The following is a 44,829-nucleotide window of genomic DNA, read 5'->3' on the forward strand; positions in this document are numbered from 1 at the left end:
GGTACATATAATATTCCTTACGTAAAACGTATTTTAGTAGGACAGCCATGTCTTATGATTAATTTATTGTCCAGAAATGTAGGGTTTTATGTTCAAAAAGGAAATCCGAAGAAAATAAAGACATGGGCTGACATATCCGGGTCCACTATAAAGTTTGTGAATCGAGAAAAGGGTTCTGGTATTAGAGTGTTAGTGGATGAACAATTACGAATCCGAAAATTAAATAAAGCTGATATTAGTGGATATGAATGGGAAGAATCGAATCATCTTGGTGTTGCCACGCAAGTTGCAAATGGAAAAGCTGATGTAGGAGTAGGTTCAGAAAAGTTTTCGCAAATTGTAAATGTGGACTTTATTCCAATCATGAAAGAACAGTATGATTTAGTAATTTTGAAGAATAAAGAAAATGAAGAGCTGATTGAAGTTGTGAAAGACATTCTGCAATCGGAAGAATTTCATAATGAATTAAATGCGATTGGCGGATATGATATTACGAAAACAGGTCAAATTGTATATGAAATAAAGTGAAACTTTAATCAGTGTGGGGGTTCTTCATCCCCCACTGATTATTAGCCTTCACCAATCGGACTTTTATGGGCAGCCCGACCCCCACCTAATTTCTTTGCTTTCGCTGAATTTTGAGGTGGGGGTCTTACTGCCCATTAAAGCGGGACAAACTAAAAAGCTGCTTGTCTATAAGACGAGCAGCTTTTTCTATATATAAAGGGGTTTGGGGAAACAAAGTGTTAAATAAGACCTTGAGCAAGTGTATAAATGAAAGCCGTAAGAAGAGTAGCTCCACTTGCAAGTCCGATAAAGTCTGATTTGTTGAAAGTAATGTTGTTCATTATAATCTCTCCTTATTTGTTTAATGTAGTTGCAACAGCTTTTGCATCGACAAGTGCGGATAGCACCATGCCCATTGTATTTAAAAATTTATTTGATTTCATATTGTTCATCATGCGTATCCGCTCCTTTTCGAATAGTTGTTGCCCTGCTTATGTCTTAATTATAGGGAATATGGATACTTCCAACTATCGAATTAGCTTACGAAAGACTTACACTTTTGTAAGAAAAAAAGACATTCATGTAAGAATGTCTTTCACAGCATATTGATATGATGATGGTCTTCAATAGTTTTTAAAAAACTACGCATTGAATTCGTCATATAGCTATCTTTACGGCGTATGAAAACCGTTGAAATACTGCCGTATTTTTCAGGGATTGCATGACAATGTACCTTACCTGCTTTAGAAAGATGATGGACAGCAGACTGTGGTACGAGTGTAATTCCGAGACCGAGTGCAACACTGTTTAATATTGTCTCTAATATATTGAATTCCATAATTCTTTTTGGTAGCAAACCTTCGTCTTTAAGCCAACGTTCTAGTTTGGAGCGGTATCCACATCCTTGGTTAAAAACGAGTAGAGGCGTTGTTGTAAATTCCTCTATATGAAAGGCTTTATTTTGTGTTATAAGCATTAATTTCTCTGTACTAACATCGTATTGTTCGATTAGTGGATGTTTAATAGGACCTGATATAAAGGCGCCATCTAATTGATGATCAAGTACTTCTCTAATTAATTCTTCTGTTAGACCCGCTTGTAATGATAAATCGACATTCGGATAGCTTTTATAGTAAGAAGATAAAATGGTAGGCAGTGTACTTACTGTTTCGACTGTACCGATTTTTAATATACCAGAAGGTGTTTCGCTATCTAAAAATACTTGTTTTAGTTCGTCGACATCTTGCAAAATTTTACTAACATAAACGAGCATTTTTCTTCCTTCAGCTGTTAAAGTCATTCCTCGTTTATGGCGGTAAAAGAGTGGGGTTTTTAATTCGTTTTCTAGTTGTTTAATACGTGCAGTTACATTTGATTGTACATAATTTAATTCCTTTGCTGCGCTACTTACACTACCCTGATCGGCAACGCTTTTAAAGATTTGTAAGTCTCTTAATTCCATTTTGTAATCCCCCTTGATGTTAACTATCATTATAAATGATAGTTAACATCATTTTGAATCATTTTACGTGATATATTTTTTCTTTTACAATTTTCTTTGTGCAAATAGAAAGAAACGGGGGATTGCGGTGAGAAGAGGTCAAATGATAATAGGGGCTTTGGCGTGTTTAATTGCGAGTATGTCATGGGGAGCGATGTTTCCAGTTGCTGATCATGCGCTAGAATACATAGATCCATTTTATTTTTCGCTTATTCGCTATGGAGCAGTGGCGATAATGCTGATTGTATTGTTGTTAGTGAAAGAAGGAAAACAGGCATTTTGTTTAGAGGGAAGAGGAAAGTTACTCGTCTTTTTTGGAACGATGGCATTTACAGTATATAATGTCCTCATATTTTTAGGGCAAATGTTAATGGGTAAGTCGGGTGTAATGGTAGCTTCCATTATGGAAGCACTTATGCCGATGATTTCTATTTGTATTTTATGGGGATATAAGCATATAAAACCGAAGAAGTATATGATAACGAGTATGGTTATTGCTTTTGTAGGAGCTGTGTTTGTTATTACAAAAGGTGACATGAGTTTCTTTGTAACATTGAAAGATAATATGTTCCCATTAGCATTTATATTTATTGGTGTTGTAGGGTGGGTTATTTATACGATGGGTGGTCAAACTTGTAGTGATTGGTCAACATTACGTTATTCTACGTTGACGTGTGTATTCGGTACGACTGTTACAGGAATTATAACGGTAATTATTACGTCGCTTGGATATATTTCAGTTCCGAGTATGGGAACGATTTCTATTGTGAAATATGATTTGTTATTCATGATGACATTGCCAGGTATTGTAGCGCTACTTGCTTGGAACTATGGTGTGAAGATTTTATCATCCATTAATGGGATTTTATTTATTAATTTTGTACCAATTACGACTTTAGCTATTATGATGATGCAAGGGTATCAAATCACAATGTTTGATATTATAGGGACTGTACTTGTTATTGCAGCGCTTATTCGCAATAACGTTTGCCAGAGAAAAGAAGAAAATATAAATAAGAGAGTTTTACAAGAAGAACAATTACGTCAAGCTGTTTAATAGGCAAATGGAGGATTTCACATGTTAGAAAGTTTATTGTTTTTCTTCGCCGTCGGAGTTGCCTGTGAGCTTGCAGCAATTAATCGAAATGGTCGTAAAAAGATAAAACAACAAGTTGAGCTGATACAGCTTTTAAAAGAATTGAAAGAAAGAAAAAATTAAAAAGACGACCGGGCATAGACGGTCGTCTTTTTCTATATAAAGGGGAAAGGGGACACAAAGTTATACAAGCGTAGCAGCGTAAATGAAAGCAGTAAGAAGAAGAGAGCCGCTAGCTAATCCTAAAAAATCTAATTTGTTAAAAGTAATGTTATTCATAATACATTCTCCTTACTTGTTTAATGCAGAAGCAACAGCTTTTGCATCGAAAAGAGCCGATAATACCATGCCCATTGTATTTAAGAAATTGTTCGTTTTCATTTTGTTCATCATATTGATCCACTCCTTTTCGAATAATTGTTGCCCTGTTTCTGACTTAATTGTATGAAATATAGTAAGAAGTAACTATCGAATTAGCTTACAAGAAAATTACACTTTTGTAAGAATTGAAATTTAACAATTCATCCTTAATTTTATTACCAACTCCTAAAACTTAGTGTTATAATTATTATAAGAATATGATTATACTTCGGATGTTTAGAAAGGAACGAAATAAATGTATAAACCAATTACATTTTTGTTGAAATATATATTTAAAACAGCTGGGAAAGTAGAAGTACAAGGAAGAGAAAAGCTACCAGAAGGTGGACCCTATGTTGTTGCATGTACACATACAAGTTTTATGGATGTATTAATGTTAGCTACAGGGATGTATCCAACTCAAATTCATTACATGGCCAAAAAAGAATTATTTGAAGGGAAATTCAAAAATTGGTTCTTTAAAAATGTAAATGCATTCCCTGTAGATCGTGCGAATCCAGGACCAAGTACACTTAAAATCCCATCACGTTTATTAAAAGAAGGAAAGGTAGTAGGGATTTTTCCGAGTGGAACAAGATCAGCGGAAGATGTTTCATTAAAAGCGGGTGCTGTGACAATTGCGATGCGTTCCAATGTTCCGTTAGTACCAGCAGCTTATGTTGGTCCATCAAGTGTAAAAGAATTAATAAAGGGGAAAAAGGCACAATTGATTTTTGGAGATCCAATTCAAATTGAGGCTGGAGAACAAATAGATCGAAAAACCGCTATGAAAATGATGACGGATCAATTAAATGAGAAGTTTGAGGAGTTAAAAGAAGCTTTGCAATCAAATCAAAAATAAGAAAAGACGACCGGGCATAGACGGTCGTCTTTTCTATTACTATTTATAATAAAGGGGAAAGGGGACACAAAGTTATACAAGCGTAGCGGCGTAAATAAAAGCAGTAAGAAGAATCGAGCCACTAGCTAGTCCTAAAAAATCTAATTTGTTAAAAGTGATGTTATTCATAATACATTCTCCTTACTTGTTTAATGTAGAAGCAACAGCTTTTGCGTCGATAAGAGCGGAAAATACCATGCCCATTGTATGTAAGAAATTGTTCGTTTTTATTTTGTTCATCATATTAATCCGCTCCTTTTCGAATAGTTGTTACCTTGTTTCTGACTTAATTGTATGAAATGTTGCGGAAAGTCACTATCGAATTAGCTTACAGAAAAATTACACTTTTGTAAGAGAAACGAATGAAGGTGTAATGATAAGAAGATTTGACATATGTTCATGAGATTCATTAAGTTAAAGGTAGAGGTGAGTGTATGGCTAATATTAAAGATATTGCAAAGATGGCGGGAGTTTCAGTTACGACTGTTTCGAGAGTGTTGAATGATCACCCATATGTAAGTGAAGAAAAAAGAAAAGCGGTTATAGAGATAGTTGAGAAATTGAATTACTCGCAAAACGCAAATGCTGTTCATTTATCAAAAGGAAAAACGAATATTGTTGGTGTGATTTTACCGTATATTAATCATCCGTGTTTTGATGCGATGGTGAGCGGAATGATGGAGGCTGCGTTAGCGCATAATTACAGGGTGCTACTTTGCCAAACGAATTATAATAAAAAAGAAGAAATGAAAAGTTTACATATGTTAAAAACAAAACAATTGGATGGTCTTATTATTTGTTCACGTGCAAATGATTGGGAAACGATAGAACCGTATGCTTCTTACGGCGCAATAATTGCTTGTGAAGACAATGATATTTCAAACATCTCAAGTGTATATACGAATCATTCAGCGGCCTTTCAATTAGGAATGGATTATTTGATTGAGAAAGGTTATAAAAAAATTGGTTATTGTACGGGAAGAAAATTAGGGCCGAGTAGTCAAAAGCGTTTTGATGTTTATAAACAGCAATTGCAATCTATAGACGAAGAGGTTAATGAAGAATGGATTTTTACAGAATGTTTTACACTAGAAGATGGTGTAAAAGTGGCTCATAAGTTAAAAGAGATGCAGGATCTTCCTGAAGCATTAATAGTAGCAGGTGATGAAGTTGCGATTGGGGTTATGACAGAGGTTGAAAAATTAGGGATTCAAGTTCCTGAGGATTTAGCGATTATTGGCTTTGATAATCAACCTATCTCGCAAGTGTTACAATTGACAACTATTGATCAAAATTTAAAGGAGATAGGGAAAACTGCTTTTGAAATGTTGCATAGAAAAGTGAATGACGAGAGTTCTGAACAAGAAAAGCTGGAAATTCCATACGAACTTGTGGAACGCTCTACAGTTTAATCGTAATCCGTTATGTGTATAATCGCATAACGGATTATTTTTTTGAAATATCTTTGACAGGAAACGCGTTTCATACTTTATAAAGGAGTTAAACCGGTCTGTAATAATCCATGGATTCTTTTCAAGTGTTAATGCAGTGAATAGAATTTGGAGGAATATGCATGAATGAACTTTTATCGAGTATGAAAAAGTATGTAGATGATGATGAAAAGATTCTGGCTTTTGTGGTAGGGATATTTGAGAAGGATAATTTTATATTATCGTATCAACATGGGGTTTTTGTTGCCACTACTAGACGTCTCCTTTTTTACGGGAAATTTCCGTACTATTCTTCAACATTTAAAGAGTATTCATATTTGTATATAGATAGCATAGATTTTCATCCGTATTTTGAATTTACTTGTAGTCATGAAACCATTCGCGCTAAGTATATTCAGAAAGGGAATGTGGAGCGATTTGTCCGTGCAGTTAGAGCAAATATGAATAATTAATCAACCCTCTGTTTAAACATAATATTTCAATTTTCAAGAGGGAAAATGCGGAATAAAAACCACTTCTAAACCTCTAGGAGATAGTGATACAATGTCAAATGGGGGGAGGGTATGAACTATGGTTAATCAACGTATAAAGGAAATAACACTAATTACAATTGGTTCATTATTATTCGCAATTGGTATTAATTACTTTGCAATTCCAAACCGTTTATCGGAAGGTGGAATTATTGGTTTAACGGTTGTTACGTACTACTTATTTGATTGGTCACCAGGAATTGTGAACTTTGCTATAAATGCAATTTTACTAGCTGTTGGTTATAAATTTTTTGATAAGAAAACAATGATTTATACAATTTTAGGGATTGTAGAAACATCTTTGTTTTTATACGTTACAGAACATATTGAGTATCATGTAAATAGTGATACATTATTAGCAGCTTTATTTGCTGGTTTATTTGTGGGAATTGGATTAGGTTGTATGTTCAAAGCCGGAGGTACATCGGGAGGATCAGCAATCTTAGCTCAGTTAGCAAATCAATATTTAGGTTGGAGTGTAGGTAAAGGCGTACTAATTATTGATATTGTTGTAATTGCTGGTTCTGTATTTATAATAGGGCAAGAAAAGGCGATGTATACACTTGTGGCTGTGTTCATTGGAGCGAAGGTGATTGATTTCATTGTAGAAGGAATGGACACAAAAACGGCTGTTACGATTATTTCGAATCAACCAGATTTAATTCGTGAAGCTATTACGAAAAATATGACACGCGGTGTTACTGTATTAGAAGGGCGCGGCGGATATACTGGTAAAAATAAAGAAGTTTTATATGTTGTTATTAATAAACAAGAGCTTGTTAAGTTAAAACAAGTTATTAGCCGGGTAGATGAAGATGCTTTCGTTGTTATACATGATGTACGTGATGTACTTGGCGGTGGCTTTAAAGCAAGCTAAAAGGTGAACGAGTAAATTCGTTCACCTTTTTTAATTCTTACAAAAATGTAAGTGTAATGTAATGAGATTCAATAGTAGATTTTATTCCCCCTTTTTAAAATGGATGTATATATATCCTGCAGAGGAGGAATGTTTATTATGAAGAAAAAAATGATCACTACTATAATAGCGATGATAGTGATAGTAGTAATGTTACTGCCTACGAAACTTGGACCAGTTATCGATAAATATAATCCATTTTATAAGACGAAAGAATACTATACGGTTGTGAATACAATTGGTCAGCATATTGGTGATGAGTGGTATGAATATGAATTTATTGCATTCGATGAACGTGGTAGAGAGCAGAAAATAAAGAAAACGGTTAAGCATATGTTAAAGAGAGATGAAGCATTAAAGGTTTTTGCAAAAGGACGTTACGGTGAATCGATTGAAGAGATTGAGGTTGCAAATATTCCTATAAATGCGAAGAGCAAACTTTTAACGATGAGATAGTGAAATATACCCCCGGCTATTTTTTGTCGAAAATAAAAATACTGGGTAAGGGTATTTTTGAGATTAACAAAAAAGCCTTAGTCCATATAGACTAAGGCTTTTTTATTATATAAAGGGGAAGGGGGTACATTGTAGTAGCATGGGTGAAAGGTATAAGAAGAGTAGCTACTAGCAATGTAATTTGGTTATGTGAGTGTTCTTCTTATTTGGCTTACTTTCTAACTTTATTGTACGAAATATAAGTAAGGGGAACTATCGAATTACATTACACATAACTTACAAACATGTAAGCCTTCTGTAATGTAATTCGATAGTTAAAAGATAGTAATTTTCATATAGTGTAACTAGAAAGTCTCAATGTATTACTTTCTGTTTGTAATGAAGAATGAAAAACCAACTAATTTTTAATAATCCTCATCTGAATAAAGATGGGGATCTTTTTTTAAACCTTACAACATTGTAAGGTTTACGTAAGTTAATTCGATAGTAAATTTGTCATATTTTTTGCATAATAGATACAGATAGAAAAATAATTAGGGATCTAGTAAGAAGGGAGAAAAATGGGATGCGTAAAGAAGAAGTAGTGAAGTTACCAATTAAAGATTTCTGTAGCTACTTTACTGTTGCCGTAGTGTGTATTGGATTATTTGATATCATAACAAACTTAATTGTTAAATAATATAGATGCTAAAACAAGAAAGGAAGTCCTTTCTTGTTTTTTTATGGGGGCATAAAGATGAAATGGATTGATAGTCATATACATGTTGATCAATATAAGGATGAAGAGAAGAGCAGATTGCTAAAAGAGGTGGAAAATAGTAAGGAAATAAAGGGGCTTATTGCGGTATTTATGAATTATCAATCTTGTAAGGAAACGTTATCTTTAGCGAAGAAGTATCCCTTTATATATCCAGCGATAGGGTTTCATCCAGAGCAACAGATTCATAAAGAAGAGTGTGAACAGATTTATCAACTTATTGAACAGAACGCAGAGGAAATTGTTGCGATTGGTGAAGTAGGTTTGCCCTATTATTTGAGAAAAGAAGATGAAAGAATTGCTGCAGATCCATACATAGCTGTATTGAAAAAATTTATAGAACTAGCTAGTAAGTATAATTTGCCGATTGTATTACACGCAGTTTATGAAGATGCTGACATTGTATGTGATTTGCTAGAGAAATATAAAGTTTCACGTGCACACTTCCATTGGTTTAAAGGAAGCGATGAAACAATGAAACGGATGATGAGAAATGGTTATTATATTTCGATTACACCGGATGTTTTACATAAGGAGAAGATTAGAAAAATTGTTTCGTATTATCCGCTTGAATATATGATGGTAGAAACAGATGGTCCGTGGGAATTTCAAGAAGATGTTATAACGCACCCAAGAATGATTCGAGAGGTATTAAAGGAAATTAGTTCTATAAAAAACATATCCATTGATAAGGTCGCAGAAACAATACATGAAAATACAAGTCGATTTTATTTGAAAGGATAGGAGAATTATAGTTTTAATCATGTAACGGAAGAAGTAAAAGTTGAATTTATTTAATAAAATGCCACGGTTTGATATAGGACAAAAAACCACCAAGCGGTCCGCTCGGTGGTTTTGTATTAGGATTCTAATTTTTTCGCACGTTTTAATAATAAAAGAAAGACAATGATAACGAACCCCAGTATAAGGAAGAAGCCATATTGCTTTATATAATCAATTATGTCATTCGCACTGGTTGGTTTTTCAACGTGAATGCCGTCTTTATTCGTCGTAATATGAATATCTTTCATTTTTACTTCATTCTTTTCCTTTTGTAAATCAATCCATTCTATATTTGGAATACTTTCTAGATCCTTTAACACTTCTTTTAATGGTTTCGCACCTAAGTAAGGATGATAGAATGCACCAATAACTCCATCAGATAATTTAGAAACAGATAGAGCACGCTCTTTCATTTTAGCAGTAGTTTGTGGCGTATCTTCTTCAATAAATCCGACTGTTTCAGGCAATAGTTTCATTCCATGTAAAAATGATGGAGTACTTGTATAATATGGTGAGTGCATGGATTTCCAAGTTGTATCATTTAACTGTAGCTGTCCTACATAAGTTGAAAAGTACCTTGATAATATTTCATATCCTTTTTGAGACATCGTGTAATGAGGTGCTTCAAAGGCAACAGGATATAGTTTAGCATCTACAAGTTCTTGAATTCCTTTTTCGATATGATCTTTCGTATATTTTTCCTCGAATTCTTCCCCTTTTTTTACATATTGGTTATATGACTCTATATTTGGAAAGTCATCTTTTGTCTTCGGTTTTTCATGCTTCGGTTGGCGAATTGGTTGATCTGTTTTTACATCCCAAAATTCAAAGCCTTCACCTGTTTCACTGTCATAAAATTGGTGAGTATAACCATGCATAATAATTGCTGCACCATCATCTTGCATAGAGCGTAAAAGATTAACTAGTTCTGGTTTATCTTTTAAATGTATTATCTTTCCTGTATCTGGATCTTTATATACCGGAATAACAGTAATCATGTAAGGCATCTTTTTCTCTTTTAGTAATTCAGCAATTTCTTTCAATTGATTTATATCTGCTGCGGGGTGAACATCCTCAAGGCGTAAATAAGCTTCAACTTTATTTTTCGTTGGTTTTTGGCTGAAATAAGAAAATAACATTTCACCGACGTAATGAGACATCCAGTCAAAGAGGTTAGGTGTTGCAACATAATAAGATGTTTCATGCTGAACGATTAGTGGGTTAGTGTTATTTGAGCTTAAGGCGTTAGCAAGCACAGTTCCATTCGTATCAAATGATTGAATTAATCGTTCCTCCTCTAAGGTATTTTTTAGCTTCTTGTCTGGATATTCAATTTTATTAACTCGTATATCATCACTATTCAAAGTAATGAAAGAAAAACGCTTAGATAATTGTTCAACATTTTGTCCTAATACTAATACAGGGCCGGAGAAGTTTTCTAGAAATTGTTTCGTTTCATCAGAAAACGCTTCTTTTGTTTCACCGATATAAACAATATGTGTATAGGAGGATACGTTATTAATTGAAGTTGCTTCTTTTAAGTTTTTTACGGTTATATCATTTGTAAAATGTCCTAATTGAGTATTAAGGATTTGGACATTATTTGAAAATTTATCGTCTTGTGTACTATACAAAACAAGTACTTTTGGTTTTGATGATGTTTGTGCAGAGGTGTAGGTAGGGATGAGTAGTAAAATGCTGAACAAGAGTGTTAGGCATTTTTTCATTTTGTATGCTCCTATTCTATATATAGAGTTCAGTTTACAATTATATACAATAAATGCGTTATAGTCTATGAAAGTTACATTTTTGCACGTATTTACCAGCTGTTTTTTCACAAAATCGGTCTAAAGCATGATGATAATATGTATAGTTATTTGCTATGATAAAAGAGTAATAGAATGTAGGTAATTGTAAAGGGAAGGCTGAAAGGGGACAAATTTCAGCGGAGAAAGAGGTAGAGGTAGTGAAGAAATTCTTTGTAGGATTTTTAGTTGTTCTTGGAGTATATTTATATTTCCAAGGAAAGTCTGAAGGAATGGATAAGCTAGTGAATGGAACAAGCTATGTTGATTCAGAAGAAGCAAAACAGATGAAACAAATCATTATAGAGGAAGCGAAGAAAGTAAATCTTCCAGAATGGATACCTCTTGCAATTGCCGAGCATGAAAGTCGATTAAATCCAAGAAGTGTTGGAGATAATGGAACTTCATTCGGATTGTTTCAACTACACCGCGGCGGCGGGCTTGCACCAGAGCATTTAACTGATGATGAGCTGAAAGATCCACGTACAAATGCGCAAATTGCAATGCCGCATTTAATGAAAGGATATAAGCGTGGGGTGCAAAAAGGTTTGACTGATTTTGCATTACTGAAATATATAGCGAATACATCTGGATGGCCAGGGAATTTAGGGCCAGAGTGGACGGATAATAACATGAAGTATAACATCGGATTAGAAGATGTGTACTATCGAAATAAAGGTGTAATAAAAGAGTAGGTTTTGATACCTACTCTATTTTTTTTGATAATCGTGTCATTTTGTGAAATACTCCGCTAGTTGTATTTTTACGTCTTCTAGTTTTGTAGAAACTTGCGGTATTTTATATCCTACATACAGCGGTGAAACGACAAACCTAGGAACAACTTTACAAATGATTTTTCCATTTAAGTAATAGAAGAATAAGTTATAACTACTGCATCCTTTATGGAAATCTGTCAGTATGTAACGTACAGTTTGCTGAATGTAATTTGCCATTTCATCTATATATGAAATGTTATCAATGATTATATTGAATTCAGTGAAGCCAATAATGGGACGCTCTGAAATATTAAGCTCAATGCATTCATTTTTTTGAACAATTAACCCTTGGAAATTTTCTTCTTCAATATTTTCAAGATAATCTACATATTTCATTCCGATAATTTGCATGTGTGCATGATGCAAACTTCCACCTGAAAATGGACCGTGATTTTTATATAAAATCACAGATGCGAACTCCTTGTTCTTCTGTAAGTGTAACCAATGTTGAATAGAAAATTGCATTAATTTTCTCATATGTTCTTCTGTATATGTTGCGATATGATCTTCGCAATTATCGGTTTCGATTAACACTGTTTGAAATGTATCTTGTAATGTAGGAAATTTATTTTTTAACCAAATAATAGAACCATCAGTTGCTAAAATATCCGTTAATTGTTCTTTATTGCAAAATGGACATGCAGCGCTTCTATTCCGAATACTTTCTGGTTTTTGTTTACCGATATCGTTTAAAAAATATAGTTGTTGTGTATCCATTTGTATATATGCCCCTTTAAAATATGTGTAAAAATCCCGCTTAATACATTCGGGAAAAGGAGAAGGAAATCCTCTAAAGGAATAGGGGAAAAATAAAAGACAAGATATCCTCATTACGATAGGGTACCTTGTCTTTTATTTTTTCTCTAATAGTGTGTATGGATAATATAGAACATTTTCATTATTTTTCTTTTTTCTCTTTTTTATTGTGTATAAGGTAATTGCTGTGCTTGCAATTATAATAATGGCTTTCTTCATATTCATATACCCCTTTTTATTGTTGGTTTAATTCTTGGCTAACTGCTTTTGCATCGACTAAAGCGTGTAAAATCATTTTCACCATGTTCATCATATTTCTTCACTCCTTTTTATAGTTCATTTAGTTCTTTTACAACTGCTTGTCCGTTCACTAATACCTCAAAGATTGCTTTTACGATTTCTTTCATCATGTTTGTTTCCTCCTTTTGTTTGTCTCGCTTGTTTACATCTTTATTGTATAGGGAGGCATCTTTTCGTACTATCGCTTTCCATTACGTGAACATAACAGTTTTGTAAGATTTGATGTCACTTATTGAAATGTTTAGTCTATCTTCATTATTTTCAGAAAAATGACTATTCAAACATGAAATTGGAAAGTATAATAAAGAAGTAAGTATTAAATTCCGTACGAAAGGGGTGAATGAGATGAAACGTTCTTTAGCTGCACGTGCCAAATTTTTAGATTTTATCTATTTTTGTCGTGCGATTTTTCATGATGTAGTTGTTAACGGGATACGTATGCCCTTTTTTAACAATTGCATAGTGACTATTGAACGATAGAAATCTCTTCACCCATTTTTAATAAACGTGTGAAAAGGGAGCTATTTGGCTTCCTTTTTCTATGCCGAAAAACCATGGGGAATGTTTCTTTCTCATGGTTTTTTATATTGAAAGGAGTACGGAAAATGACTATTTGTAGTGTAAATAATGTAACGAAATCTTTTGGTGGAAACACCATATTTGAAAATATATCGCTTGAAATAAAGAATGGTGAACGTGTTGGATTAGTTGGTCGTAACGGTAGTGGGAAGACAACAATCTTTGGGCTTCTAACTGGAATGGAGAGTTTGGATGCAGGAGCCATTCATATGAAGAAAGGTACACGTATTGGTCATGTCGCACAAATTCCGAAGTTTGATGAGGTTATGACTGTATATGATGTATTGAGTTCTGCTTTTAAAGTAGAAAAGGAATTAGAAAAAGAAATGCATGCTTTAGAAAAAAATATGGCGGTGGAACAGGAACAATCTGCTTTGGAAAAGCTAATGGAGAGGTACGGAGTCATTCAAGAAAAATTTGCATTTCTCGGTGGTTATGAAATCGAGGCAAATATAATGAAGGTAGCAAATGGCTTACAAGTGACAGACTTATTTTCAAGAGTATTTACGGAATTAAGTGGAGGAGAACAGACGAAAGTAAGCCTTGCATATATGCTATTGCAGAAACCAGATTTACTTCTATTAGATGAACCAACAAATCATTTAGATTTATTTGCAGTTGAATGGTTAGAGCAATTTTTAAAAGAATACACTGGAACAGTTATAGTTATTTCACATGATCGCTATTTCCTTGATGAAGTTGTAACGAAAATTTTTGATTTGGAAGATGGAGAGATTCACGTGTACCATACGAATTATTCTCAGTTCGTTGAGGAGAAGGAAGAAAGACTACTTCAAGAGTTTCAAGCTTATCAGGAGCAACAAAAGAAAATAAAGAAAATGAAAGAAGCGATTAAGCGTCTACGTGAATGGGCAAATCAAGCGAACCCTCCGAATGAAGGATTGCATAAAAGAGCGAGAAATATGGAACGTGCGTTAGAACGTATAGAGAAATTAAAGAGGCCAATTTTAGAACGAAAACAGATGGGTCTTCAGTTTGAAGGGCAAGAGAGAAGCGGGAAAGATGTTGTTGTAATGAAAGAAGTGAGTAAAGGTTTTGCTGGACGACCTTTATTTGAACAAGCGAATTTACATGTTCGTTTTCAAGAGCGTGCGGCTATCGTTGGTCGTAATGGTACAGGAAAGACTACATTATTAAAACTACTATTAGAAGAAATAAATCCAGACGTTGGTGAAATTCGAATTGGTAGTAGTGTCAAAATTGGTTATTTATCACAGCATACGTATGGAAATGTGAAGAGTAATGTATTGGAAGCGTTTAGAGAGTATGTAGCTGTAACAGAAGGAGAAGCAAGACATATATTGGCTAAGTTTTTATTTTATGGTCCAGCAGTATTTAAGAAAGTAACGCAACTGAGCGGTGGAGAAAAAATGAGGTTAAGACTTGCGCAACTTATGTATCAAGACATCAATTTTCTAATTTTAGATGAGCCGACAAACCATCTTGATATTGAATCAAGGGAAGTTTTAGAGGAAGCCCTTGAGCAATATAATGGAACAATCCTAGCTGTTTCACATGATCGTTATTTTTTAAATAAGTTATTTGAAAAGACGTACTGGATTGATGAATGTAAATTATTTGAGTTTGCAGGAAACTATGCATGGGCTCGTCAAAAATGGGAAGAAAAGCTTGAGAAGCAAGTAATAAAGCAAAAACGCCAAGGGAGAAAGAGTGTTGAAATGGTTCCAGTAAAAGAGAAAAAAGCTAGGAATCTTGAAGAGATTGAAAATGAGTTAATGCATGTAGAAGAAGATATATATGCAATAGAATGTGAAATGGAACATGTAGCTGATGTTGAAAGACTTGAAAAATTATATGAGGAAAAAACGATGAAAGAGTTGTTACGAGCGAAGTTATATAGTGAGTTAGAGAATATTGTGGAGTAAAGAGTAGAAAGCCACTTCCTTTCAGTTTTGTTGGAGGAAGTGGCTTTTTCATAATGATATTTTGATTTAAAGATTAAATGAAGCGATGTGTTTCACGTGAAACAGTAACTTAGATAAATCCGTGTTCCTCAATTTGCATAGCTTGTGAAGCGTATGAAATGATAAGGTGAAAAATAAATGTCATTAGTGGCTTTTCAATAGGAGTAATCACAAAAACAAAGGCTAATTATTTCCCGAGAGATAAAGTGAGGGCTTTTACGGGCAGCCCGACCCCGACCTAACTTCTTTTGCTTTCGCTGAATTTTGAGGTGGGGTTCTTACTGCCCGGCAAATAGCGGGATAAATATGTATAAAAGAGACTAGTGAATGAAAACGAAAAGAGAGCAAAGTTACAGCTTTACGCGCTGAACCCTGCTCTCTTTTTGCGTGGCATCTTCTCTCGTTGAAATTATAATAGCGATCCCGAGCATGATAAAAAAAGCTAAAAAGAGGACGAACTTTGGGAAGAACGGGAATAGTAATAACGCTCCGACTATCATAATTGTTAATAATACGTAGTGCAGGACGTATTGGAATAGGTTGTCCATATTTTCGCCCCCTTTTTGGTAATTGTTTATTAGTATTCTATGTTTCATGTTGAAGGAATAGAAGTAGATTTTTAAGTTTTTTAATACGAATTATAGCTGAGTTTTCTTAAAGTATAAATGTAGAGTGATAATTTTGGAAAAATTCTCAAAATATTTATTTAGAAAGAATTGACAAAACATAATGAACGATATAAGCTAATAACCATAAAGTCTACCGGAAAGGTCGGAATAAGATTGTTACCCCTCAAAAACATCTATTTTTTTATGATTAAAACCGACTTTTCCGATTGGCTATAAATGTTGCTGTGGGAGGCATACATAAGGTAATTCGTTCAGAGGGTATAATCATAAAAAGTTAGGGTGGGGACAATGAAGAAAAAGACAAAAAAATGGGCTGGTGTATTTTCGGTATTAATGAGTAGTTCGCTTGTGTTGTCTGCTTGTGGGGGACAGGAGGACGCGGCTTCTACGGAGCCGGTTAAACAGCAGGATTTAAAAAATGTGAAAATTGAAAAGATCGCTGCGACAGATAAAACGAAAGTGCCAGACAAAGCGAAGAATAGAAAAGATACGTTAGTAGTTGGTATTAGTAAGCCAGGCGGCGTATTTTTGCCATACTTCCAACAAAATGGTTGGGATGGAAACGTAACTTCAGTTATTTTTGCATCTCTTGTATCAACCGATAAACAAGGGAAACCAATTCCGGAATTAGCTGAGAAGTGGGACGTTTCTTCTGATCAGTTAACATATACATTCCATTTACGTAAAGATTTGAAATTTAGTGATGGATCGCCATTAACGGCGGATGATGTAGCTTTCACATTGACGCTTTTACATGATAAGGCATATGAAGGTGAAGTAGATATCTCTCAATATGCGGTTAAAGGTGGTAAAGAATATAAGGAAGGAAAAGCAACTTCAATTGAAGGTATTCAAGTTGTTGATCCACAAACAATTAAAATTACAACTGAAAAAGTGAATTCACAAGCTATATTTGTTTTAGGAGGTACAGTACTATCAAAAGCTTATTATGGAAAAGATTATAAGCAAAATACAAGCTTAGATTACTTAAAAGATTTATATGGAAAGCCATTAGCTGCGGGTCCATATAAATTTGAAAAGTATATTCCAGGTCAAGAAGTTCGTTTTGTAGCAAACGAAAATTATTATGCGGGTAAACCAAAAATTCAAAACTTCATTTATAAAATTACTTCTGGTGATACGAAGCTTCAGTTATTCCAAACAGGAGAAGTTGACCATACTGGCTTAGGTACTGGTGATGAGGTTCTTGAACAGGCTAAGGCTTTAGAATTCGCCAATATCCAAATCGAAACAGCACCGTCATTTAGTTATATTTATATGAATAATAATAAGCCTTATTTAAAGGATAAAAAGGTTCGCCAAGCACTTATTTACGGATTAGACCGCAAAAAATATGTTGATACAGCGTTAAAAGGATACGGTACAGTAGCCAATGTACCAATTCATCCAACTTCTTGGGCTTATACGGAAGAAGGAGTTAATAAATACGAATACGATAAAGAAAAAGCGAAAAAATTATTAGATGAAGCAGGGTGGAAAGTTGGTTCGGATGGAATTCGTGAAAAAGATGGTCAAAAATTAAAACTTTCTTATTTCGGTCCAAGTTCGGCTAAAGATAGTGATTTATTAATTCCGATTGCGAAAGAGAATTATAAAGAAATAGGTGTAGAGTTTAATCCTGAATTTATGGACTTTAATACGATGCTTTCTAAGGTAAACAAAGGGGATTATGATTTAGCTTCTGTTTCGACACCGATTACAAGTGATCCGAGTGAAACAGCTGGTGAATATTTGTCTACTGCAAATGAAACTAGTCTTGGTTATAAGAATGCAAAAGTAGATGAGCTAATTCAAAAAGGTATTGAAACTGTAGATATTGAAAAGCGTAAACCTATTTATAAAGAATTGTATAAAGAATTAAGTGATGATCCACCAGTAATTCTATTAAACTACCGTAGAACAATTACTGGTTATAACGGGAATATAAAAGGAATTGATCCTGAAAAGTACAACAGTATTAGTGCAAACTTACCAGTATTATCATTTGAAAAATAACGATAAGAATGTATAAGTAGAAGACATTTTTTCATTCGGTTAGTAATGTGCCGCTTTGAAAAAATGTTCTTCTATTTTAAGCATAAGATTGGAGAGAAAAAGGGTGAAAACATATATTGTTCGTAGGTTGTTACAAATGATTCCTACACTGCTTGGTACATCAATTATTATCTTCGTCCTGTTCGCACTTCTTCCTGGGGATTATATTGATTCAAACCCGAAAATTACACCGGAAAGAGCAGCTGAACTGAGGGAGTTATATGGGTTGAACAAACCAATTGTTGAGCGTTATTTTCATTGGTTAGGTAATGCATTGCAAGGGGACTTTGGCTTCTCGCTTCAATATCAAGAGCCTGTAACGTCATTATTAAATAAATTTATTTGGAATTCTTTTAGTGTAGCAATTATTGCATTGTTTTTTATTTGGCTAATTGCACTTATTATCGGTGTATTCTCGGCGACGAAGCAACATTCTTTATTCGATAAACTTGTAACAATCGGTGTTTTTGCAGCAATGTCATTCCCTTCATTCTTTATCGGTTTGTTTTTAATTAAGGTGTTTGCGGTTGACTTTAAGTTATTACCGATAGGTGGAATGATTGATGTTGGCAGTAATTCAACAGGAGTTGCTTACGTGATAGAAGTTGCAAAACATATGATTTTACCAGTATTTATTTTGACACTTCTTGGGGTCGGCTCGCTAACTCGTTATTTTAGAACAAGTATGTTAGAGGTTGTAAGACAAGATTACATACGAACAGCAAGAGCGAAAGGTTTGAAGGAGAAGACGGTTATTTATAAGCATGCATTAAAAAATGCAATTTTACCGGCAATTACGTTATTAGCATTTGAATTACCTGGATTGTTTTCTGGGGCAATTATTATTGAACAAATTTTTAACTGGCCAGGGATTGGTAATATTCAATTAGAAGCATTAAATTTCCGTGACTATACAGTATTGATGGCATTTACGATGTTTCTTTCTTGTTTAACAATCGTTTCAAACTTTTTAGCAGATATCGTATATGCAGTTGTTGATCCAAGAATTCGGTTGAAGTAAGGGGGGAAAGAAATGGAGACTGTTACAGTAATTACAGAAAAAAAAGAAAAAAAGAGAAGAAATGAATCATCACCATGGCGACAAGCTTTTAAAAAGATAAAGAAAAATAAGATGGCACTTGTAGGGTTTTATGTATTAATTTTTATGTTTTTATTTTGTTTTATCGGTCCGTTCTTTTCTCCATATGCATCAGGAAAAATACAAGTTGCGCTCATTAACAAACCACCTAGTTTTTCTCATTGGCTTGGTACAGATCAATTAGGAAGAGATATTTTAACAAGGCTTATGCAAGCGGGACGTATTTCATTAACCATTGGTTTAGCTTCAATGGTTTTATCGGTTATACTTGGAGCTTTATTAGGAGCGATTGCAGGTTTTTATCGTGGTATTGTGGACAATATTATTATGCGACTTGCAGATATTTTAATGTCGATGCCAGGATTACCGTTACTTATTATAATGGGTGCGATTTTATCAGAGTGGAAAGTACCGTCTGATTATCGTTTGTATGTCATTATGATTATTTTAAGTTTAGTAGGTTGGCCAGGGCTTGCACGCCTTGTAAGAGGGCAAATTTTATCACTTAGGGAGCAAGCATTTATGCAAGCTGCGGATGTGTTAGGAATAAAAGATTACCGGAAAATTATATATCACTTAATACCTAATGTTTTACCCATTTTAATTGTCGTATCTACATTAGGTGTTGCAGGTTCTATTTTGGGAGAATCCGCACTAAGTTACTTAGGTCTTGGAGTCGTTCCACCTACACCATCATGGGGGAACATGATTAGCGCAGCTAACTCATTAATCGATTTCCAAAAGCGTCCATGGTTATGGATTCCGCCTGGTTTTGCAATCTTTATAACAGTTGTATCAATTAATTTACTTGGTGATGCACTTCGTGATGCATTAGATCCAAAGATGAGACGGTAGGTGAGGAGATATGAGTAAAGCGGTAGTAGAGCTGAAAGATTTACAAACACACTTTCAGACAGAAGAAGGGACAGTAAAAGCTGTGAATCATGTTAGTTTTTCTGTTCGAGAAGGTGAAACTGTTTGTGTTGTAGGTGAATCTGGTTGCGGAAAAAGTGTAACGGCGTTATCTATTATGGGACTTATTGCTGAATCAGGCAGTGTAGTAGGTGGAGATATTTTATATGAAGGAAAAAGTCTTTTAGGAATGAAAGAGAAAGAGCTTCGTAGTTTACGAGGGAATGATATTGCGATGATTTTCCAAGAACCGATGACATCGCTAAACCCCGTCTTCACTGTAGGAGAGCAAATTGTAGAAACGTTAAGGGAGCATGAATTACTTAGTAAAAATGAAGCATATAAGAAGGCAATTGAGTTAATTCGTAAAGTTGGCATAGCCCGCGCTGATGAAATCGTCCATTCTTATCCGCATGAACTGAGCGGCGGGATGTTACAACGTATTATGATTGCTGTTGCACTTAGTTGTAATCCTAAGTTATTAATTGCGGATGAACCAACAACAGCTCTTGATGTTACTATTCAGGCTCAAATATTGGATCTACTAAGACAAGTGAAAGAAGAATTTAAAACGTCGATTTTATTAATTACACATGACTTAGGTGTCGTAGCGGAAATGGCTGATTATGTTGTCGTTATGTATGGCGGGAAAGTTATCGAAGAAGCCCCAGTACTAGAGATATTCCAAAATCCAAAACATCCTTATACGAAAGGATTATTGAAATCAAAACCAGTAATGGGAAAACGAATAGATAAACTATATTCTATTCCAGGGCAAGTTCCGAATTTAGTTGGTTTAGGTGAGTTTTGCTACTTTAGTGGGCGTTGTGAGCATTGTATGGAAATATGTGAAAAAGAAGCCCCAAATCTAAATGTAAATGATGAAAATCATAAAGTAGCTTGCTGGTTATATGAGGAGCGTGCGGAACAATGAGTGAACCATTATTAGAGGTGAAAAATCTAAAGACATATTTTCCAATTAAGGGTGGCGTATTTAGTAGAACAATTGGGCATGTAAAAGCGGTTGATGGAGTAAGTTTTACTATTAATAAAGGTGAAGTGTTTGGTCTCGTTGGCGAATCAGGGAGCGGAAAAACAACAATAGGAAAAACAATTTTACGCCTCGTTCAAAAAACGGAGGGAGAAGTGAAGTTTAAAGGGAAAGATGTTCATTCTTTATCCAAGGATGAATTAAGAAAACATCGCCCTAATATGCAGCTCGTTTTCCAAGATCCATTTAGCTCATTAAATCCGAGAATGAGAATTGGAGAAGCGCTTGGAGAGCCAATGTTGGCCCACGGATTAGCGACGAAAGAAAATGTTCTTGAAAAGGTAATTGAAGTATTGGAGTTATGTGGATTAGCTCCTTATCATATTGACCGGTATCCCCATGAGTTTTCTGGTGGACAACGTCAGCGTATCGTAATCGCAAGAGCTATGGTATTAAATCCGGAATTTATTGTAGCTGATGAACCTGTGGCGGCACTAGATGTATCTATCCAAGCACAAATTATTAATTTATTTAGTGAGTTACAAGAGAAAAAGGGATTATCTTATTTATTCATTTCGCATGATTTAAGTGTAGTAGAACATTTATGTACGAAAATCGGAATTATGTATTTAGGTACGATTGTGGAGACAGCACCGCGTGATGAGTTATTTACCAATCCGCTACATCCTTATACGAAAGCATTGTTATCAGCTGTTCCAATACCAGATCCAACAGTGAAGCGAGAGCGAATTATACTAGAAGGGGATATTCCAAGTCCAGCAAATCCACCTTCGGGCTGTCGTTTTCATACACGTTGCCCATTTGCAACGGATGTTTGTAAAAAAATAGTACCAGAATTCCGTAATGTTGGTGCAGAGCATTTTGTTGCTTGTCATCACGTATAAAAAAGGACTCTTTCAAATTGAAAGAGTCCTTTTTTTATTTAATAGATGAAGTTTGTTTCAATACAAATTGCTCGATTGCGTGAGCAACACCATGTTCATTGTTTGTTAGTGTTACAACATCACATAGCTTTTTTACATCTTCTTCAGCGTTGCCCATTGCAACAGATAAGCCTGCTACTTCTAACATCGGTACATCATTAAAATTATCACCAATAGCAACTGTATCTTCAATAGGGATATTAAAATGAGCTGCCATCTGCTGTATCCCGTTTCCTTTATGTCCATTCTTATCCATAATTTCTAAGTTAGTAGGAGCCGATGCTGTAACCATAATATCAGCATCTTCTTGTAATATACTTAATAGTTGTGCGCGATGCGCTGCATTAAACGTTAAAATGAAGAATTTAGATATTTCTAGTTCTTGGTTATTTACAACATCTTCTATTTTTTTGAAATCAGTAATTAGGTTCGATTTCTTTTGCTTTTCTGTAATTCGTTCAAGCTCCTCTAATGTAACATCAAGCGCATGCTTATTTTCTTCGAATGCTTGCATCACTTGATCTTGCCATGTATATGGAGAATAAACTCCTTTATTCGTATATAGCTTATATGGGAAACCTTCAGATTCTAGTAATTTTGCAAGTTTGTAAACTTTGTCGTTTTGTATACAACGCGAGTTAATTACTTTTCCATCCACATAAACAATAGCCCCATTGCTTGCTCCGACTGGAAGAGATAATTTATATTCTTCCAATAGCTTTAAAGCATCCTCTTTCGCACGACCAGAACAGATCATTACAATATGACCAGCTTCTTGTGCAGTTTGGATTGCTTGTAGGTTTTCTTTGGAGATTTCAAGATTAGATGATAGTAGTGTACCATCCATATCTAATGCGATTAATTTCAAAATGACCACCTCTTTGTTTTTATTATACATAGTTATATAGAGGAAACATATAAACTTATCTTGGAAAGACGGTATTTTATCTCATATTAAAAGTAAGTAAAGATTAGATAGGTTTAGTGTCACTAAATAAACGATTTGTAACAAAAATAGAGAGGAATATGACGACATTTCACTTTATGACTGTAATGTTACACGAATGTTACAAACGTGAACTAAGCGAAAAACGCATTAAATAAAGGTTTTTGAGGGTTATTATAAAAAAACGTAAAAAAAGTGTAATAAATTTTACGTAATTATATTGCAACGTAATAATAGTTATGTTACATTAATGTTACAAACGTTACGTTATCAAATTTAATGTAACGTTAACATAAAAACTATGAAATAAACATTTCTTAGAAATTACATATAGATAACTTATAAAAAGGGAGGATAAATGATATGAAAGAGCAAGTATTACAAGTAACAAAAGGTGATTTCGTAGGATCAGCAAGTGGAGCGGTAGTATTAACAGCATTAATCGTATTTCTATCAAGCGTATTAGTATAATAGAAGCCTTGTAACAAAAGAAAAGGAAGGGAGAATGAAAGGTATGAAAGAGCAAGTATTACAAGTAACAAAAGGTGATTTCGTAGGATCAGCAAGTGGAGCGGTAGTATTAACAGCATTAATCGTATTTCTATCAAGCGTATTAGTATAATAGAAGCTTTGTAACAAAAGAAAAGGAAGGGAGAATGAAAGATATGAAAGAGCAAGTATTACAAGTAACCAAAGGTGACTTCGTAGGATCAGCAAGTGGAGCAGTAGTATTAACAGCGTTAATCGTATTTCTATCAAGCGTATTAGTATAATAGAAGCTTTGTAACAAAAGAAAAGGAAGGGAGAATGAAAGATATGAAAGAGCAAGTATTACAAGTAACAAAAGGTGACTTCGTAGGATCAGCAAGTGGAGCAGTAGTATTAACAGCGTTAATCGTATTTCTATCAAGCGTATTAGTATAATAGAAGTTTTAAATCAAACAAAAAAGGAAGGAGAATGAGGGATATGAACAGTGAACAAGTGTTTCAAGTAACAAAAACAGATTTATTAGGATCCTTAGGGGGAGCGGTAATATTAACATCATTTATTCTATTCCTTGCAAATGTATTAGTATGAGATATATAAATACAATCATTCAAAAAAAATAAAGACTCTAACGTATTAGTAAGTAGTTAATATGTTGGAGTCTTTTTTATATTCTTCTTATATCCCCTCAAGTATTAAAGTTACCTCATTATCCAGCATGCATGGCTAATTAAACGTTGCGGTTGAAACTTGATTCAACGAATAATCAAAAATCCACTGAATAAAATCCCGCTTTATTTCAAAGAGAAAAAAGTCGAATTTTATATGTAAGAAAAAAAGAGGAATTTGACAGAAAAGATAGAAAATTTTAAAGGTCAGAATTTGTTAGCTTGCTAACTAATTTCTATTAATTAACGTTGGAAGCGTTTTCGGTTGGTTTTAAGTATGGACCATTTAATCTATTTACAGGGGGATGAAGATATTATGAAACAAAAATCTATGGATACGCTAGCTGCACAAATGGAGGACTTTTTTCCAGTACGTGATGTAGATCATTTGGAATTTTACGTAGGGAATGCAAAGCAATCGAGTTATTATCTTGCGAGAGCGTTCGGATTCAAAATTGTGGCTTACTCTGGATTAGAAACTGGAAACCGTGAAAAGGTATCTTATGTTCTTGTGCAAAAAAATATGCGTTTCGTTGTGTCTGGAGCTTTAAGTAGTGAAAATCGTATTGCAGAGTTTGTAAAGACTCATGGTGATGGCGTGAAGGATGTGGCACTACTTGTTGATGATGTTGATAAAGCATACTCAGAAGCAGTGAAACGTGGTGCCGTCGCAATTGCTCCACCGCAGGAATTAACAGATGAGGACGGTACATTGAAAAAAGCAGTTATTGGTACGTATGGTGATACAATTCATACGCTTGTAGAGCGTAAAAATTATAAAGGGGCATTTATGCCAGGATTCCAAAAGGTAGAATTTAATATTCCATTTGAAGAGTCTGGTTTAATTGCTGTTGATCATGTAGTTGGTAATGTTGAAAAAATGGAAGAGTGGGTTAGTTATTACGAGAATGTTATGGGCTTTAAACAAATGATTCATTTTGATGATGACGATATTAGTACAGAGTATTCGGCGTTAATGTCGAAAGTTATGACGAATGGAAGTCGTATTAAGTTTCCTATTAACGAACCAGCAGATGGAAAGAGAAAGTCACAAATTCAAGAGTATCTAGAATTCTATAATGGAGCTGGTGTACAACATCTTGCTTTATTAACAAGTGATATTGTTAAAACAGTTGAAGCGCTTCGTGCAAATGGGGTGGAGTTTTTAGATACACCTGATACTTATTATGATGAGTTAACTGCACGAGTTGGAAAAATCGATGAAGAAATTGATAAGTTAAAAGAATTAAAGATTTTAGTAGATCGTGATGATGAAGGTTACTTACTACAAATCTTTACGAAACCAATTGTAGATCGCCCGACTTTATTTATTGAAATCATTCAACGTAAAGGTTCTCGTGGATTTGGTGAAGGAAACTTTAAAGCGTTATTCGAATCAATTGAAAGAGAACAAGAGCGTCGCGGAAACTTATAAGATTTGTATCCACCAGCAAAAGTCCCTTTGCTGGTGGAAATTTCATTTTTATAAGGAGGAATCAGGATGAAATTTGTTACATTTCGTCTTCCTTCAAAAGAACTACGGGCTGGATGGCTTGAAGGTGACAAAGTAATAGATATGAATCTTGCTAGTGAAGGGAAAATCCCTTCTTCTATGATTGCTTTTTTAGAGAAAGCGGATGAGTATGTAGAAGTAGTGCGGAATATTAAGAATCCAAATAAGGGTATATATGCTTTAGAAGAAGTACAATTGACAGCTGCTCTTCCTAATCCGAGTAGTATTCGAGATTTTTACGCATTTGAACAACATGTAAAAACAGCTCGCGGACGAAGAGGATTAGATGTTGTGCCTGAATGGTATGATATTCCGGTTTTTTATTTTACTAATCATCGTGCTGTAATTGGTTCCAGTGATTTTGTAATTGGTCCGAAAAAGTCTAAAAAGCTTGATTATGAGTTGGAGATTGCTTGCGTAATAGGAAGAGAAGGGCGAAATATTTCTCGTGAGCAAGCAGAGGAATATATTTTTGGTTATTGCATTATGAACGACTGGAGTGCGAGAGACTTACAAGCAACAGAAATGAAAGTAGGTCTCGGTCCAGCGAAAGGAAAAGACTTTGCAACTTCTTTAGGAGCACATCTTGTTACGAAAGAGGAATTAGACGTTTATCGTAATGGTGATCGATATAATTTAGAAATGACTGCTCATGTAAATGGAAAACTATTATCAAAAGGAAACTTCCAAGATATTTACTATACATTTGCTGAAATGATTGAACGTGCTTCAGAGGACGTTACGTTATATCCAGGAGATGTGATTGGTTCTGGGACAGTAGGAACAGGATGTATTTTAGAACTGGGTACAGAAGAGTGGCTACAAGATGGAGATGTTGTAGAACTGTCGATTACTGGTTTAGGTACACTACGTAATACAATCAAAAAAGAAAAGGAAGCGGGTGATGGGCATGTTTTATCGTCACATGGGAGAACTACCTCATAAACGACATGTACAATTTCGTAAAAAAGATGGATCGCTTTATCGTGAACAGGTAATGGGAACAAAAGGTTTTTCTGGTACGCAGTCTATTTTGTATCATCATTATATGCCGACAGAAGTAGGTCATTCTGCATTATCGCATTCTTGTCAGTTGCAGTATGAAGAGGATGTTGCTCTTTCTCATCGCCACTTTCGAACGAAAGAAAGTAAAAAAAGTGGTGATGCAATAAGTGGACGGAATTTCATACTTGGAAATGAAGATTTATTAATTGGAGTAGTGAGTCCAACAGAAAAAATGGATTATTTCTATCGTAATGGTGATGGCGACGAAATGTTATTTGTTCATTATGGAACAGGGAAAATTGAAACGATGTTTGGAACGATTCACTATAGAAAAGGCGACTATGTAACGATTCCAATTGGAACGATTTATCGTGTTATTCCAGATGAAGGAGAGACTAAGTTTCTTGTTGTAGAGGCGAATAGCCAAATTACAACGCCGCGTCGTTATCGAAATGAATACGGACAATTGTTAGAGCATAGTCCGTTTTGTGAAAGAGATCTTCGTGGTCCAGAAAAATTAGAGACATATGATGAAAAAGGCGAGTTTGTCGTAATGACAAAATCAAGAGGCTATATGCATAAACATGTTTTAGGACACCACCCGTTAGATGTTGTGGGATGGGATGGCTATTTATATCCGTGGGTATTTAATGTAGAGGATTTTGAACCAATTACAGGGCGCATTCATCAGCCACCGCCAGTACATCAAACATTTGAAGGACATAATTTTGTTATTTGCTCTTTCGTACCACGTTTATACGATTATCATCCAGAGTCAATTCCGGCACCATATTATCATAGTAATGTTAATAGTGATGAAGTTCTTTACTATGTAGAAGGAAACTTTATGAGTCGCAAAGGTGTGGAAGAAGGTTCTATTACACTTCATCCGAGCGGGATTCCCCATGGACCGCATCCGGGGAAAACAGAGGCAAGTATAGGGAAGAAAGAGACGCTTGAATTAGCTGTTATGATAGACACATTCCGTCCGCTTCGTATTGTAAAACAAGCACATGAAACAGAAGATGAAAAGTATATGTATAGCTGGATTGAACAAGGTTCATATACTGTGAAATAAGTAAAAAAGGCATGCTCTCAATAAGGGGGCATGCCTTTTTCACGGAATCGACATGTATAATAATACCAAAAAAATAATGGAAAGATATATAGAAAGAATAATAAGGATTGTGCATATTCAGAAGAATTTCTACTTGTTTCGACAAAAGTATTGACTAGGAAAAGCGTAATGAGTAAAATAAAAAAGCGAATTAAAAATTTTCAGAAAATTTAAAACTTGGAGGAGTGAAAGATGAAGCAAATTTTTCAAAAGAAGCCAATTGCAAAGTTAATGCAAGAAAGTAAGCAAAAAACGTTAGCAAGAACATTGGGCGCGCTAGATTTAACTATGCTTGGAATCGGAGCAATTGTTGGAACTGGTATTTTTGTTCTAACGGGTGTTGTGGCAGCGAAACATTCTGGGCCAGCTATTATATTATCATTTGCGATTGCCGCTCTAGCTTGTGCCTTTGCTGCATTTTGTTATGCTGAATTTGCTTCTTCAGTTCCTGTCTCGGGCAGTGTGTATACGTATACATACGCGACGATGGGGGAAGTATTCGCATTTTTAATTGGCTGGGACTTAATGCTGGAATATTTACTTGCTACATCTGCTGTAGCGAACGGTTGGTCTGCATATTTTCAATCTTTATTAAAGGGGTTTGGAATTCATATTCCGACTATTCTCTCCTCGGCTCCTGGTACAGGTAAGGGTGGAATAATTGATCTACCTGCAGTTCTAATTATTTTAGTGATGACAGTTCTTTTATCTAGGGGTGTTCGTGAAAGTGCACGAGTAAATAATATTATGGTATTTATTAAAATAGCAGTTGTTCTTATTTTTATCTTTGCTGGTTTTAATTATGTGAAACCTGAAAACTGGACGCCTTTTATGCCATTTGGTTTAGATGGTGTAATGGCTGGAGCGGCTACAGTATTCTTCGCATTTATAGGATTTGATGCAGTTTCAACAGCGGCAGAAGAAGTGAAACGTCCGCAACGTGATTTACCAATTGGTATTATTGCATCGTTATTAATTTGTACAGTTCTTTATATCGTTGTTTCGCTTATTTTGACAGGAATTGTTCCATACGGACAGCTAAATATATCAGATCCAGTTGCTTTTGCACTTCAATTTATTGGACAAGATGGTTTAGCGGGGGTAATTTCAGTAGGAGCAATTACAGGAATTACAACAGTAATGCTAGTTATGATGTATGGGCAAGTTCGTGTTTCTTATGCGATGAGCCGAGATGGTTTACTGCCGAAGCGTCTTGCTAAAGTTCATCCGAAATTTAAAACGCCATTTTTAAATACATGGACAACGGGAATTATTGCGGCACTGATTTCAGGATTAATAGATTTAAATGTTTTAGCACATCTTGTAAATATGGGGACATTGTCAGCATTTGCACTCGTAGCTGTTGCGGTAATCGTAATGAGAAGAACACATCCAGACTTACCAAGGGCATTTAAGGCTCCGCTTGTACCATTTTTACCAGCATTAACAGTGATCTTCTGTTTATACTTAATGCTTCAATTATCGGGGACAGCATGGATTAGTTTTGGGATATGGATGGTTATTGGTATAGCGGTTTACTTCTTATATAGCCGAAAACATAGTGCTTTAAATAATAGTAAAAAAGAAGAAGATGTTGCAAATTTATAAGCGAAAAAATCCATTCTAATTCTGTTAGAATGGATTTTTTTATTTGAAAATTTACATTTTTCTGAACTTATTATAAGATAATTGTTGGCTAACTAAAGGGGTGAAATGATGAAAAATACGTGGCGTGAGTTAAGGGAGATGGACCGTAACGTATGGATTCGATTTATTGGAGAGACGTTAAATGGAATTGCAATGATGATGTTAATGCCTTTTTTTGCATTATATTTAAAAGATAAGGTAGATTCGTTGTTGGAAGTTGGGGTTATTATGGCGCTTTCTCCAATTGCTGCAAGTTTTGGATCACTTATAGGAGGGAGAATTGCTGACATATATGGAAGAAAGCCTATTATGATATTTTCTATGGCAAGTAATGCATTATTAATGCTCGGTTTTCTATTTATAGAAGGGTTTATTCCATATGCAATTTTATCTATTTTTTTAGGGTTGAGTAATTCTTTATTTCACCCAGCTGCATCAGCTATGGTCGCGGATGTAACGGCACCAGAAAAAAGAACAGAGGCATATGGTTTATTACGAATGGGACACAATATAGGTGCTGCGATTGGTCCGATAATGGGAGCATCAGTAGTTGTGTTGTCAAAGAACCTTGTGTTTATTATTGCCTCTTCTACAATGCTATTTTATGCGTTACTTGTATTACTTCTTATTCAAGAGACGATGCCAAAGAGGACAGATAAGGAAGAACATAAAGAAAAGGAATCTGGGGCAGTTTGGAAAATTGTAATGCGAGATAAGGCATTAATGATTTACTTATTAGCAGGTATTATCATTTCGATGGGGTTTTCTCAAACGGAAGGCATGTTGCCACTACATTTTGATAATGAAATGAAGCGTATTTTTGGAACGAATAATCCATATCCATATTTAATGGCGTTAAACGGACTATTAGTTGTTTTATTCCAGTTTCAAATTTCAAAATGGGCTACGGATAAACCGGTCGGGAAGACGATGTTATATGGTGCATGTTTATTCGGGATTGGATTATTTTTTATAGGGTGGTTACCGAAGTGGTTTGGAGAATTTAATACAAATGCTACAATTATTTTAATAACACTACTGTTCGTTTATGCTTTATATACGTTAGGTGAAATGATTATGTCGCCTGTACAGATGACATTTGTAGCAAATTTGGCCCCTGAGCATTTGAGAGGGACTTATATGGGAGCTGCAAGTTTGCAGTGGATTACAGGAAGCGCATTTGGTCCACTTTTGGGCGGTTTTTTATTAGATCGATTACTTGGTCACTTTCTATTTACAATTTTAGCTGTAGGATGTGTAGTTGCAGGTATTGTATATGTTTCTTTAGATCGTCTTGTTGAGCAAAGGCAAAAAGACACACTAACCAAACAATCTTCTTAGTGAATAGATGACATACACAAAAAAGGGGATTTCTACATATTTTAGGTACATAACTAGATTAGATTGCCATTTTATTTTGTGTAGCTATATAGAAAATGAAATGAAAAACCAATAAGTGATGTTATTTAATTATTTATGGAAGTTACATTTTATTTCAAATAGGAACTACCTATTTTTATAAAAAGTGCTAAAATAGAAAAATGAAAACAATTGGTTAGGGTGATTTCATTGACGAAAATTAAATTAGGTTTATTATATGGTGGAAAATCAGCTGAGCATCAAGTTTCGCTACAGACGGCTCTTGCTGCTATTAAAGCGTTAAATCAAGATAAATTCGAGATTCATCCAATTTATATTACAGAACAAGGTCAATGGGTACGTGGTGAGCGTATTGAAGGCGAAGTAACAGATGTTGAAGCTTTAAAAATGAGCGGTGCAGAAAATGCGATTTCTCCGTTATCATTAAGTACAGAAATTATCCCATCTGCAGCTTCTGAGGAGAACGCTATTGACGTTATTTTCCCATTACTACATGGACCAAACGGTGAAGATGGAACGGTTCAAGGACTATTAGAATTAATGAATATCCCTTATGTAGGAAATGGTGTTCTAGCATCATCTGCTGGTATGGATAAAGTTGTTATGAAAAACATCTTTGCAGAGGCTGGTTTAAAACAAGCAAAATATGCATCCTTCATTCGTAGTGCATGGGAAAAAAATCGTGAGGAAGCTTATTCTAAAGTAGAAGATAAGTTAGGATATCCTTGCTTCGTAAAACCAGCGAACCTTGGTTCAAGTGTTGGTATTAATAAGTGTAAAAATCGTGAAGAACTTGAGGATGCATTTGTAGAGGCATTCCAATTTGATCGCAAAATTATTGTAGAAGAAAATATTGTAGGTCGTGAAGTAGAAGTTGGGGTACTAGGTAATGATGAGCCGAAATGTTCAGTTGTAGGTGAAATCGTTCCGAAAAAGGACTTCTATGATTATAAGTCGAAATATATCGATGGTGATACGGCGCTAATTATTCCAGCTGAAATGACAGAAGAAGAATCTAATGTAATTAAGCGTGATGCGATTATTGCATTCCAATCATTAGACGGTGCAGGTTTAACGCGAGCTGATTTCTTTTTAACGAAAGATGGAGAAGTGTATATTAACGAAGTAAACACAATGCCAGGATTTACACCGTTCAGTATGTTCCCTCTATTATGGCAACATACTGGGTTACCGTATCCAGAATTAATCGAAGAGCTAATTCGTTTAGCGATTGAACGTCACGAAGAAAAACAAAAAATTAAATATACAATCTAACAAAAAAGGAGGAAGCACTATTCATAGGAATAGTGCTTCCTCTATGTAAGGAGCGTTTATATATGATAAAGCGAATGTTAAAGCAAGTGGAACAGATGGTAAATGGTACTGAATTAGCAGAGCAATATGAGGGAATTACTATTCAAGGCGTGTCTATTGATACGAGAAAAATTGAAAAAGGAAACTTGTATGTTCCGATTCAAGGGGAGCGCTTCGATGGACATGCTTTTGTAGATAAAGCTGTTGAAAATGGAGCTGTGGCTACATTATGGATGAAAGATGTAGCGAATCCACCTGAGAATCTTCCGGTTATTTTTGTAGAAGACACGCTATCGGCATTGCAAATGTTAGCGAAAAACTATCGCGATCAATTGGATGTTAAAGTTGTAGGTGTAACGGGTAGTAACGGTAAAACATCTACGAAAGATATTGTAACAAGTCTTCTTGCGACTAAATTCAAAGTGCAAAAAACAGAAGGGAACTTCAATAACCATATCGGATTACCTCTTACCATTTTAAACTTAGAAGAAAATACAGAAGTAGCAGTATTAGAGATGGGTATGTCAAGCCGAGGCGAAATTGAATTCTTATCTAAGTTAGCTCGTCCTAATGCAGCTATCATTACAAATATTGGTGAGGCACATTTAATGGATTTAGGATCTCGTGAGGCAATTGCTGAAGCGAAATTAGAAATTGTTACAGGATTACAAGAAGGTGGCGTGTTCGTATATAACGGAGATGAGCCTTTATTAACGAATCGTGTTCCTGGAATGAATTTAGCAGCAGAAACGGTTACGTTTGGTGATGCAAGAGCAAACGATTATTATCCAACGACTGTAACATTACAAGCAACTGGGACACATTTCAAAATGAATAGAGATGAAAATATTTCATTCTACTTACCGGTGTTAGGAAAACATAATGTGTATAATACACTTGCTTCAATGGCAATTGCGAAACATTTTGGTGTAACGTGGGAAGAGATGAAAGAAGGTTTAGTAACACTTCAAATGACGGGCATGCGTATGGAAATTGTGAAAACAAATAGTGGTTTAACAATTATCAACGATGCTTATAATGCAAGCCCGACGGCTATGGAAGCAGCATTCCATTTAATGAATGGTTTAGATGGTTTTGCTAAAAAAATCGTTGTGCTCGGTGATATGTTAGAACTTGGAGATCAAGAAGTACAGTTCCATTATGAGGTAGGAAAATTAATCGATCCAGCAAAAATCTCACATGTATTCACATACGGTAGATTAGGGGCTCAAATTGCTGAAGGAGCAAAAATTAATTTCCCTAATGAACGTGTAAAGGCGTATGATAATAAAGAAGAGTTAGTAAAAGATTTACAAGCAGTAGTCGATGTGAAAGATGTTGTATTAATAAAAGCATCTCGCGGTATGAAATTAGAAGAAGTAATTACGATGTTGAAATAATTGGTGTATATAAATAGGGATGATAGTTACGAAAATAGAAGAAACTTATAATAAGCGCTTACAGTAAATATAAAAAAATAAAAGTGAAGAAAAAAACTCTGAATATGAAAATAAGGTAACAGTTGGGTTTGCTTTTTACACATACAAAACTTATAATTGATAAAGTGTAATAACGTTTAGAAGTATTTTCGTGAAGAATATACGCCCGTTTATATACGTGAGCATTCAGGAAAAGGGCTTTTCCGCAAATTCGGAAAACGCCTTTTTTTAAATGATAAGTATAGGATAGAAAAGGAGAAGTAACATTGACAACATTTCGAGAATTAGGATTAAGTGATTCTTTACTGCAATCTGTTGAAAGTATGGGCTTTGAAGAGGCTACACCAATTCAAGCTGAAACAATTCCACATGCATTGCAAGGTAAAGATATTATTGGGCAAGCGCAAACAGGTACAGGGAAAACAGCAGCATTCGGATTACCACTATTAGATAAAGTGGATACACATAAAGAATCGGTTCAAGGTATTGTTATCGCGCCAACGCGTGAATTAGCAATTCAAGTTGGAGAAGAATTATACAAAATTGGTAAGCATAAACGCGTTCGTATTTTACCGATTTATGGTGGTCAAGATATTAACCGCCAAATTCGTGCTCTAAAAAAACACCCACACATTATTGTTGGTACGCCGGGTCGTATTTTAGATCATATTAACCGTAAAACACTTCGTCTGCAAAACGTAGAGACAGTTGTTCTTGACGAAGCAGATGAAATGTTAAACATGGGCTTCATTGAAGACATTGAAGCAATTTTAACAGATGTGCCAGAAACACATCAAACATTACTATTCTCAGCGACAATGCCGGATCCAATCCGCCGTATTGCTGAGCGTTTCATGACTGAGCCTCAACACATTAAAGTAAAAGCAAAAGAAGTAACAATGCCAAACATTCAGCAGTTCTATTTAGAAGTGCAAGAAAAGAAAAAGTTTGACGTGTTAACACGCTTATTAGATATTCAATCTCCAGAGCTTGCAATCGTATTTGGTCGTACAAAGCGTCGTGTTGATGAATTATCAGAAGCATTAAACTTACGTGGTTATGCTGCAGAAGGTATTCACGGTGATTTAACTCAGGCGAAACGTATGTCTGTATTACGTAAATTTAAAGAAGGTTCTATTGAAGTTCTTGTTGCAACAGACGTTGCTGCGCGTGGTCTTGATATTTCAGGCGTAACGCACGTATATAACTTCGATATTCCACAAGATCCAGAATCATACGTTCACCGTATCGGTCGTACTGGTCGTGCAGGTAAAAAAGGTATTGCAATGCTATTTGTAACACCACGTGAATCAGGACAATTAAAAAATATCGAGCGTACAACAAAACGTAAAATGGACCGTATGGATGCACCGACACTTGACGAGGCATTAGAAGGTCAACAACGTTTAATCGCTGAAAAGCTTCAAAGCACAATTGAAAATGAAAACTTAGCATACTACAAGCGTATTGCAGAAGAAATGTTAGAAGAAAATGACTCTGTAACAGTAGTAGCTGCTGCTTTAAAAATGATGACTAAAGAGCCGGATACAACTCCGATCGCTTTAACATCAGAACCACCTGTTGTTTCAAGAGGCGGCGGTTCTAAAAAACGCGGCGGTAACGGAGGCGGATACCGTGATGGTAACCGTAATCGTAGTCGTGATGGACGCGGCGGTGGCGATGGACGTAATCGTGACCGTAACCGTGATGGACGTAATCGTGACGGAAACCGTGATCGCAATCGTGATGGTAACCGCGATCGTAATCGTGATGGTGGTAGTCGTGGTCGTAGAGGTGAAGGCCAAGGTCGCCCTGGTTCTTCAAATGGACGCGGCGAAAGAAAACATCATAGCCGTCCACAAGCTTAATAAAAAAAGAGAATGCCCTTTGTGGGCATTCTCTTTTTTTTATTTCTATAATTGTGCATACTACATAATAGTTATGATAGAAAAGGGGCTGTTATATGCTTGTAAGGCTTGGTTACGTTGCGATGAGTGTGCATTTGAAGAATGCATCTCCATCTCAAACGATGACGTATGCACAGTTTCAGAAATTAGATGATCGTGATGCTGCAATTCGTAAGCTTGAAAGAATTGCTAATTCCAATTTAGAAAATTGTTTACGTTTATTAAAGCATAATAAAGGGCATGACATATCTTTCTTTCGGCTCAGTTCAAAGCTCATTCCTTTAGCGAATCATGAGGAATTGCTAGAGTGGAACTATATTCGTCCGTTAAAAGAAAATTTAAAAAAACTAGGTGAATATGCAGTTCATATGAATATGAGAATTGATTTCCATCCAGATCATTTTGTTGTACTAAATTCACCTGAAGAGAGTGTTTTTAAACAATCTGTAAAAACATTGCAGATGCACAAAAAATTATTAAAAGGCATGGGGATTGAACATAAGCAACGATGTGTACTGCATGTTGGAGGAGGATATAAAGATAAAGAACTTGCATTAGAGCGCTTTATAGAGAATTGGTCGAATGTCCCAAGGGGTATTCAAGAAATGATTATATTAGAAAATGATGATACAACCTTTACGTTAGAGGAAACATTATATTTAGGAGAAAAATTAGATATTCCCGTCGTATTTGACTTGCATCACCATATGATGAATAATGAGCAAGAAGATTGGTTTGAAGATTGGGCACGTGTTGTTCATACGTGGGAAACGTCTTTGTTGCCGATTAAAATGCATATCTCTAGCCCTAGAGAGGGAAAAGATCCAAGAGCTCATGCAGATTATATTAATGTAGACGCATTTTTATCTTTTTTAAGAAGGATAAAGGGAAGTGTTCCGCAAATTGATTGTATGATTGAGGCGAAGATGAAGGATGAGTCTTTATTTCAATTAATGAGAGATTTAAGTGAACAAGTAGATGTAGAAATTATCGATGGTGCAAGCTTTTATATTAAATAAGCTTTGCACCATCGTTTTTTTTTGTTAAAAAAGGGGTTAAAATGCCACCGGTTATTAAACCTGTTAAATGACTGATCGGATTGGCAGAAGGGTTAAAGAAAGTAAATAGTAGTAATAGAAGTATCATAATTGAGAAAATGGCAATTTCTTTTGGTTTTGAAGAGCGGTATCGATTGTACAATAAAAATAACTGTGCACCTAATAGTCCGAAAATACCACCTGATGCACCTGCGTGAATATATTCAAGCGGCATAATAATATAAGAAGAAATATTTCCAGAAATTCCAGAGAGAAAAAATAGAATAAAAAAAGAAAAGTGTCCGAGTTGCTTTTCGATAGAAGAACCAAGAGCAAACAAAAAAATACTATTAGAAAGAAAATGTTGTAAGTCTACGTGTACGAGAAGAGAAGTTATGACACGCCACCATTCTCCTTTCGCGATATATTCATTAGAGGCTGCCAGTGGTAAGAGAAAAAAGTCGCCTAATATCATCATGACTAAATGAATAAGCAGTAAGGTAAGGATAGTCGGTTGTAAAGAAATATGAGTGGATCTTATTAGCATACGGTTACTATCACCCCTTTTGCATCAGAAAGATTCTCTGTTATTCTTATCAATATGAAAGAAGAAAGTTAAATAGAAGAAGGGGATTTTGAAATGATTATAGGGATTGGTATCGATATTATTGAATTAAATCGTATTGAAAAAATGCTAGATGGAAAGCTTAAATTTATGGAACGTATTTTAACGGAAAATGAACGTAATGTTGCTATGGAGCTGAAAGGAAGTCGCCTTACAGAGTTTGTAGCTGGAAGGTTTGCAGCGAAAGAGGCGTATTCAAAAGCTGTAGGTACTGGTATCGGAAAAGAAGTGAGTTTTTTAGATATTGAAGTTAAAAATGATGAAAGAGGTAAGCCAATTCTGATTACAAGTACAGAGTATATTGTTCATTTATCAATTAGTCATAGTAAGGAATTTGCTGTTGCTCAAGTTGTTTTAGAAAGCTTGTCACGCTAGTCTGCATATTTTATATCTTTGTCTCATATATTTGAGGTAGCGATAAGGAAGGTACATCTTCCATTCATTTATAGGGGCAAAGGGGCTGAATTGATGAAAAGGCGTCTGTTTTTAGTTCTTGTCGGTTTGTTGACCGTTTTTGTGTTGGCGGGTTGTATGGAAAAGAAGCAAGATGATGTCGTGAGAGATTTAGAATCAAAAGTAAAAGGGATGAAAAGTTATCAAGCTGAGGCAAAATTATCTATTAAAACAGGCAATGAGCCTCAAGAGTATAACGTAGAGATTTGGCATAAGGAACCGTCTTTTTATCGTGTGAATTTAAAAAATGCAAAAAAAGATCAGAGCCAAATTATTTTGAGAAATGAAGAAGGTGTATTTGTATTAACGCCAGCACTTAATAAGAGCTTCCGTTTTCAAAGTGATTGGCCGCAAAATAGTAGCCAGGCTTATTTATATGAATCACTTGTAAGAGATATTTTGCAGGACAAGAAAAACCTTACTTTTGAGAAAACAGATAAGTATTATATTTTTAAAACAAAAACAAACTATCAACATCAAAATATGTTGCCGAGACAAGAGATTACATTGAATAAGAGCGACTTGACTCCAGTTTCAGTGAAGTTAATGGATAATGATCAAAATGTTCTTGTGAAAGTAGATTTCTCTAAAGTGAAATTCGATGCGAAATTTGATAAAGGTGCATTTGATACGAAACAAAATATGTCTAGAGCGCAGGTAGATGTTCAAACAACAGCGAAAGAAGACAAACCGTTTGCTATTTTGTATCCACTTGATACACCACAAGGTATGACTCTGCAAGATGAAAAAGAGTTGAAGACAGACAGTGGCAAGCGTGCGATACTCACATACACTGGAAATAAGAAATCCTTTACTTTAATACAAGAAAAGGCAAAAGTTGCAGAGGCATCATCAGCGGTAAGTGTAAGTGGAGAACCAGTTGATCTTGGGTTTACGATTGGTGCATTAACGAAAGACTCTGTAACGTGGTCGCATAACGGAGTAGAATATATGCTCGTGTCTAAAGGTTTAGAGCCGAAGGAGCTGTTAATGGTTGCTCGTTCAGTTACAGCGAAGCAGGTGAAGTAAACTTCTTAGACGTGGTGATATATGTGCACCACGTCTTTTCTTAGTTTGAAGGTGGATTTCATAAAAGAAGCATATAAAAGAATAAGCTTCGCATATCGTGTATAAGGAAGTGTATTTATGGAAGAAGCACCATTTTACCGTGACACTTGGGTGGAAGTGGATTTAGATGCCATTTATAACAACGTTACACATATTAAAGAGTTCATCCCAAGTAATGTAGAGATTTTTGCTGTAGTTAAAGCAAACGCATATGGGCACGATTATGTACCGGTGGCTAAAACGGCATTAGAAGCAGGTGCAACAAGGTTAGCTGTTGCTTTTTTAGATGAAGCTTTAGTGCTTCGGAGGGCTGGTATTACTGAGCCGATTTTAGTGTTAGGTCCCTCGCCGCCGCGTGATGTAAATGTAGCTGCTGAAAATGATGTAGCGCTAACGGTTTTTCAAAAAGAATGGGTGGACGAAGCAATTAAACTTTGGGATGGTTCATCTGTAATGAAATTCCATATTAACTTTGATAGTGGTATGGGGAGAATTGGAATACGTGAAAGAAAAGAGCTAAAAGAATTTTTAAAGAGTTTAGAGGGTGCACCGTTTTTAGAGTTAGAAGGAGTATACACGCATTTTGCAACGGCAGATGAAGTTGAGACTTCGTATTTTGATAAGCAATATAACACGTTCTTAGAGCAGTTAAGTTGGTTGAAAGAATTCGGAGTGGATCCTAAGTTTGTTCATACAGCTAATAGTGCTGCGACGTTACGTTTTCAAGGGATTACATTTAATGCAGTGCGAATTGGGATTGCAATGTATGGATTATCTCCTTCTGTAGAAATACGTCCTTTTTTACCATTTGAATTAGAACCGGCGCTATCACTTCATACGAAAGTCGCTCATATTAAACAGGTAATTAAAGGTGATGGAATTAGTTATAACGTCACCTACCGAACGAAAACTGAAGAATGGATTGCGACTGTAGCGATTGGCTATGCAGATGGGTGGCTTAGGAGGTTACAAGGATTTGAAGTGCTTATAAATGGTAAAAGGGTACCGATTGTAGGGCGAGTAACAATGGATCAGTTCATGATTCATCTTCCTTGTGAAGTGCCACTTGGTACGAAAGTTACGCTTATTGGAAGGCAAGGAGATGAGTATATTAGCGCTACAGAGGTTGCGGAATACTCAGGGACTATTAATTATGAAATTATTGCAACGATCAGTTTCCGTGTGCCGAGAATATTTATACGGAATGGTAAGGTTGTAGAGATAATTAATTACTTGAACAATATATAGAAGGTAGTATGATTGCTTCTTGTCATTGGAGTGACTGTTCATTGCTGGATAATAAGCTCTTTTTGATGAGAAGCTTTTTACTTATAATCATTTTTTATATAAGTTGCACGTAAGTTTTGAAGAGGAGTTCTATTGTTTTTAGTTAGTTATGAGATAAAAAATTTAAGAAGATGAATGTTTTGTTTGTGAATTGGAAAACATAAGCAAGGAATAAGGAAGTCTTTGCAACAGGCTCCATACAATGGTATTATTACAATAGGTGTCATATATATATTTGGGTGTGTAGTTGACGGTGGAGGTGTATTTTTGTGTCCGAATCAAGTGTAACTACTGAAATCGTGGTTCGGTTGCCAAAGCAAATGGTAACGGAATTGGACGGAATTGGAAAACAAGAGAATAAGAATCGCCATGAACTAATTTGCCAGGCAACACAATTGTTATTGCGTCAACATAAGACGAAGAAACGCTACCAACATGAATCAATGCGACGTGGGTACATTGAAATGGGAAAAATTAATCTTGGTATTGCATCTGAAGCTTTCTTAGCAGAGTATGAAGCAGCTCATACAGTAGAACGCTTAGTTAGCGGGGGGTAATATTTTGATTGTAAAACGCGGCGACGTGTATTTTGCAGACCTTTCCCCAGTTGTTGGTTCTGAGCAAGGAGGCGTTCGTCCGGTTCTTGTCATTCAAAATGACATCGGAAATCGTTTTAGTCCAACGGTGATTGTAGCGGCTATTACTGCACAGATTCAAAAAGCGAAATTACCCACTCATGTGGAAATTGATGCGAAAAAGTACGGTTTTGAGAGAGATTCTGTTATTTTACTTGAGCAGATTCGAACAATCGATAAGCAGCGCTTAACGGACAAAATCACTCACTTAGATGAAGTGATGATGATTCGTGTAGATGAAGCGCTACAAATTAGTTTAGGACTAATAGATTTTTAAATCGGCAGTTTAAGTTGCTCTCTTTGAAGGGCAACTTTTTTTATTATAGAGGAGGTTACGGTTGTATATGGAAATGGTAGATAATCGACAAGCGTTAATGAAAATGTTAGTGAAAGAATTAGGCTTTACCGAAAAGCAAGTTCGTCATGTTATTCAATTAACAGAAGAAGGTAACACAGTTCCATTTATTGCTCGTTACCGAAAAGAATGGACAGGCTCTTTAGATGAGGTGCAAATTCGTACGATTTTAGAGAGATGGCAATATATGATGCAACTTGAAGATAGGAAGGAAGAAGTTCTTCGTCTTATTGATGAGAAGGGGAAACTGACAGAAGAGCTACGACAGCAAATTGTTAAAGCTACAAAGTTGCAAGAAGTAGAAGATCTATATCGTCCATATAAAGAGAAAAGAAGAACGAAAGCGACAGTTGCTAAAGAAAAAGGATTAGAACCATTAGCTGAATGGTTATTGTTATATAAGAAAGAAGATCCGGCTAAAAAGGCAGTGGAATTTATTAATGTAGAGAAAGAAGTGCAATCTGCAGAAGAAGCTTTACAAGGTGCACAAGACATTATTGCAGAAATGGTTTCAGATGAAGCTGCGTATCGTAGTTGGATTCGAAATGTTACTTTTAGAAAAGGTGTTATGTCTTCTTCCGTGAAAGATGAAGAAAAAGATGAAAAGAATATATATGAAATGTATTACAGTTATGAAGAACCATTGCAAAAAGTAGTACCACATCGTGTATTAGCAATGAATCGTGGCGAGAAAGAAGATATATTGAGAGTTGCTGTTGTTCCACCAGTAGATGAGATAGTAACCTTCTTAAATAAGAAAGTAATTCGTGATAACGATTCGAAAAGTGCACATTATGTACAATTAGCGATTGAAGATGGTTATAAACGATTAATTCAATCTTCAATCGAAAGAGAGATTCGTAAAGAATTAACAGAAACAGCTGAAGAACAAGCAATACATATTTTCTCTGAGAACTTACGTAACTTATTATTACAACCTCCGATGAAAGGGAAAGTCGTGCTAGCGGTAGATCCGGCATATAGAACTGGTTGTAAATTGTCTGTAGTAGATGATACGGGGAAAGTACTACATATCGATGTTATTTATCCGCATCCACCTGTTCGTAAATATGATGATGCAAAAACGAAAGTTCTTTCTATTATAGATAAATATCAAGTTGAAATGATTGCAATTGGTAATGGGACAGCATCTAGAGAAACAGAAGAGTTTATAGTAGATGTATTACAAAGTGTGAATCGAGATGTCTTTTATATTATTGTAAATGAAGCGGGTGCTAGTGTATATTCAGCTTCTGATTTAGCCCGTGAGGAATTCCCAAATTTACAAGTTGAAGAGAGAAGTGCCGTTTCTATTGGGAGACGTCTGCAAGATCCACTTGCTGAACTTGTGAAAATTGATCCTAAATCAGTTGGGGTTGGACAATACCAACATGATGTATCTCAAAAGAGACTGAATGAGTCATTAACATTTGTAGTAGAAACAGCTGTTAACCAAGTTGGGGTTAATGTAAATACGGCTTCGGTTGCATTGTTACAATATGTTTCAGGTTTATCGAAAACTGTTGCGAAAAATATTGTAGCAAAGAGAGAAGAAGATGGGAAATTCACGAAGCGCACGGAATTAAAGAAAATCCCACGTTTAGGTGCAAAGACTTATGAACAATGTATAGGTTTCTTACGTATACTAGAAGGAGCGAATCCATTAGATCGAACAGGTATTCATCCAGAGCAATATAAAAATGTTGAATTGTTATTGAAGAGTCTAGGGTTATCGATAGATGACGTAGGACAACCGCAATTACAAAAGAGATTGGAAGAAGTAGAGATTTCTAAGTTATCTCAAGAAACAGGAGTTGGGGAGCCGACGTTAGTTGATATTATAGATGCGCTTATTAGTCCTGAACGAGATATGAGGGATGAGTTGCCTAAACCACTTTTGAAAAAAGGGATTTTGAAATTAGAAGATTTAAAACGTGGTATGGAACTAGAAGGAACAGTTCGTAACGTTGTTGATTTTGGTGCTTTTGTTGATGTTGGTGTAAAGCAAGATGGTTTAGTACATATTTCTAAACTTAGCAAACAGTTTGTAAAGCATCCGTTAGATGTTGTATCAGTAGGGCAAATTGTAAAAGTATGGGTAGATGATATTGATACAAAAAAAGGACGCGTTGCACTATCTATGTTGCCGATTGAATAGTAAGAGAAGAGAGCAGATGAAACTGCTCTTTTTTTATGAAATAAAAAGTGTAATGGATTATGAGCTTTGATGTATTTTGCTATAATAAAACCAGCATTCATTTAATAACTTAATTTGATACCGGTTTTTTTCGAAATATGCACGTTGCATTTGTTTTTTTAGCCACGTAGGCATAGGAATCCCTCCTTGTTTAATCCTGCTCTCAAAAATCTAAAATGCTATTGATGAGAGGTTGGTGAGTGGATTTCTATTCATGTTTTGTTTTTAGAAACCACGCTTCTTACATGAGGATGGGTATATGTACTATTTAATATATGTATAAGAAGGGAGAAAAGTGTAAAAATATTTTTTTGTTTAGGAGGAATGAGAGTGGATGAGCAAGAAATTCAGCGACTAGTGGAAGAAGTGTCACTACAATACTTTGAGATGCCGTTCTTACATAAAGCGGTGTTTAATAATAGATTACGTACAACTGGTGGGCGTTATTTATTGAAGAGTCATAATATCGAACTGAATTATCGATATTACGAATTGTATGGTGAAGAAGAGTTAGTCGGGATTATTAAACATGAGCTTTGTCATTATCACTTACATATTGCAGGAAGAGGGTATAAGCACAGGGACAGGGATTTTCGTGAGTTGTTAAAGAAAGTTGATGCACCACGTTTTTGTAAACGAATGATTAATGAAGAGAAGGAAAAAAAGATTTATAAGTATGAATGTATGGAGTGTTCACTTCAATATGTAAGAAGGCGTCAAATAAATATAAAAAGATATGTCTGTGGAAAGTGTAAAGGGAAACTCAAACCGATATCGAAAACATCTTGACAGTAAAAACGCAATCCAGTATATTATAAACATGTCACGTTTGAACAAGATGTTGTTAAAAACTTCTTGACTTACAGAGAGAATTTTTATAAGATACAAATTGTCTTCATTATTCCGCAGTAGCTCAGTGGTAGAGCTATCGGCTGTTAACCGATCGGTCGTAGGTTCGAGTCCTACCTGCGGAGCCATACAGAGAAGTACCCAAGTGGCTCAAGGGGCTCCCCTGCTAAGGGAGTAGATCGCTAACGCGGTGCGAGGGTTCGAATCCCTTCTTCTCTGCCATACATATTGGCCCGTTGGTCAAGTGGTTAAGACACCGCCCTTTCACGGCGGTAACACGGGTTCGAATCCCGTACGGGTCACCACTTCGGAGGATTAGCTCAGCTGGGAGAGCACCTGCCTTACAAGCAGGGGGTCGGCGGTTCGATCCCGTCATCCTCCACCATATAATTTTATATGAATAGTATTGTCGCGGGGTGGAGCAGCACGGTAGCTCGTCGGGCTCATAACCCGAAGGTCGCAGGTTCAAATCCTGTCCCCGCAACCAAATGGTCCCGTGGTGTAGTGGTTAACATGCCTGCCTGTCACGCAGGAGATCGCCGGTTCGACCCCGGTCGGGACCGCCATTTTAACTTCTGCTATATAGCAGTTGTTTTTTATTGGACATTATGTTACAATAACATTTGTCTTTGAAAAGAAGATAATTATTTCGATGGGCTATAGCCAAGCGGTAAGGCAACGGACTTTGACTCCGTCATGCGCTGGTTCGAATCCAGCTAGCCCAGCCATTTACGAGCCATTAGCTCAGTTGGTAGAGCATCTGACTTTTAATCAGAGGGTCGAAGGTTCGAGTCCTTCATGGCTCACTTTTGTTTTTTCCGCGCGGTCGTGGCGGAACGGCAGACGCGCT

Annotated in this window: 49 protein-coding genes and 9 tRNA genes (2 of these 58 only partly in view); 47 read left to right on the top strand and 11 right to left on the bottom strand. The window is 35.5% G+C overall.

What is annotated here, in order from left to right; translation table 11 throughout:
• Positions 1 to 528: the 3' portion of a substrate-binding domain-containing protein gene (locus tag ACX9TM_RS01190; protein WP_002180310.1), read on the top strand. Its footprint begins 393 nt before the window's first position; the window shows 528 of its 921 coding nt (coding positions 394-921); the start codon falls outside the window, past its left edge; the stop codon is at positions 526 to 528.
• A 218-nt stretch (positions 529 to 746) separates the two neighbouring features.
• On the opposite strand, the gene ACX9TM_RS01195 is transcribed toward ACX9TM_RS01190, so the two are convergent.
• Complete coding sequence (locus tag ACX9TM_RS01195) at positions 747 to 848, bottom strand: DUF3948 family protein (RefSeq protein WP_001060017.1); 102 nt, start codon at positions 846 to 848, stop codon at positions 747 to 749.
• Positions 849 to 1,102: 254 nt separating this feature from the next.
• On the bottom strand, positions 1,103 to 1,969 hold the full coding sequence (locus ACX9TM_RS01200) for a LysR family transcriptional regulator (protein WP_000423031.1): 867 nt from the start codon (positions 1,967 to 1,969) through the stop codon (positions 1,103 to 1,105).
• Between the two features lie 127 nt (positions 1,970 to 2,096).
• Here ACX9TM_RS01200 and ACX9TM_RS01205 point away from each other — a divergent pair, with 127 nt between their 5' ends.
• Complete coding sequence (locus ACX9TM_RS01205; RefSeq protein ID WP_002182372.1) at positions 2,097 to 3,065, top strand: DMT family transporter; 969 nt, start codon at positions 2,097 to 2,099, stop codon at positions 3,063 to 3,065.
• Positions 3,066 to 3,086: 21 nt separating this feature from the next.
• Positions 3,087 to 3,227: a YrzO family protein gene (locus ACX9TM_RS01210; protein ID WP_063219905.1), complete on the top strand. Its 141-nt coding sequence runs from the start codon at positions 3,087 to 3,089 to the stop codon at positions 3,225 to 3,227.
• A 60-nt stretch (positions 3,228 to 3,287) separates the two neighbouring features.
• Here ACX9TM_RS01210 and ACX9TM_RS01215 read toward each other — a convergent pair whose 3' ends face one another.
• On the bottom strand, positions 3,288 to 3,383 hold the full coding sequence (locus ACX9TM_RS01215) for a DUF3948 family protein (RefSeq protein WP_001060007.1): 96 nt from the start codon (positions 3,381 to 3,383) through the stop codon (positions 3,288 to 3,290).
• Between the two features lie 337 nt (positions 3,384 to 3,720).
• Between ACX9TM_RS01215 and ACX9TM_RS01220 the strand changes: the two genes are divergently transcribed.
• On the top strand, positions 3,721 to 4,326 hold the full coding sequence (locus ACX9TM_RS01220) for a lysophospholipid acyltransferase family protein (protein WP_000277778.1): 606 nt from the start codon (positions 3,721 to 3,723) through the stop codon (positions 4,324 to 4,326).
• A 72-nt stretch (positions 4,327 to 4,398) separates the two neighbouring features.
• Here ACX9TM_RS01220 and ACX9TM_RS01225 read toward each other — a convergent pair whose 3' ends face one another.
• A complete protein-coding gene (locus ACX9TM_RS01225) occupies positions 4,399 to 4,494 on the bottom strand; it encodes a DUF3948 family protein (protein WP_001059999.1) in 96 nt (31 codons plus the stop codon).
• 305 nt (positions 4,495 to 4,799) lie between these two features.
• Between ACX9TM_RS01225 and ACX9TM_RS01230 the strand changes: the two genes are divergently transcribed.
• From ACX9TM_RS01230 to ACX9TM_RS01250, 5 genes are all read left to right on the top strand, one after another.
• The gene (locus ACX9TM_RS01230) at positions 4,800 to 5,777 is read left to right on the top strand and encodes a LacI family DNA-binding transcriptional regulator (protein ID WP_065212382.1); all 978 of its coding nucleotides are present in this window, start codon (positions 4,800 to 4,802) and stop codon (positions 5,775 to 5,777) included.
• A 161-nt stretch (positions 5,778 to 5,938) separates the two neighbouring features.
• Positions 5,939 to 6,268, top strand: coding sequence for a PH domain-containing protein (locus ACX9TM_RS01235; protein WP_001004246.1), 330 nt, complete (start codon positions 5,939 to 5,941; stop codon positions 6,266 to 6,268).
• 118 nt (positions 6,269 to 6,386) lie between these two features.
• Positions 6,387 to 7,223, top strand: coding sequence for a YitT family protein (locus ACX9TM_RS01240; RefSeq protein WP_000248045.1), 837 nt, complete (start codon positions 6,387 to 6,389; stop codon positions 7,221 to 7,223).
• Positions 7,224 to 7,361: 138 nt separating this feature from the next.
• Positions 7,362 to 7,718, top strand: a complete 357-nt coding sequence (locus ACX9TM_RS01245) for a YxeA family protein (protein ID WP_000728422.1) — start codon at positions 7,362 to 7,364, stop codon at positions 7,716 to 7,718.
• Positions 7,719 to 8,454: 736 nt separating this feature from the next.
• Complete coding sequence (locus ACX9TM_RS01250) at positions 8,455 to 9,219, top strand: TatD family hydrolase (protein WP_065382248.1); 765 nt, start codon at positions 8,455 to 8,457, stop codon at positions 9,217 to 9,219.
• Positions 9,220 to 9,335: 116 nt separating this feature from the next.
• Here ACX9TM_RS01250 and ACX9TM_RS01255 read toward each other — a convergent pair whose 3' ends face one another.
• Positions 9,336 to 10,985 (bottom strand): DUF2334 domain-containing protein, encoded by a 1,650-nt coding sequence (locus tag ACX9TM_RS01255; RefSeq protein WP_000710600.1) that lies wholly within the window; start codon positions 10,983 to 10,985, stop codon positions 9,336 to 9,338.
• A 239-nt stretch (positions 10,986 to 11,224) separates the two neighbouring features.
• On the opposite strand from ACX9TM_RS01255, the gene ACX9TM_RS01260 reads away from it, so the two are divergent.
• A complete protein-coding gene (locus ACX9TM_RS01260) occupies positions 11,225 to 11,758 on the top strand; it encodes a transglycosylase SLT domain-containing protein (RefSeq protein WP_000713249.1) in 534 nt (177 codons plus the stop codon).
• A 36-nt stretch (positions 11,759 to 11,794) separates the two neighbouring features.
• On the opposite strand, the gene ACX9TM_RS01265 is transcribed toward ACX9TM_RS01260, so the two are convergent.
• Both ACX9TM_RS01265 and ACX9TM_RS01270 read right to left on the bottom strand, forming a co-directional pair.
• Complete coding sequence (locus ACX9TM_RS01265; protein WP_000381056.1) at positions 11,795 to 12,556, bottom strand: DUF4931 domain-containing protein; 762 nt, start codon at positions 12,554 to 12,556, stop codon at positions 11,795 to 11,797.
• Between the two features lie 135 nt (positions 12,557 to 12,691).
• Positions 12,692 to 12,820 carry a hypothetical protein gene (locus ACX9TM_RS01270; RefSeq protein ID WP_002023099.1) on the bottom strand — a complete coding sequence of 43 codons (129 nt, stop codon included), beginning with the start codon at positions 12,818 to 12,820 and terminating at the stop codon, positions 12,692 to 12,694.
• Between the two features lie 420 nt (positions 12,821 to 13,240).
• Here ACX9TM_RS01270 and ACX9TM_RS01275 point away from each other — a divergent pair, with 420 nt between their 5' ends.
• Together ACX9TM_RS01275 and abc-f are read left to right on the top strand one after the other, a co-directional pair.
• Complete coding sequence (locus ACX9TM_RS01275; protein ID WP_000830643.1) at positions 13,241 to 13,375, top strand: RAxF-45 family protein; 135 nt, start codon at positions 13,241 to 13,243, stop codon at positions 13,373 to 13,375.
• A gap of 74 nt (positions 13,376 to 13,449) precedes the next feature.
• Entirely contained in the window at positions 13,450 to 15,381 is a 1,932-nt protein-coding gene (abc-f, locus tag ACX9TM_RS01280; RefSeq protein ID WP_002195117.1) for a ribosomal protection-like ABC-F family protein, read from the top strand.
• 389 nt (positions 15,382 to 15,770) lie between these two features.
• Here the strand turns inward: abc-f and ACX9TM_RS01285 are convergent, their stop codons facing one another.
• Entirely contained in the window at positions 15,771 to 15,968 is a 198-nt protein-coding gene (locus ACX9TM_RS01285) for a hypothetical protein (protein ID WP_000369254.1), read from the bottom strand.
• A gap of 369 nt (positions 15,969 to 16,337) precedes the next feature.
• On the opposite strand from ACX9TM_RS01285, the gene ACX9TM_RS01290 reads away from it, so the two are divergent.
• The 5 genes from ACX9TM_RS01290 to ACX9TM_RS01310 all read left to right on the top strand — a co-directional run bounded on the left by ACX9TM_RS01290 (position 16,338) and on the right by ACX9TM_RS01310 (position 22,011).
• Positions 16,338 to 18,065 carry an ABC transporter substrate-binding protein gene (locus ACX9TM_RS01290; RefSeq protein ID WP_000730692.1) on the top strand — a complete coding sequence of 576 codons (1,728 nt, stop codon included), beginning with the start codon at positions 16,338 to 16,340 and terminating at the stop codon, positions 18,063 to 18,065.
• A gap of 103 nt (positions 18,066 to 18,168) precedes the next feature.
• Complete coding sequence (locus tag ACX9TM_RS01295) at positions 18,169 to 19,125, top strand: ABC transporter permease (protein WP_000860749.1); 957 nt, start codon at positions 18,169 to 18,171, stop codon at positions 19,123 to 19,125.
• Between the two features lie 12 nt (positions 19,126 to 19,137).
• A complete protein-coding gene (gene opp4C, locus ACX9TM_RS01300; protein ID WP_065382247.1) occupies positions 19,138 to 20,058 on the top strand; it encodes an oligopeptide ABC transporter permease in 921 nt (306 codons plus the stop codon).
• A 10-nt stretch (positions 20,059 to 20,068) separates the two neighbouring features.
• Positions 20,069 to 21,049 carry an ABC transporter ATP-binding protein gene (locus ACX9TM_RS01305; protein ID WP_000030789.1) on the top strand — a complete coding sequence of 327 codons (981 nt, stop codon included), beginning with the start codon at positions 20,069 to 20,071 and terminating at the stop codon, positions 21,047 to 21,049.
• Complete coding sequence (locus ACX9TM_RS01310) at positions 21,046 to 22,011, top strand: ABC transporter ATP-binding protein (protein WP_065382246.1); 966 nt, start codon at positions 21,046 to 21,048, stop codon at positions 22,009 to 22,011. Before ACX9TM_RS01305 ends, ACX9TM_RS01310 begins: the two co-directional genes overlap by 4 nt.
• Positions 22,012 to 22,045: 34 nt before the next feature.
• Here the strand turns inward: ACX9TM_RS01310 and ACX9TM_RS01315 are convergent, their stop codons facing one another.
• Positions 22,046 to 22,918 carry a Cof-type HAD-IIB family hydrolase gene (locus tag ACX9TM_RS01315; protein ID WP_000766420.1) on the bottom strand — a complete coding sequence of 291 codons (873 nt, stop codon included), beginning with the start codon at positions 22,916 to 22,918 and terminating at the stop codon, positions 22,046 to 22,048.
• A 441-nt stretch (positions 22,919 to 23,359) separates the two neighbouring features.
• On the opposite strand from ACX9TM_RS01315, the gene ACX9TM_RS01320 reads away from it, so the two are divergent.
• From ACX9TM_RS01320 to uvsE, 14 genes are all read left to right on the top strand, one after another.
• Positions 23,360 to 23,467 (top strand): DUF3948 family protein, encoded by a 108-nt coding sequence (locus tag ACX9TM_RS01320; protein WP_000664237.1) that lies wholly within the window; start codon positions 23,360 to 23,362, stop codon positions 23,465 to 23,467.
• A 34-nt stretch (positions 23,468 to 23,501) separates the two neighbouring features.
• Positions 23,502 to 23,618 carry a DUF3948 family protein gene (locus ACX9TM_RS01325; RefSeq protein WP_000677736.1) on the top strand — a complete coding sequence of 39 codons (117 nt, stop codon included), beginning with the start codon at positions 23,502 to 23,504 and terminating at the stop codon, positions 23,616 to 23,618.
• A gap of 34 nt (positions 23,619 to 23,652) precedes the next feature.
• Positions 23,653 to 23,769 carry a DUF3948 family protein gene (locus tag ACX9TM_RS01330; RefSeq protein ID WP_000654250.1) on the top strand — a complete coding sequence of 39 codons (117 nt, stop codon included), beginning with the start codon at positions 23,653 to 23,655 and terminating at the stop codon, positions 23,767 to 23,769.
• A gap of 34 nt (positions 23,770 to 23,803) precedes the next feature.
• Positions 23,804 to 23,920, top strand: coding sequence for a DUF3948 family protein (locus ACX9TM_RS01335; RefSeq protein WP_000654250.1), 117 nt, complete (start codon positions 23,804 to 23,806; stop codon positions 23,918 to 23,920).
• Between the two features lie 43 nt (positions 23,921 to 23,963).
• The gene (locus ACX9TM_RS01340) at positions 23,964 to 24,074 is read left to right on the top strand and encodes a DUF3948 family protein (protein WP_001083690.1); all 111 of its coding nucleotides are present in this window, start codon (positions 23,964 to 23,966) and stop codon (positions 24,072 to 24,074) included.
• A 393-nt stretch (positions 24,075 to 24,467) separates the two neighbouring features.
• On the top strand, positions 24,468 to 25,586 hold the full coding sequence (gene hppD, locus ACX9TM_RS01345; protein ID WP_000810922.1) for a 4-hydroxyphenylpyruvate dioxygenase: 1,119 nt from the start codon (positions 24,468 to 24,470) through the stop codon (positions 25,584 to 25,586).
• 66 nt (positions 25,587 to 25,652) lie between these two features.
• Positions 25,653 to 26,609 (top strand): fumarylacetoacetate hydrolase family protein, encoded by a 957-nt coding sequence (locus ACX9TM_RS01350; protein WP_000674004.1) that lies wholly within the window; start codon positions 25,653 to 25,655, stop codon positions 26,607 to 26,609.
• Positions 26,575 to 27,747 (top strand): homogentisate 1,2-dioxygenase, encoded by a 1,173-nt coding sequence (locus ACX9TM_RS01355; protein ID WP_013141710.1) that lies wholly within the window; start codon positions 26,575 to 26,577, stop codon positions 27,745 to 27,747. The genes ACX9TM_RS01350 and ACX9TM_RS01355 overlap by 35 nt, the downstream gene beginning before the upstream one ends.
• A gap of 231 nt (positions 27,748 to 27,978) precedes the next feature.
• Entirely contained in the window at positions 27,979 to 29,394 is a 1,416-nt protein-coding gene (gene bcaP / locus ACX9TM_RS01360) for a branched-chain amino acid transporter BcaP (RefSeq protein ID WP_000809361.1), read from the top strand.
• Positions 29,395 to 29,502: 108 nt separating this feature from the next.
• A complete protein-coding gene (locus ACX9TM_RS01365) occupies positions 29,503 to 30,774 on the top strand; it encodes an MDR family MFS transporter (RefSeq protein ID WP_000799721.1) in 1,272 nt (423 codons plus the stop codon).
• Positions 30,775 to 31,002: 228 nt separating this feature from the next.
• Positions 31,003 to 32,088, top strand: coding sequence for a D-alanine--D-alanine ligase (locus ACX9TM_RS01370; RefSeq protein ID WP_000161427.1), 1,086 nt, complete (start codon positions 31,003 to 31,005; stop codon positions 32,086 to 32,088).
• Between the two features lie 62 nt (positions 32,089 to 32,150).
• Positions 32,151 to 33,527: a UDP-N-acetylmuramoyl-tripeptide--D-alanyl-D-alanine ligase gene (murF, locus tag ACX9TM_RS01375; protein WP_000595957.1), complete on the top strand. Its 1,377-nt coding sequence runs from the start codon at positions 32,151 to 32,153 to the stop codon at positions 33,525 to 33,527.
• A gap of 305 nt (positions 33,528 to 33,832) precedes the next feature.
• Positions 33,833 to 35,434, top strand: a complete 1,602-nt coding sequence (cshA, locus tag ACX9TM_RS01380) for a degradosome RNA helicase CshA (protein ID WP_000206592.1) — start codon at positions 33,833 to 33,835, stop codon at positions 35,432 to 35,434.
• Between the two features lie 95 nt (positions 35,435 to 35,529).
• The gene (uvsE, locus tag ACX9TM_RS01385) at positions 35,530 to 36,492 is read left to right on the top strand and encodes a UV DNA damage repair endonuclease UvsE (protein WP_000961165.1); all 963 of its coding nucleotides are present in this window, start codon (positions 35,530 to 35,532) and stop codon (positions 36,490 to 36,492) included.
• On the opposite strand, the gene ACX9TM_RS01390 is transcribed toward uvsE, so the two are convergent.
• Complete coding sequence (locus ACX9TM_RS01390) at positions 36,485 to 37,057, bottom strand: rhomboid family intramembrane serine protease (protein ID WP_000908523.1); 573 nt, start codon at positions 37,055 to 37,057, stop codon at positions 36,485 to 36,487. The two genes, uvsE and ACX9TM_RS01390, sit on opposite strands and share 8 nt — an antisense overlap.
• A 93-nt stretch (positions 37,058 to 37,150) precedes the next feature.
• On the opposite strand from ACX9TM_RS01390, the gene acpS reads away from it, so the two are divergent.
• The 6 genes from acpS to ACX9TM_RS01420 all read left to right on the top strand — a co-directional run bounded on the left by acpS (position 37,151) and on the right by ACX9TM_RS01420 (position 43,091).
• Positions 37,151 to 37,510 (top strand): holo-ACP synthase, encoded by a 360-nt coding sequence (acpS, locus tag ACX9TM_RS01395; protein WP_000583416.1) that lies wholly within the window; start codon positions 37,151 to 37,153, stop codon positions 37,508 to 37,510.
• A 93-nt stretch (positions 37,511 to 37,603) separates the two neighbouring features.
• A complete protein-coding gene (locus ACX9TM_RS01400; RefSeq protein ID WP_000830124.1) occupies positions 37,604 to 38,617 on the top strand; it encodes a LolA family protein in 1,014 nt (337 codons plus the stop codon).
• A 117-nt stretch (positions 38,618 to 38,734) separates the two neighbouring features.
• Positions 38,735 to 39,904 (top strand): alanine racemase, encoded by a 1,170-nt coding sequence (alr, locus tag ACX9TM_RS01405; protein ID WP_000390615.1) that lies wholly within the window; start codon positions 38,735 to 38,737, stop codon positions 39,902 to 39,904.
• A gap of 308 nt (positions 39,905 to 40,212) precedes the next feature.
• Positions 40,213 to 40,500, top strand: coding sequence for an antitoxin EndoAI (locus ACX9TM_RS01410; protein WP_000004570.1), 288 nt, complete (start codon positions 40,213 to 40,215; stop codon positions 40,498 to 40,500).
• A gap of 4 nt (positions 40,501 to 40,504) precedes the next feature.
• Positions 40,505 to 40,855, top strand: coding sequence for a type II toxin-antitoxin system endoribonuclease NdoA (gene ndoA / locus ACX9TM_RS01415; RefSeq protein ID WP_000635963.1), 351 nt, complete (start codon positions 40,505 to 40,507; stop codon positions 40,853 to 40,855).
• Between the two features lie 67 nt (positions 40,856 to 40,922).
• On the top strand, positions 40,923 to 43,091 hold the full coding sequence (locus tag ACX9TM_RS01420; RefSeq protein WP_000426242.1) for a Tex family protein: 2,169 nt from the start codon (positions 40,923 to 40,925) through the stop codon (positions 43,089 to 43,091).
• Positions 43,092 to 43,148: 57 nt separating this feature from the next.
• Here the strand turns inward: ACX9TM_RS01420 and cmpA are convergent, their stop codons facing one another.
• The gene (cmpA, locus tag ACX9TM_RS01425; protein WP_001143642.1) at positions 43,149 to 43,265 is read right to left on the bottom strand and encodes a cortex morphogenetic protein CmpA; all 117 of its coding nucleotides are present in this window, start codon (positions 43,263 to 43,265) and stop codon (positions 43,149 to 43,151) included.
• Positions 43,266 to 43,460: 195 nt separating this feature from the next.
• Here cmpA and ACX9TM_RS01430 point away from each other — a divergent pair, with 195 nt between their 5' ends.
• From ACX9TM_RS01430 to ACX9TM_RS01475, 10 genes are all read left to right on the top strand, one after another.
• On the top strand, positions 43,461 to 43,919 hold the full coding sequence (locus tag ACX9TM_RS01430) for a SprT family protein (RefSeq protein ID WP_000344234.1): 459 nt from the start codon (positions 43,461 to 43,463) through the stop codon (positions 43,917 to 43,919).
• A gap of 113 nt (positions 43,920 to 44,032) precedes the next feature.
• Positions 44,033 to 44,107 (top strand) — tRNA-Asn (locus ACX9TM_RS01435).
• Positions 44,108 to 44,110: 3 nt separating this feature from the next.
• A tRNA-Ser gene (locus tag ACX9TM_RS01440) sits at positions 44,111 to 44,201 on the top strand.
• 8 nt (positions 44,202 to 44,209) lie between these two features.
• Positions 44,210 to 44,284, top strand: a tRNA-Glu gene (locus ACX9TM_RS01445).
• A gap of 4 nt (positions 44,285 to 44,288) precedes the next feature.
• A tRNA-Val gene (locus tag ACX9TM_RS01450) sits at positions 44,289 to 44,364 on the top strand.
• 25 nt (positions 44,365 to 44,389) lie between these two features.
• A tRNA-Met gene (locus ACX9TM_RS01455) sits at positions 44,390 to 44,466 on the top strand.
• A 3-nt stretch (positions 44,467 to 44,469) separates the two neighbouring features.
• Positions 44,470 to 44,545 (top strand) — tRNA-Asp (locus ACX9TM_RS01460).
• Positions 44,546 to 44,632: 87 nt separating this feature from the next.
• Positions 44,633 to 44,707: transfer RNA gene (locus ACX9TM_RS01465), tRNA-Gln, on the top strand.
• 5 nt (positions 44,708 to 44,712) lie between these two features.
• Positions 44,713 to 44,785: transfer RNA gene (locus tag ACX9TM_RS01470), tRNA-Lys, on the top strand.
• A 16-nt stretch (positions 44,786 to 44,801) separates the two neighbouring features.
• Positions 44,802 to 44,829 (top strand) — tRNA-Leu (locus ACX9TM_RS01475) (it continues 55 nt past the right edge of the window).

The organism is Bacillus sp. LH1, from assembly GCF_057924895.1.

Excerpts from the sequence above, each read along its gene's own strand:
- ACX9TM_RS01265 (WP_000381056.1), bottom strand. The coding sequence starts at position 12,556 with ATGGATACACAACAACTATATTTTTTAAACGATATCGGTAAACAAAAA.
- ACX9TM_RS01235 (WP_001004246.1), top strand. The coding sequence starts at position 5,939 with ATGAATGAACTTTTATCGAGTATGAAAAAGTATGTAGATGATGATGAA.
- ACX9TM_RS01400 (WP_000830124.1), top strand. The coding sequence starts at position 37,604 with ATGAAAAGGCGTCTGTTTTTAGTTCTTGTCGGTTTGTTGACCGTTTTT.
- ACX9TM_RS01210 (WP_063219905.1), top strand. The coding sequence starts at position 3,087 with ATGTTAGAAAGTTTATTGTTTTTCTTCGCCGTCGGAGTTGCCTGTGAG.
- ACX9TM_RS01340 (WP_001083690.1), top strand. The coding sequence starts at position 23,964 with ATGAACAGTGAACAAGTGTTTCAAGTAACAAAAACAGATTTATTAGGA.
- ACX9TM_RS01245 (WP_000728422.1), top strand. The coding sequence starts at position 7,362 with ATGAAGAAAAAAATGATCACTACTATAATAGCGATGATAGTGATAGTA.
- ACX9TM_RS01215 (WP_001060007.1), bottom strand. The coding sequence starts at position 3,383 with ATGAATAACATTACTTTTAACAAATTAGATTTTTTAGGATTAGCTAGC.
- ACX9TM_RS01195 (WP_001060017.1), bottom strand. The coding sequence starts at position 848 with ATGAACAACATTACTTTCAACAAATCAGACTTTATCGGACTTGCAAGT.
- alr (WP_000390615.1), top strand. The coding sequence starts at position 38,735 with ATGGAAGAAGCACCATTTTACCGTGACACTTGGGTGGAAGTGGATTTA.
- ACX9TM_RS01320 (WP_000664237.1), top strand. The coding sequence starts at position 23,360 with ATGAAAGAGCAAGTATTACAAGTAACAAAAGGTGATTTCGTAGGATCA.
- ACX9TM_RS01225 (WP_001059999.1), bottom strand. The coding sequence starts at position 4,494 with ATGAATAACATCACTTTTAACAAATTAGATTTTTTAGGACTAGCTAGT.
- uvsE (WP_000961165.1), top strand. The coding sequence starts at position 35,530 with ATGCTTGTAAGGCTTGGTTACGTTGCGATGAGTGTGCATTTGAAGAAT.
- ACX9TM_RS01200 (WP_000423031.1), bottom strand. The coding sequence starts at position 1,969 with ATGGAATTAAGAGACTTACAAATCTTTAAAAGCGTTGCCGATCAGGGT.
- murF (WP_000595957.1), top strand. The coding sequence starts at position 32,151 with ATGATAAAGCGAATGTTAAAGCAAGTGGAACAGATGGTAAATGGTACT.
- ACX9TM_RS01270 (WP_002023099.1), bottom strand. The coding sequence starts at position 12,820 with ATGAATATGAAGAAAGCCATTATTATAATTGCAAGCACAGCAATTACC.
- ACX9TM_RS01310 (WP_065382246.1), top strand. The coding sequence starts at position 21,046 with ATGAGTGAACCATTATTAGAGGTGAAAAATCTAAAGACATATTTTCCA.
- opp4C (WP_065382247.1), top strand. The coding sequence starts at position 19,138 with ATGGAGACTGTTACAGTAATTACAGAAAAAAAAGAAAAAAAGAGAAGA.
- ACX9TM_RS01365 (WP_000799721.1), top strand. The coding sequence starts at position 29,503 with ATGAAAAATACGTGGCGTGAGTTAAGGGAGATGGACCGTAACGTATGG.
- ACX9TM_RS01390 (WP_000908523.1), bottom strand. The coding sequence starts at position 37,057 with ATGCTAATAAGATCCACTCATATTTCTTTACAACCGACTATCCTTACC.
- ACX9TM_RS01230 (WP_065212382.1), top strand. The coding sequence starts at position 4,800 with ATGGCTAATATTAAAGATATTGCAAAGATGGCGGGAGTTTCAGTTACG.
- ACX9TM_RS01290 (WP_000730692.1), top strand. The coding sequence starts at position 16,338 with ATGAAGAAAAAGACAAAAAAATGGGCTGGTGTATTTTCGGTATTAATG.
- cmpA (WP_001143642.1), bottom strand. The coding sequence starts at position 43,265 with ATGCCTACGTGGCTAAAAAAACAAATGCAACGTGCATATTTCGAAAAA.
- ACX9TM_RS01335 (WP_000654250.1), top strand. The coding sequence starts at position 23,804 with ATGAAAGATATGAAAGAGCAAGTATTACAAGTAACAAAAGGTGACTTC.
- ACX9TM_RS01350 (WP_000674004.1), top strand. The coding sequence starts at position 25,653 with ATGAAATTTGTTACATTTCGTCTTCCTTCAAAAGAACTACGGGCTGGA.
- abc-f (WP_002195117.1), top strand. The coding sequence starts at position 13,450 with ATGGGGAATGTTTCTTTCTCATGGTTTTTTATATTGAAAGGAGTACGG.
- ACX9TM_RS01220 (WP_000277778.1), top strand. The coding sequence starts at position 3,721 with ATGTATAAACCAATTACATTTTTGTTGAAATATATATTTAAAACAGCT.
- ACX9TM_RS01420 (WP_000426242.1), top strand. The coding sequence starts at position 40,923 with ATGGAAATGGTAGATAATCGACAAGCGTTAATGAAAATGTTAGTGAAA.
- acpS (WP_000583416.1), top strand. The coding sequence starts at position 37,151 with ATGATTATAGGGATTGGTATCGATATTATTGAATTAAATCGTATTGAA.
- ACX9TM_RS01275 (WP_000830643.1), top strand. The coding sequence starts at position 13,241 with ATGAAACGTTCTTTAGCTGCACGTGCCAAATTTTTAGATTTTATCTAT.
- ACX9TM_RS01285 (WP_000369254.1), bottom strand. The coding sequence starts at position 15,968 with ATGGACAACCTATTCCAATACGTCCTGCACTACGTATTATTAACAATT.
- ACX9TM_RS01330 (WP_000654250.1), top strand. The coding sequence starts at position 23,653 with ATGAAAGATATGAAAGAGCAAGTATTACAAGTAACCAAAGGTGACTTC.
- hppD (WP_000810922.1), top strand. The coding sequence starts at position 24,468 with ATGAAACAAAAATCTATGGATACGCTAGCTGCACAAATGGAGGACTTT.
- ACX9TM_RS01355 (WP_013141710.1), top strand. The coding sequence starts at position 26,575 with ATGTTTTATCGTCACATGGGAGAACTACCTCATAAACGACATGTACAA.
- ACX9TM_RS01255 (WP_000710600.1), bottom strand. The coding sequence starts at position 10,985 with ATGAAAAAATGCCTAACACTCTTGTTCAGCATTTTACTACTCATCCCT.
- ACX9TM_RS01325 (WP_000677736.1), top strand. The coding sequence starts at position 23,502 with ATGAAAGGTATGAAAGAGCAAGTATTACAAGTAACAAAAGGTGATTTC.
- ACX9TM_RS01240 (WP_000248045.1), top strand. The coding sequence starts at position 6,387 with ATGGTTAATCAACGTATAAAGGAAATAACACTAATTACAATTGGTTCA.
- ACX9TM_RS01305 (WP_000030789.1), top strand. The coding sequence starts at position 20,069 with ATGAGTAAAGCGGTAGTAGAGCTGAAAGATTTACAAACACACTTTCAG.
- ACX9TM_RS01250 (WP_065382248.1), top strand. The coding sequence starts at position 8,455 with ATGAAATGGATTGATAGTCATATACATGTTGATCAATATAAGGATGAA.
- bcaP (WP_000809361.1), top strand. The coding sequence starts at position 27,979 with ATGAAGCAAATTTTTCAAAAGAAGCCAATTGCAAAGTTAATGCAAGAA.